Annotated in this window: 54 protein-coding genes and 1 other annotated feature (2 of these 55 cut by a window edge); of the genes, 7 read left to right on the top strand and 47 right to left on the bottom strand. The window is 38.9% G+C overall.

The window, feature by feature from the left end; all coding sequences use genetic code 11:
• The 7 genes from BMZ99_RS00540 to leuS all read right to left on the bottom strand — a co-directional run.
• Positions 1–475 carry the 5' portion of an ABC transporter substrate-binding protein gene (locus tag BMZ99_RS00540; RefSeq protein WP_090931898.1) on the bottom strand. 533 nt of this gene lie to the left of the window's left edge, so only the first 475 of its 1008 coding nucleotides appear in the window; the start codon lies at positions 473–475; its stop codon lies beyond the left edge, outside the window.
• 13 nt (positions 476–488) lie between these two features.
• On the bottom strand, positions 489–1268 hold the full coding sequence (locus BMZ99_RS00535) for an ABC transporter ATP-binding protein (protein ID WP_090931896.1): 780 nt from the start codon (positions 1266–1268) through the stop codon (positions 489–491).
• Positions 1262–2209 (bottom strand): ABC transporter permease, encoded by a 948-nt coding sequence (locus BMZ99_RS00530; protein ID WP_090931894.1) that lies wholly within the window; start codon positions 2207–2209, stop codon positions 1262–1264. The genes BMZ99_RS00535 and BMZ99_RS00530 overlap by 7 nt, the downstream gene beginning before the upstream one ends.
• 302 nt (positions 2210–2511) lie before the next feature.
• Positions 2512–3099: a helix-hairpin-helix domain-containing protein gene (locus BMZ99_RS00525; RefSeq protein ID WP_090931892.1), complete on the bottom strand. Its 588-nt coding sequence runs from the start codon at positions 3097–3099 to the stop codon at positions 2512–2514.
• 85 nt (positions 3100–3184) lie between these two features.
• Positions 3185–4525 (bottom strand): nicotinate phosphoribosyltransferase, encoded by a 1341-nt coding sequence (locus BMZ99_RS00520; RefSeq protein ID WP_090931890.1) that lies wholly within the window; start codon positions 4523–4525, stop codon positions 3185–3187.
• 92 nt (positions 4526–4617) lie between these two features.
• Positions 4618–5529, bottom strand: a complete 912-nt coding sequence (locus BMZ99_RS00515; RefSeq protein WP_090931888.1) for an NUDIX hydrolase — start codon at positions 5527–5529, stop codon at positions 4618–4620.
• Between the two features lie 323 nt (positions 5530–5852).
• Complete coding sequence (gene leuS, locus BMZ99_RS00510) at positions 5853–8333, bottom strand: leucine--tRNA ligase (RefSeq protein WP_090931886.1); 2481 nt, start codon at positions 8331–8333, stop codon at positions 5853–5855.
• Between the two features lie 51 nt (positions 8334–8384).
• Positions 8385–8596, bottom strand: a binding site (T-box leader).
• A gap of 115 nt (positions 8597–8711) precedes the next feature.
• On the opposite strand from leuS, the gene BMZ99_RS00505 reads away from it, so the two are divergent.
• A complete protein-coding gene (locus tag BMZ99_RS00505; RefSeq protein ID WP_090931884.1) occupies positions 8712–9104 on the top strand; it encodes a hypothetical protein in 393 nt (130 codons plus the stop codon).
• 85 nt (positions 9105–9189) lie between these two features.
• Here the strand turns inward: BMZ99_RS00505 and BMZ99_RS00500 are convergent, their stop codons facing one another.
• The 4 genes from BMZ99_RS00500 to BMZ99_RS00485 form a co-directional block, all read right to left on the bottom strand.
• Complete coding sequence (locus tag BMZ99_RS00500) at positions 9190–9402, bottom strand: hypothetical protein (protein ID WP_090931882.1); 213 nt, start codon at positions 9400–9402, stop codon at positions 9190–9192.
• A gap of 63 nt (positions 9403–9465) precedes the next feature.
• Entirely contained in the window at positions 9466–10353 is an 888-nt protein-coding gene (locus tag BMZ99_RS00495; RefSeq protein ID WP_090931880.1) for an ABC transporter ATP-binding protein, read from the bottom strand.
• 401 nt (positions 10354–10754) lie between these two features.
• Positions 10755–11390: a response regulator gene (locus tag BMZ99_RS00490; protein WP_090931878.1), complete on the bottom strand. Its 636-nt coding sequence runs from the start codon at positions 11388–11390 to the stop codon at positions 10755–10757.
• Between the two features lie 12 nt (positions 11391–11402).
• Entirely contained in the window at positions 11403–12239 is an 837-nt protein-coding gene (locus tag BMZ99_RS00485) for a sensor histidine kinase (protein ID WP_090931876.1), read from the bottom strand.
• A 514-nt stretch (positions 12240–12753) separates the two neighbouring features.
• Between BMZ99_RS00485 and BMZ99_RS26855 the strand changes: the two genes are divergently transcribed.
• From BMZ99_RS26855 to BMZ99_RS00465, 4 genes are read left to right on the top strand one after another with little or no spacing between them, the layout of a single operon-like run.
• Positions 12754–12963: a hypothetical protein gene (locus tag BMZ99_RS26855; protein ID WP_245754749.1), complete on the top strand. Its 210-nt coding sequence runs from the start codon at positions 12754–12756 to the stop codon at positions 12961–12963.
• Positions 12950–13351, top strand: a complete 402-nt coding sequence (locus tag BMZ99_RS00475; protein WP_090931874.1) for a DUF4418 family protein — start codon at positions 12950–12952, stop codon at positions 13349–13351. Before BMZ99_RS26855 ends, BMZ99_RS00475 begins: the two co-directional genes overlap by 14 nt.
• A gap of 56 nt (positions 13352–13407) precedes the next feature.
• Complete coding sequence (locus BMZ99_RS00470; RefSeq protein WP_090931872.1) at positions 13408–14607, top strand: ABC transporter permease; 1200 nt, start codon at positions 13408–13410, stop codon at positions 14605–14607.
• A gap of 13 nt (positions 14608–14620) precedes the next feature.
• Positions 14621–15301, top strand: a complete 681-nt coding sequence (locus BMZ99_RS00465) for an ABC transporter ATP-binding protein (RefSeq protein ID WP_090931870.1) — start codon at positions 14621–14623, stop codon at positions 15299–15301.
• A 116-nt stretch (positions 15302–15417) separates the two neighbouring features.
• On the opposite strand, the gene BMZ99_RS00460 is transcribed toward BMZ99_RS00465, so the two are convergent.
• The 20 genes from BMZ99_RS00460 to BMZ99_RS00365 all read right to left on the bottom strand — a co-directional run bounded on the left by BMZ99_RS00460 (position 15418) and on the right by BMZ99_RS00365 (position 37405).
• Positions 15418–16458, bottom strand: coding sequence for an ABC transporter substrate-binding protein (locus BMZ99_RS00460; protein ID WP_090931868.1), 1041 nt, complete (start codon positions 16456–16458; stop codon positions 15418–15420).
• A gap of 43 nt (positions 16459–16501) precedes the next feature.
• Positions 16502–17542: an ABC transporter substrate-binding protein gene (locus tag BMZ99_RS00455; RefSeq protein ID WP_090931866.1), complete on the bottom strand. Its 1041-nt coding sequence runs from the start codon at positions 17540–17542 to the stop codon at positions 16502–16504.
• Positions 17543–17601: 59 nt separating this feature from the next.
• Positions 17602–18441: an ABC transporter permease gene (locus BMZ99_RS00450; RefSeq protein ID WP_090931864.1), complete on the bottom strand. Its 840-nt coding sequence runs from the start codon at positions 18439–18441 to the stop codon at positions 17602–17604.
• A 52-nt stretch (positions 18442–18493) separates the two neighbouring features.
• On the bottom strand, positions 18494–19279 hold the full coding sequence (locus BMZ99_RS00445) for an ABC transporter permease (RefSeq protein ID WP_090931862.1): 786 nt from the start codon (positions 19277–19279) through the stop codon (positions 18494–18496).
• A 30-nt stretch (positions 19280–19309) separates the two neighbouring features.
• Positions 19310–20575 carry a nitrogenase cofactor biosynthesis protein NifB gene (gene nifB, locus BMZ99_RS00440; protein ID WP_090931860.1) on the bottom strand — a complete coding sequence of 422 codons (1266 nt, stop codon included), beginning with the start codon at positions 20573–20575 and terminating at the stop codon, positions 19310–19312.
• Between the two features lie 195 nt (positions 20576–20770).
• Positions 20771–21646, bottom strand: a complete 876-nt coding sequence (nifH, locus tag BMZ99_RS00435; RefSeq protein WP_090931858.1) for a nitrogenase iron protein — start codon at positions 21644–21646, stop codon at positions 20771–20773.
• Between the two features lie 165 nt (positions 21647–21811).
• Entirely contained in the window at positions 21812–22138 is a 327-nt protein-coding gene (locus BMZ99_RS00430; protein ID WP_090931856.1) for a hypothetical protein, read from the bottom strand.
• A 1-nt stretch (position 22139) separates the two neighbouring features.
• Positions 22140–23504 carry a YeiH family protein gene (locus BMZ99_RS00425; RefSeq protein ID WP_090931854.1) on the bottom strand — a complete coding sequence of 455 codons (1365 nt, stop codon included), beginning with the start codon at positions 23502–23504 and terminating at the stop codon, positions 22140–22142.
• Between the two features lie 181 nt (positions 23505–23685).
• Positions 23686–24291, bottom strand: coding sequence for a TIGR04100 family radical SAM protein (locus BMZ99_RS00420; RefSeq protein WP_090931852.1), 606 nt, complete (start codon positions 24289–24291; stop codon positions 23686–23688).
• 6 nt (positions 24292–24297) lie between these two features.
• The gene (locus BMZ99_RS00415; RefSeq protein WP_090931850.1) at positions 24298–25326 is read right to left on the bottom strand and encodes a uroporphyrinogen decarboxylase family protein; all 1029 of its coding nucleotides are present in this window, start codon (positions 25324–25326) and stop codon (positions 24298–24300) included.
• Positions 25327–25486: 160 nt separating this feature from the next.
• Entirely contained in the window at positions 25487–25900 is a 414-nt protein-coding gene (locus BMZ99_RS00410) for a NifB/NifX family molybdenum-iron cluster-binding protein (RefSeq protein ID WP_090931848.1), read from the bottom strand.
• 67 nt (positions 25901–25967) lie between these two features.
• Positions 25968–26465 carry a tRNA (N6-threonylcarbamoyladenosine(37)-N6)-methyltransferase TrmO gene (tsaA, locus tag BMZ99_RS00405; RefSeq protein WP_245754748.1) on the bottom strand — a complete coding sequence of 166 codons (498 nt, stop codon included), beginning with the start codon at positions 26463–26465 and terminating at the stop codon, positions 25968–25970.
• A gap of 115 nt (positions 26466–26580) precedes the next feature.
• On the bottom strand, positions 26581–27897 hold the full coding sequence (locus BMZ99_RS00400) for a nitrogenase component 1 (protein ID WP_090931845.1): 1317 nt from the start codon (positions 27895–27897) through the stop codon (positions 26581–26583).
• Positions 27881–29362 carry a nitrogenase component 1 gene (locus BMZ99_RS00395; RefSeq protein ID WP_090931843.1) on the bottom strand — a complete coding sequence of 494 codons (1482 nt, stop codon included), beginning with the start codon at positions 29360–29362 and terminating at the stop codon, positions 27881–27883. The genes BMZ99_RS00400 and BMZ99_RS00395 overlap by 17 nt, the downstream gene beginning before the upstream one ends.
• Positions 29363–29590: 228 nt before the next feature.
• Entirely contained in the window at positions 29591–30862 is a 1272-nt protein-coding gene (locus BMZ99_RS26145) for a purple acid phosphatase family protein (RefSeq protein WP_245754747.1), read from the bottom strand.
• 298 nt (positions 30863–31160) lie between these two features.
• Positions 31161–32183: a ThiF family adenylyltransferase gene (locus tag BMZ99_RS00385; RefSeq protein WP_090931841.1), complete on the bottom strand. Its 1023-nt coding sequence runs from the start codon at positions 32181–32183 to the stop codon at positions 31161–31163.
• Complete coding sequence (locus BMZ99_RS00380; protein WP_090931839.1) at positions 32180–33337, bottom strand: aminotransferase class V-fold PLP-dependent enzyme; 1158 nt, start codon at positions 33335–33337, stop codon at positions 32180–32182. Before BMZ99_RS00380 ends, BMZ99_RS00385 begins: the two co-directional genes overlap by 4 nt.
• Positions 33338–33508: 171 nt before the next feature.
• Positions 33509–34471 carry a cysteine synthase A gene (cysK, locus tag BMZ99_RS00375; RefSeq protein ID WP_090931837.1) on the bottom strand — a complete coding sequence of 321 codons (963 nt, stop codon included), beginning with the start codon at positions 34469–34471 and terminating at the stop codon, positions 33509–33511.
• Positions 34472–34512: 41 nt separating this feature from the next.
• A complete protein-coding gene (locus tag BMZ99_RS00370) occupies positions 34513–36045 on the bottom strand; it encodes a nitrogenase component 1 (RefSeq protein WP_090931835.1) in 1533 nt (510 codons plus the stop codon).
• A 19-nt stretch (positions 36046–36064) separates the two neighbouring features.
• Positions 36065–37405, bottom strand: a complete 1341-nt coding sequence (locus BMZ99_RS00365) for a nitrogenase component 1 (protein WP_090931833.1) — start codon at positions 37403–37405, stop codon at positions 36065–36067.
• A 564-nt stretch (positions 37406–37969) separates the two neighbouring features.
• Here BMZ99_RS00365 and purB point away from each other — a divergent pair.
• Complete coding sequence (gene purB, locus BMZ99_RS00360; RefSeq protein WP_090931831.1) at positions 37970–39328, top strand: adenylosuccinate lyase; 1359 nt, start codon at positions 37970–37972, stop codon at positions 39326–39328.
• A 193-nt stretch (positions 39329–39521) separates the two neighbouring features.
• On the opposite strand, the gene BMZ99_RS00355 is transcribed toward purB, so the two are convergent.
• Together BMZ99_RS00355 and BMZ99_RS00350 are read right to left on the bottom strand one after the other, a co-directional pair.
• Positions 39522–40859 (bottom strand): nitrogenase component 1, encoded by a 1338-nt coding sequence (locus BMZ99_RS00355; RefSeq protein ID WP_090931829.1) that lies wholly within the window; start codon positions 40857–40859, stop codon positions 39522–39524.
• Positions 40859–42361 (bottom strand): nitrogenase component 1, encoded by a 1503-nt coding sequence (locus BMZ99_RS00350; protein ID WP_090931826.1) that lies wholly within the window; start codon positions 42359–42361, stop codon positions 40859–40861. The genes BMZ99_RS00355 and BMZ99_RS00350 overlap by 1 nt, the downstream gene beginning before the upstream one ends.
• Before the next feature lie 518 nt (positions 42362–42879).
• Here BMZ99_RS00350 and nifH (BMZ99_RS00345) point away from each other — a divergent pair.
• Complete coding sequence (gene nifH, locus BMZ99_RS00345; protein WP_090931824.1) at positions 42880–43701, top strand: nitrogenase iron protein; 822 nt, start codon at positions 42880–42882, stop codon at positions 43699–43701.
• A 176-nt stretch (positions 43702–43877) separates the two neighbouring features.
• On the opposite strand, the gene BMZ99_RS00340 is transcribed toward nifH (BMZ99_RS00345), so the two are convergent.
• The 14 genes from BMZ99_RS00340 to BMZ99_RS00275 form a co-directional block, all read right to left on the bottom strand.
• Positions 43878–45176 carry a nitrogenase component 1 gene (locus tag BMZ99_RS00340; RefSeq protein ID WP_090931822.1) on the bottom strand — a complete coding sequence of 433 codons (1299 nt, stop codon included), beginning with the start codon at positions 45174–45176 and terminating at the stop codon, positions 43878–43880.
• A complete protein-coding gene (locus BMZ99_RS00335; protein WP_090931820.1) occupies positions 45177–46643 on the bottom strand; it encodes a nitrogenase component 1 in 1467 nt (488 codons plus the stop codon).
• Between the two features lie 297 nt (positions 46644–46940).
• Positions 46941–47786, bottom strand: a complete 846-nt coding sequence (locus BMZ99_RS00330; protein ID WP_090931818.1) for a MetQ/NlpA family ABC transporter substrate-binding protein — start codon at positions 47784–47786, stop codon at positions 46941–46943.
• Between the two features lie 405 nt (positions 47787–48191).
• Entirely contained in the window at positions 48192–49517 is a 1326-nt protein-coding gene (locus BMZ99_RS00325) for a nitrogenase component 1 (protein WP_090931817.1), read from the bottom strand.
• Positions 49510–50967, bottom strand: a complete 1458-nt coding sequence (locus tag BMZ99_RS00320) for a nitrogenase component 1 (protein WP_245754745.1) — start codon at positions 50965–50967, stop codon at positions 49510–49512. Before BMZ99_RS00320 ends, BMZ99_RS00325 begins: the two co-directional genes overlap by 8 nt.
• Positions 50968–51116: 149 nt before the next feature.
• A complete protein-coding gene (locus BMZ99_RS00315) occupies positions 51117–51308 on the bottom strand; it encodes a DUF1858 domain-containing protein (protein WP_007936428.1) in 192 nt (63 codons plus the stop codon).
• Positions 51309–51587: 279 nt separating this feature from the next.
• Positions 51588–52166, bottom strand: coding sequence for an NUDIX hydrolase (locus tag BMZ99_RS00310; protein WP_090931815.1), 579 nt, complete (start codon positions 52164–52166; stop codon positions 51588–51590).
• Between the two features lie 20 nt (positions 52167–52186).
• The gene (locus BMZ99_RS00305; protein ID WP_090931814.1) at positions 52187–52405 is read right to left on the bottom strand and encodes a hypothetical protein; all 219 of its coding nucleotides are present in this window, start codon (positions 52403–52405) and stop codon (positions 52187–52189) included.
• A complete protein-coding gene (locus tag BMZ99_RS00300) occupies positions 52402–53268 on the bottom strand; it encodes a 4Fe-4S binding protein (protein WP_090931813.1) in 867 nt (288 codons plus the stop codon). The genes BMZ99_RS00305 and BMZ99_RS00300 overlap by 4 nt, the downstream gene beginning before the upstream one ends.
• Before the next feature lie 12 nt (positions 53269–53280).
• Complete coding sequence (locus BMZ99_RS00295) at positions 53281–53880, bottom strand: hypothetical protein (protein WP_090931812.1); 600 nt, start codon at positions 53878–53880, stop codon at positions 53281–53283.
• Between the two features lie 449 nt (positions 53881–54329).
• Entirely contained in the window at positions 54330–54998 is a 669-nt protein-coding gene (locus tag BMZ99_RS00290) for a methionine ABC transporter permease (RefSeq protein WP_007936423.1), read from the bottom strand.
• Positions 54995–55747, bottom strand: coding sequence for a methionine ABC transporter ATP-binding protein (locus BMZ99_RS00285; protein WP_245754744.1), 753 nt, complete (start codon positions 55745–55747; stop codon positions 54995–54997). The genes BMZ99_RS00290 and BMZ99_RS00285 overlap by 4 nt, the downstream gene beginning before the upstream one ends.
• 135 nt (positions 55748–55882) lie before the next feature.
• Positions 55883–56812 carry a cysteine synthase A gene (gene cysK / locus BMZ99_RS00280; RefSeq protein WP_090931808.1) on the bottom strand — a complete coding sequence of 310 codons (930 nt, stop codon included), beginning with the start codon at positions 56810–56812 and terminating at the stop codon, positions 55883–55885.
• A gap of 56 nt (positions 56813–56868) precedes the next feature.
• Positions 56869–57671 carry the 3' portion of a nitrogenase component 1 gene (locus BMZ99_RS00275; RefSeq protein WP_090931806.1) on the bottom strand. 706 nt of this gene lie beyond the right edge of the window, so the window shows 803 of its 1509 coding nt (coding positions 707–1509); its start codon lies off the right edge, out of view; its stop codon occupies positions 56869–56871.

Genomic DNA, 57671 nt, shown 5'->3' with positions numbered 1-57671 from the left:
CAACACCTGCATCTGCAAGGGCACGCTTCGCAAAAATGATCGGGCTACTGTTCATGCTAGGAACTCCGATTCGCTTGCCTCTTAAATCTGCAAGGGAATTAATGCCGGAATTTTTAGGAGCAAGCACCTTATCGCATCCTGTATGCAATCCGGAAGTAATTTTGATTGGCAATCCATTAGAAAGCGGCTGAACCAAGCTGGCAAGCAGTCCAAAGCCTGCTTCTGTCTTTCCTGCCGTAACAGCCTCAAAGGCTGTGCCTGGCGCTAGCTTCGTCACATCAACTTTCAAACCTTCTGCTTCAAAAAAGCCCTTCTCAATGGCCATATGCAACGGAGCCTCGCATAGGCTGCCACTATAACCAATCTTTAAAACGTAATCATCGCTTTTAACTGCTGCAGGTTTTTCTCCGCAACCTGTAAGTGTCAATACGATTGATATTACAGCGACTAAAATAATTGCAAGTTTCTTTTTCATTAACATATCTCCCTTATAAATAATAATTAGGCTCAGTTACAGTCCCTGTAAAATGTAAAATTTCCAGTATTTTCGAACGTAAGCTAAGAAACTCTGGATTGTTCCTCGCCCGCGGTCTTGCAAGCTGTACGTCAATACATCTTTCAATTTTGGCCGGTCTTGGTGTCATGACAATTACGCGGTCGGATAAATAGATCGCTTCATCTACATCATGGGTTACCATGATCATAGTCGTACCTCGCTCCTTCCAGATACGAATGAGTTCATCTTGCATGTTCATTCGCGTAAAAGCGTCAAGAGCTCCGAGAGGCTCATCCAGCAGAAGCACTTTAGGATGATTCACTAATGCCCGGGCAAGAGATGCTCTTTGTGCCATGCCACCAGAAAGTTGATGAGGATAGGACTTACTAAAATCTGATAATCCTACTAAATCAATAAACTTTTGAACTTCTGCATGATTTGTCTTGTATATGTTACGCGCCTTCAACCCAAATGCAACATTATCATAAACACTAAGCCAAGGAAAAAGCATAGGATCTTGAAACACTAATCCCCGTTCATAAGATGGCTTTTTTATTTCTTCATTATCGATATACAACTTGCCTTCATCAGCACCATTTAAACCGGCAATCAGACGAAGAAGTGTAGATTTCCCGCAGCCAGAAGGGCCAATAAGTGATACAAATTCTCCTGCCTCAATCCTAAGATCAATACCGCTTAAGGCAATAACCTCTTCTGCATTCTGTTGCTGGAAGCGTTTCACAACCCCCTCTACTTTAATTTTTCCTACCATTTTATGACTCCCTTCTGCCACACAAGCACATTATCTCGTACTTTAAACAGCAGTGTAATGAGAATCGAGAATGTAACAGCAATTATGATCAGTCCTGCGTAAACATTTGCATAAGCCATCATCTCCTTCTGCCAATTAATGTACCAGCCTATACCATTTTTAACACCTAACATTTCAGCTGTCATCAATGTAATAAAGGAAGCACAAGTTCCATTAAAAAGCCCGATAAACATATGAGGCATAGCGGCAGGAACACCAACCATAAATATTTGATAATACTTTCCCGCCCCCAGTGTACTTGATACTTCAAAATACGCATTACGAACATTAAAAATACCGCTGCTTGTCATAACTGTTGTCGGAAACCATACTGAAAGTGCAATCAAAAATGCACTGGCTGTAAATGTTGTTGGAAAGCTAATGAGTACCAGTGGAATCCATGCTGTTGCAGGAATTGGGCCCAATATACGTATTAGAGGACTAATCCAATAGTTTGCCGAGTTGCTGAATCCTACAGCTATGCCTGTAGCAAACCCACCAATTGCACCAAAGATATATCCTGTAAAAAGAAGCTTTCCTGAAGAACTAAGACACAAAGCAAGAAAATCCCGGTCTTCTACAATAATGCTTAATATTTTGTCAAGCGTCGGAAAGAATATCACAGGAAGAAGCCCAAGTTTCTTAGTCACTATATTGATTATATTTAGAAATAAAATTGTTACCGCAATAAATAACGATCTGTCCTCGATCCATTTCTTTACTTTTAGGTTAAAATAGGATAATAATGCAGAAATTGTAAAAACACCAAGCAAAACCACAAGTAAGTACATAAAATAAGGATGTTTTGCAGGCATATGTTTATCAATATTTCCCACTCCATAATCTACAAGAATTGCCAAAATTGCCGATAATGCCGGTAGCCAGGCATTTACTGTTTTCAATACAATCAACCTCCTTTTCTGATTTTATATACCCATTGCATAAAAGATACAATTCGAAATAATGAATAAATTCTTTGTCATCATCCTTTGTTCTTTAATGTAAAAAGACGACAAAAAAGACCAGAAATGTATAGAAACATCTCTGGTCTTCAGCTCAACTGATCAACCATAATCATTATTTTTTTAAGATATATAACTTTATATAGATATTACACCAGGATAAAATAGCTGTCAAGTATTTTCATTTAGAATACTCCTGAAAATTCTACACTATCTGGTTCATGCTGAAATTAACCTACTTATCAATTTATGATTCTTTCTTTTAATTTTTCAAATTTACTTGACCCTATCCCAGGAACATTCTTTAGCTCATCAATACTGTTAAAACTGCCAATTGTTTGGCGATATTCAATGATTCGCTCTGCTAGCGCAGGTCCCACACCCGGCAGTGTGTCTAGTTCACTTTTATCGGCATGATTAATATTGACTTTATTACCTACTTTCGTCTTAGCAGTGCCAGTTGCTGAATGCTCATTAGAAGCCGGAAGCTTATCCACTACATGTATATGCATACCGTCTTTAATACTCTGAGCCAAATTGGTTTTAGCCACATCAGCCTCAGCTGTAAGACCACCAGCCATCTCAACGATATCAAATACTCTAGCATTAGGAGATGCTTTAAATACACCTGGTTTATGAACAGCACCGCTTATATATACGAAGATCTCATCAGATTGTTCTGGCTGACGAGATTCATTTTTAACCGCAACGTCATCGGAAGATGCTACTTCGGCCACTGAGCTCTTTTGCCAAAAATTATAGAAACTGCCTGCTACAATCAATATCGCCAGGATCACAATAAATAACAACTTATTCCGTTGCTCAACCATCGATATCCCCCCCTATTGTAACTAGCCTATTCCTTCGACAAAAACATAGGTTTTCCTTTACAATAGGAATTATTTTCTTATATCATTATTGAATTTTTTCTAAATTAGGGTTTTCACAGACTGAACGGCCAATTTTAGAAAGATTGCACCATTGACTATTAATCTTTACACGAACAATATCCGCAGTAAAATCATTATTGGTTTCATCGGAATTTTCCAGTAAAGAAGAACCAACCCCGTAAATGTCCACAGGTACATCCATCTCTTCAAACTCTCTTATTTTCTTTGCATTAAATCCCCCCGTGACACAAATCTTGATTTGTTCACACCACTCTTTGGCAATTGCAGTTTCCTCTTCATTTAACCCCCACTCATGATAAACGCTGTCAATTGCTTCTCGCAAATTCCACACAAGTCTCGGTGATACTCCCATATCCTGTTGTTTGTTCCCCGTAGGAACAATGGATTTATCCCGCATATTTTTAGAGGTATCAGGACGTACCCCATACAGCTTATATTTTTCCGCTTCATCAAATTGACCTTTCTTATAATAAGCAAGGTAAGCAGCAAACATTTTTGTCATTACAGCTTTCGTTTCACCGACACAATCATTGTGAAAATCAACTAATACCAATCTGGAAACAATTTTGTCAAATATACGAGAATACTGCATCATAGTTTCAACAGTATCTCCTAAGAAACAACAAATTGTCGCGTGGGCAATGGTTCCTCCGCCTTCTCCGCCCCACCAAGTTCCCTGTTCATCTGTACTTACAAATCGAGAGTTTTTCTTACTATATTTTTGATTGTAAGCTTGAATCGCCAATGAATAGGCATATCCATGCAATGCTTGCATCTTATAGTGAGCAAATCGTGCAGGAAAAAACAAAATATCTTTAGATCTACTTGCAACTAACGTATTATATACATTTGTGGCAATCCGAGTTGGCTCAGCAATAACCCCTAAGATCACCGTCTCCAGATTCGCAAAATCCCGATAACGACCACGAATTCGAATGACGGGCTGCACACTTAATGGGTCGCCATCATACTCGACAAAAGTGCCATCCTGTACTGCTTCAACCTCTAATGTATCATAGGTATTTACAAACTTTCCTTCTTCATCAAAATAGCCAGTACACATTTTTATAATTGCTAACGCCTCATCTACTCCAGCAACTAAACTCCAAGGTCTTCTGCGAGTAAAAAATTGCATTTCAACTTCTACATCACCAACCTGCACCATAGAACAATCCACATCTTTAATATCACTATTGCCGGCAAACGTATACCCTTCCTTTGCCAATGCTTCTAATAAGATTACATTATTGCTAAAATATTTATCCGAATACCAGCCTCGCCGAATTTTATCCGCCTCAATTTTAAATATTTCTGCTGCTAATCTTTCATCATTAAATATAGCCATTTTTTTGCCCCTCTCTCACATTGAATAAAGATACAGATCTATCTATACTTACATCTATGAATATTTGCTTTTTTGGTAGTTCCTTATACAACCTATTCTTCTTCATCTTTCCATCGAGGATTAAATAGATATAACTTGGAAGGTCTAAACTGCTTACCCTCTGACAATAATGCTGTTTTTGTAAGCATTCTTTTAACTTTTTTCCGAAAATAAGCATCTGCCAATTCCCGACGATATAAAACCTCATACACTTTTTGCAGTTCCGTAAGTGTAAATAATTCTGGCATCAAGCTAAAAGCAATGTCTGTATACATTACTTTATTTTTTAATCTATCAAGAGCATACTGAATGACTTTAGCATGTTCAAAGGCTAAGCCATCTTTATTCTCAACATATGTGTTTTCTGTTTTTGAGATATGTCCCTCCACAGTATTTTTCACTATTACATGATCTTTTATGGTAATTTCATTATTTTCTATTGTAATTTCAAAAGTTTGCTCAAGGATATATCCATTTATCGTTGGATGCTTGTGCTTCCCAATCACATTACTGCGGACATTAAACCATCGTACATCTTCTGCCTCTTCACCTGATTTTACGGTAAACTTCTTTCGATCGACCAAGGCCATATAGGATGTGCTTATCACCCTTCTATGAAGGTTGGTGTAGACTCGCCCCCATGTATAAAGCTGCTCCATATATACATTCTCTAAGTTTGTTTCTTCTTTCAATTCCCTTACAGCAGCTTCATCAATGCTTTCTTCGTAATTAACAAACCCTCCTGGAAGAGACCATTTCCCCTCTTGTGATTCATTATCATTTACCTTTAATAGGTTCTTTTTCTTTTTTACCAATAGAATTTGCAATACCTTATCTGGCAGTCTCCTTGGATCTTTATCTTCACTATCAATAGCACTGAAAATAACCATGTCTACCGTATTTGATGAATGTATTTGATGATTACTGCCATCATCTTTAAAAAAACCATATTTCGATTCATTCATATCCTTAACCTCCCGCTAATTATCATATCCAATGGAAGTTAAGATCCCACCAGAATCATGTCTTCTTTGGAAAAAATAAGTAATTGACGGTTTATATTTAAGATATTCTTATATCATCATTTTGATATTATCATTTTGATATTATCTTATTAGCATTATTATACATGTCCTTGATTCTCTTGGCAATTTATTTTCAGAAAAGTTTTTTGATTCAATTAAAGATATTTTTTTTAATAAATGTTCCCATATAGCAATATAGGAAAAGTCCAGTCGATATATTCGACCGGACTTTTCCCATAGCACTACATTCTAAAGAAAATTCATTAGCGCACTACAATATTAACTAATTTTCCTGCTATGGCAATTACCTTTATCACTTGTTTCTCATGAATCAGTGCCTGTACTTTTTCTTGCTCTAATACCGTTTCTTCCAATTCCTTTGCTGTAAGTGTTGCAGAAACAACAGTTTTTTCTCGAACTTTCCCATTAATCTGTACAACAATTTCTACTTCTTCTAATTTTATAGCGTCCTCATCAAACACAGGCCATATATGTTTATGCACACTACCTTGACCAATGGTTTCACTCCACAATTCTTCGGTGATATGCGGTGCAAAAGGAGCTAACAAGCATAATAAACTTGAAACAAGTTCTCGTACTAATCCAGGATTAACAGCTAGATTCTGATCCTTAGCGGTATACATCGCATTTACCAGTTCCATAATAGAACTAATGGCAGTATTAAAGTTAAAACGATCACCAATATCTTCCGTTACTTTCTTAATCGTCGCGTGCAATACACGTCTAAGATTTCGTTCCTCTTTACTAAGAGTACTATTGTCATATTCCGATTCTTCTCCTGCCATAAAAGAAGCGTAGTGATCCACGATTCGCCATAGACGTCCAAGGAATCGATAAGAACCTTCTACGCCTTGATCATTCCATTCTAAGTCACGTTCCGGCGGAGCAGCAAATAAAATAAACAAACGAGCTGTATCAGCCCCATATTTTGCAATAATTTCTTCAGGAGATACGACATTTCCCTTAGACTTAGACATTTTAGAACCATCTTTTATAACCATTCCTTGCGTTAATAAGTTCTTAAACGGTTCATTTACATTTACTAATCCTGCATCTTTAAGCACTTTTGTAAAAAACCTAGAATATAAAAGATGTAATATGGCATGCTCAATGCCACCAATGTATTGATCGACAGGTGCCCAATAATCGGCCTTTGAGGAATCAAAAGGAAGATTTGTGTTTTTAGGGTCTGCATAACGCATATAATACCATGAGGAACAAATAAAAGTATCCATCGTATCAGTCTCACGCTTCGCAGGACCACCACATTTAGGACATGTACAATTTACAAACTCTTCTACCTTGGCTAACGGCGAAACCGAACCTGCAGCAAAATTTACATTTTCAGGTAATAAAACAGGTAACTGTTCCTTTGGAACAGGCACACTACCACAGTCAACACAATTGATAAGGGGAATTGGCGCACCCCAATATCGTTGACGAGATACAAGCCAATCTCGTAAACGATAATTTACATGGCGCTTGCCATGGCCCTGTTCTTCTAACCATTTTGCGATTGCTACTTTACCTGCTTCACTCTTCATACCACTAAACTGTCCAGAATTGACCATAATACCATCGCCGCTGTATGCGCCTTCCATCGTTTCTAGTGTCAATTCATCCCCTTCAGGCTGTACAACAATCTTTTTAGTTAAATTATATTTATTAGCAAATTGCCAGTCTCGTTCATCATGGGCTGGAACGCCCATAACTGCCCCAGTACCATATTCCACCAAGACATAATTTGCCACCCAAATTGGCACCTCTTGTCCAGTAAAAGGATTTACAGCATAAGCACCTGTAAAGATGCCTTCCTTCTCAAATTCACTAGAAGTTCGGCTAATCTCGCTCATATTTCGTACTTTATCAACAAATTGACGAATTTCTCCAGCATTGTCTTTATCAGCAATCAGCTTTTCTACTAATTTATGTTCTGGCGCCAATACTACATAACTTACGCCAAAAACCGTATCATGCCGTGTTGTATATACAGCAATTTTATCTTCAGATCCCGCAACAGCAAAGCTGAATTCTGCACCTTCACTACGACCGATCCAATTTTCCTGCATCGTTTTGACTCTCTCAGGCCAGCCCTTCAGCTCATTGAGATCATTTAAAAGCCGATCCGCATAATCTGTAATTTTGAAAAACCACTGTTCTAATTCTTTTTTAACAACGACAGAATCGCAGCGCCAGCAAGCACCATCAATTACTTGCTCATTTGCGAGCACAGTATTACATTCATTACACCAATTCACTGCAGCTTTTTTCTTATAGGCAAGTCCGCGCTCTACAAACAATAAGAATAGCCATTGGGTCCAACGATAATAATCAGGATGGCACGTTGCTACTTCTCGATCCCAATCATAAGATAAGCCTAATTCCTGCTGTTGACGCCGCATATTAGCAATATTTTCCCAAGTCCACTCTGCTGGATGAACACCATGCTTGATCGCTGCGTTTTCAGCAGGCATCCCAAAAGAATCCCATCCCATAGGATGAAGCACATTATAACCTTGCATACTTTTGAATCTCGCAACTACATCACCAATGGAATAGTTGCGAACATGCCCCATATGTAAATTGCCGGAAGGATAAGGAAACATTTCTAAAACATAATATTCTGGACGCTGGCGATTGAGTTCCGTTTTAAAAGCATGATTTTCAGTCCAATATTTCTGCCATTTCGATTCAATTTCTTTAGGATTATATCTTTCGTTCATTTAAAATCCTCCTATTTATAAAAAAATAAAAAACCGCCCCTTGGCTTATTAGCCAGGGACGAGTTATATACACCCGCGATACCACCCTGATTGACAGCTGTTGCCATCCTCTCAATGATTGTTAACACTAATCAAGCGTCAGCTATTATTAATTCATAACTGATCCTCCACAGTGAGTTCAGCAAATTTAAGGGCTGGCTCGCATCATCCGCCAACTTTCTGTACCATAAATAAAGCCTACTACTCTGTATCTTAGGACTTGTATAATATTATATCCCACCCTATGTTGAAAGTCAAATTACCACTATTCTGTCTATTCGTAAATCTAGTTCTATCTTTTTTTAAAATGAATATATTTTTTCTTGGGAGGTGTATTCTATGTATAAACTAATCATAGGAAATATTAGAATTACCGTGTCTGACGACTCAATTAGCCATGAACAAGCAACCAGTGCTGCTAGGCAGTCCATTTCTACAGCCCAAGCACAAGGAAAAGTATTATCGCATATCGAAATCAGTAAAGGAGAGTCGGGCCTTGAGGTAACCCCAACAGAAAAATCAGGTCATCGGACATCGCGTAAAACCATTAAGCAAAGCCTACTCGATGGCATGCATACAGCCATACAAGAAAAATTATACCCAACAGGTACATTCACCAACAAAGATCTCTGGTATGATGGAGATACTGGACAAGAATGGAGCGGCGAGGCGGTGCAAGTTGCCCGAGAGGAAATCGTCGAGGAATTTGAAAAATGGATGAAAACAGTATAAAAACAAACCGGTCTCAAACTGTAGAGACCGGTTTGTTATATTACTGACTTACAGTAAGGACTTTATCGAGATAATACAGTAAATCCTAGATATCTTCCAGGCCAATGGAAAGCGTATAAGATCCTCTGTAATACCACTCACTAATTGCTCTTCCGGCAGCAGCTGCTGTATGAGTCGTACTTGCTGGATGATTTACCAGGCAACATGCCACTCCAGACGTATTGAGAAAGTCTCTAATCCTTGCAAAAATTAAAAAGAAATTAAAGGAAGTATTTGCTGCACCTAAATCACGCAACATGGAAATTTACCATTATCCCAATTAAAATTACCACCATCGACAATGATTCCTCTACTTTTACGTTTATAGTGCTGCTGATGGTGATATAAAATCTGCAATATCTTGTTTTTCTGATTTTATCTTATGTGCAGCAGATGGATCATTCTGCAATAATTCCCAGATTTTATGTCTTGCCCAGCCAAATTCAGCTGAAGAGCGTATACCATCTCGCGGTCTTGGTAAATTAATCGTAATAATATCTTTAATTGTACCTGGATTTGTAGTCATAACCGCAACCCGATCAGCTAAAAATACCGCTTCATCAATACCATGAGTAACAAACACAATGGTTTTTTGGGTTTGTTCCCAAATACGCAATAATTCTTCCTGCAGAGTTTCCCTAGTTTGTGCATCTACAGCAGCAAAAGGCTCATCCATCAGCAATACTTCCGGATCATATGCCAGCGCCCTAGCGATGGCTACACGTTGTTTCATACCGCCTGATAATTCATGAGGATAGCGCTCTTCAAAGTTTTTTAATCCTACTAATTCAATATATCGCTGACTAATATCCTTACGATCTTTCTCAGGAATTTTTTTTATCTCTAAACCAAACTCTACGTTTTTTCGTACCGTCCGCCAAGGAAATAACGCATAACCTTGCAATACAATCCCTCGATCTAATGCCGGACCAGTAATTTTTCTATTATCAATGAATATTTCTCCTGAGCTAGGCTTTGCCAATCCAGCAATCATATCGAGAAATGTTGATTTTCCGCAGCCACTTGGTCCTACAATTGCCAGGAATTCACCCTGCTTTACAGTAAGATTTAATTGTTTAATTGCCTCAAAGTTCGTCAGGCTATCACTATCCTGCTGTTTAATTTTATAGACTTGATGAATATTACGAGCAACAATTTTATCACTTTTTTCCTGCACTGATGTTACAAATGGTATTTTATTCTCTGACATGTGTTTTTCACTCCTCATATTTATGGTTTTATATAAAAAAGGTCAAGTTCCTAAGTTAGGAACTTGACCTCTACTTTTTTTATAGTCGGCAAGTGGCTGCTTCTTAATAGAGCAATTTAATTATTTAAAAAAGGCAAAGAATGATTTACCGTATCGTAATCACTTCTTTACCTTCAGCATATACTACTGATCAGCTATATCATTATTGATTTGCCATTATTTGCGTTACAATGCTCTGAACAGATAACTTTAAATTTATTGCAACCCGCAAATTAATTACTGCTAATCGTTACTTTTCTTCTATTATAATGTTTTGCACTGATTTGTCAATATGCTTTTATGATTTCCATTGTAAATGCAGCAATCTAAGTTATCAGTTTATTTTTATTCACAATTTCTGACTATGAAATCAAGCCATTTTTATAAGCAAAAGCAATAAGCTGCATACGATTTTGTAAATGAAGCTTATCTAAAATATTACGCAAATGATTTTTGACAGTACTCTCTGTAATGAAAAGTACTTTCCCTATCTCTTTATTTCCTAGGCCCTGACTAACTAATTGGAGTACTTCCTTTTCTCTTTCTGATAATTTACTCCCTGATGCATCCGTCTTTTGAATCGAAAATTCCTGGAGTATTTTACTAGCAACTTCTCGGGAAATGGGTGCTTCTCCCTGGACAATACTGATAATATAATCTAACCAATATTCAGGCTCCATATTTTTTAATAAATAACCCTGAGCACCTTTCTTTATAGCCTCAAAAAAATCCTGTACATCATCAGATACACTTAAAATTACAATTTTTACATATGGCATGTCTTCCTTAATCAGCCTTGTAGCTTCTAAACCACTGCCACCAGGCATTCGAATATCCATCAAAATAAGGTCTGGCATAAGCTCTTTTGCTTTTGCTAAAGCTTCTTGACCATTCGTTGCTTCCCCGATAATCTCAAACATAGCATGAGATGAAAGAATACTGATAATACCTTTACGGGACAATAAGTGATCATCTACCACTAACACCTTAATCGTCATTCACTTAGCCTCCTATTTTAATTCCAAGCTAACAGTTACCGTAGTTCCCTTGCCTGAAATACTTTCTATCTGCAATGTAGCATCAATTGCGCAAGCAGTATCTTTTAGCATTTTATAACCAAAGGACATTTTATTGGGGTTTAATTCTTCTTTAGGAAACCCCTTTCCATGATCACAAATGATCATGGAAAATTGATGCTCATCCGCTAGTAAACTAACATCCACTTGCTTCGCTTCAGCGTGCTTACGAATATTAAATAAAAGTTCCTGAAAAATACGAAACAACTGGGATTTTACATAGTTATTTAACCTACTATTACCATTACCTCTTATCACTAAGTCCACATTTATATTATTTTGCTCTTTATAAACATTAATATAGTTTTGAATAACATCCACTAAATTAATATTCTCATGAGTCACTTTCTGTAATGCAAAGATATGCTGCCGTATATCTGCATCGGTAAATTTAATAGCCTCCTGCAATTCTTTTACTTCTGCTAAGGGCTGACGCTGCTGCTTAAGAGCCGTACCAATCTCCATTACCTTAACATTCATAAAGAATAAAGCTTGAGAAACACTATCATGTAATTCTCGAGCAATTCTATCTCGCTCTTGCAAAACAGCCCTCTCTTCTTGCCCTTTTTGCAGTTTATAGTAGAGATTTTCCAAAAGAGAAAAAATACCATGAAAATAGATATAAAATAATATCCCAGTCACAACAGCAACCAATAGATTTCCCCAACTCATCGATATAAAATCCAAGAAATAATGCCGTACAAATTCAAATACACCAATGAAGAGAGTGGTACATAATGCAGAGATCCATTTCATTCTTTTCATATTCATACATTAGCTCCATAATTAGAATCATTACATAGTTCATTTAAAACTTAATAGGAAAATTCAATTTTGTCAATAATAATCTTTCTCATTAGCATTTTCAGTAATGAATAGTACTTTTGGACAGTAGACAATGATACGGTTTTCAATCATAATAGATTAAAAGATGCTTAAGAAAGATATGCCTGTCTTCACTGGTAATTTAATTATGAATTATTCTAAGTTGATAAACAAAAGGCTAAATATATTCAACAAGATAAACTAGCTTTATTTAATTAAGAATAACAAACCTTTGCATTCATATATAAAGACGGTTATAATATGACAAAGAGAACTAGAACGAACACCAATTAAACTAAAAAGTTATGATATCGTAGCATTAAAACTTAAGCTATCTACACGACTGATTGGTATAACCAAAGGTCAGATTAAATTTTCTGAGGAAAATTTAATCTGACCTTTTCTTATTTTAAAGATTGATGTTTATATTTTTAGAATTTATAAAGGAGGGAATATCATCATGACAGTACAAAAGTTTTTAGCCATCGCATTTTTGATCTTCTTGCTGGGAATTGGGATTTTATACAATGGAGTAAACCGCATACCTTTTCGCAACAACGGAAATCACGAGCATCACCAGTCCACTTTATCAACTGGTGCTATCCTGCTGAGCAACATGAGCACGACCTCGGAAAATAAAAAAGGAGCTGATGGAAATGAAAAAATATAAGTTATTATCTTGGATTGCAGTCTCCATTAGTCTCTTTTTACTGATTTTGCCGATACTTGTACCGATTTGCGATGGACTTACGAAGGCTGGCAGCCCAATGACCTGCCATTATACTTATCAGGCAGAATTTATTATCACGTTAATAGCTGTTATTGTTTCTGCTGCATTACTGGTATTGCGTACAAATGAAGCCCGTTTATTAGCTGGATTTATCATTATATTACTGGCAATTAGCAGTATCCTTCTGCCCCAATCCTGGGCTATCGGCATTTGCGAAAATGGTTCTTGTTTAAAAACCACCTTTTTCCTTACTATTGGCGCCTCCCTACTAGCTGTAACAGGGGCTGGAATTGTCTGGACTACTTGGGATAGCAGCAAGGAGAGCTAACCTTATAGCCTATTTACATTATAAAGTCAAAGGATTGCTGAGAGGAGAAAAAGATTTTGCTATTACTTATTTGGAAAAGCTTACTGCATCGTAGGCTGCAAAGCCTAACTATTGTCGGCTCTATCGCCGTCGGCATAGCTATTGTATTTAGCATCTTAGCTGTTTATAACGGAGTCTCGTCAGGTATGGAGCTTTCTAAGCAGCGTATGGGGGCGGACATCGTTATTGTCCCCTTTGGTGAGACGCTAGAACCCAGTCTGCTTTTGTTTGGAGGGGCAGCCGCTAATTCTTACATGCCAAAGGAACTAGTAGATGGCGTACGGGCTGTTAAGGGGATACATTCGGTTACGCCTCAATTCTTCACCCATTCTTTGTCAGCAGATTGCCATGATATTGGAACAAAAAATCGCATGATCGGATATGATCCTACTAGCGATTGGATTCTAGCTCCCTGGCTAAAAAAGGCACACAAAACCGAACTTAAAGATGATGAAGTAATTTTAGGCGCAAAAGTACCAGTTTGGGCCCAAAATAAAATCTCAATATTAGGTAAGTGGTACAACATTATTGCCATCGCTGAAGAAACGGGAACAACTCTTGATTATTCTTTGCTCGTCAGCATGAACGAGGCTAGAAGGGTAGTTTCTAGTGATGGAACATTAAAAAAAGTTTGGGACAGGATGGGCCCTCCTTCTGGTCTCATTTCCACTATTTTGGTGAAAGTTGATAATGATGCCAATATTGATAAAGTGGTAAGTGATATTCAAGAAGTTGGACTCATGAAGCCGATTGTCGCTGCTGAAGTAAAAAAACGCATTGCGGACCAGTTTACTGTTTTCGCTATATTAATCGGTGGTATTGGATCTTTAACTGTATTGACCTCTTTGTTGCATCTGTTTTCCCGCTTTTATACCTTGACATGGGAACGTCAAGCAGAGTGGGGACTTTATCTGGCCTTTGGCGCAACAGGACGGGATATCGGATTGGTGATTGTCGGCGAAGCGGCAGTCGTATCCTTAACAGGCTCAATTATCGGTTTGTTATTAGGTAGTGGATTATATAAAGGGAGCTTAACATTATTAGAAGCCTATCAATCCTTTCCCTTTGTTCATCCTTCATGGGGATTTCTTGCCAGCATTGCAATTGGAATTATCATAGTGTTCACTGGATTAGGAGCTTTAGCTGCCTGGCTGCCTGCATATCAGGGCAGTCGCATTGATCCCAGCACGGTTATGACCCGTGGAGAATTTGATTGATGGGAGGACAAATATGAATACTCTACTAGAACTCCGTAATATTGAAAAGAAATATGGCGATGATGTTATTATATCAAAGGTTTCCTTTACCCTGGCGAAAGGAACTGCAATTGCTATTATTGGACACTCTGGCGGTGGTAAAACTACGCTGCTATCCATTATGGGACTGTTGCAGCGGGCAACTTCCGGTAACGTACTTGTAGATGCTATTGATATTGGGGGATTGGATTCTTATCAACTAGCCAACCTGCGAGGACAGTATCTTGGCTTTGTCTTTCAAAGAGCTCGTTTGATCAATTCTCTTACTGCCTTAGAAAACGTCATGGCGCCTGCATGGTTTATTAGAAGAGGCGATAAAATAGAGCAACAGGCCAAAGACTTGCTGGAACGCTTCGGATTAAGCCATCGTTTGGATCATAAACCACAAGAACTTAGTCTTGGTCAATTACGACGAATTTCCCTTGCTCGCGCTCTGCTGCTGAAACCACCGATCTTGCTTGCAGATGAGCCAACCAATGACCTTGATCCTGCTCTTGCCAAAGAAGTAGCAGAGTGCCTGCTTACGGCACGTACAGAAGGAGCAGGAGTCGTCATCGTTACCCATGACCTTAATTTGGCAAATCAGACTGACCAAACCTTTCATTTAGAAAACGGAACACTAAAACCAATCATCTACGATAACGCTGCGTCCTAAAAAATAGAACTTTTATATTTCTTTTCTTACAAAGAAAAACCATCTGTGGAAGAATACTACTTACATTCTTCTACAGATGGTTTAATTGTTTATAAACTAAATATTGTTTTCGCTGCCTAATTGTCAAAAGTATGAATAACCATGTCCGAAGGCTTAATTTTACCTTTAGGAAGTACACCTGTATTTTCTAAGTCTGCAAGCCAAGGATCAATCTCTGACTCAACAATCTTAGTATCCGTAGCATAATAGTGAGTGGCATTAACAGGTACATGGATCCAGTCTTCTGTCATTTTCCGGGCTTCTTCTGGATGATCATTCGCCCATCTTTGTCCTTTGGCAATGGCTCTGGCAAATTTCTTGATTATATCTGGATGTTTCTCAATAAAGTCAGTAGTGAAATAGTAATAACCAATACCTCCTGCTATACCTACACCAGCATCCAGACTATCAGCAATTTTAACCATACCCGCATCTTCCATTGATTTATAAAAAGGAGGATGCACACCAGCCACTGTTACGAGTCCTTGTTTTAGAGCCTGCACTGCTTGAACATCAGGCATCGTTACCCATTCAATTTTACTTCTAGGAACATTATTTTTATCAGCAATACTATTGCCTAAAAAATCAGAGCATTGGTTTGGCGTAATTAATGAAAATTTGACCTGTCCTGGTAACTTGTTTAAGTCTGCAAAAGTATGAATGTCAGGATTTACATTTGGATTGATGTACCAGTTCATATGACGCAGTTTCGGATCTTTATCCGGTGTCGGATCGATACCAGCTCGTACAACTCCTTTTATTTTAGCCCCGCCAGCTATAGCAACTGCAAGATTATTAGGGTGAGCAGTGCTTACATCATTCGAACCATTTAAAATAGATGGAACAATTTGATTCGGTTGAGTATCACCAGTATAAACGACTTGTAAACCTTCTTCTTTGAAAAAGCCCAATTGGTCGGTTACAACCCATGGAGTAGAGCTGCAAGCTGTCTGAGAAACCGTACGAATCGGATACAATCCGCCATCAGCAGCGACGGCGGATTCCTTACCAGCAGCAGCATGCTTATTACCTAGATTAGCACCGTAAGCAACAAGACCTACCACAGCTAAACTTAAAACACCAGCGATAATTTTTTTTATCGTCTTTTTATCAGCCATTTATATTGCCTCCTTTTATAGAACAAAGAAATTACTACTAACTTTAATTGTCGAAAGTATGAATAACCATATCCGAAGGTTTAATTTTACCTTTAGGAAGTACACCCGAATTTTCCAAATCTTTAAGCCAAGGATCAATCTCAGATTCAATAATTTTAGTATCCGTGGCATAATAATGAGTAGCATTAACAGGCACATGGATCCAGTCTTCTGTCATTTTACGGGCTTCTTCCGGATGATCATTAGCCCATTTTTGTCCTTTAGCAATCGCTCTGGCAAATTTCTTAATAATATCTGGATGCTTCTCAATAAAATCTGTAGTGAAATAGTAATAACCGATACCACCTGCCACACCTACACCAGCATCCAGACTATCAGCAATTTTAACCATACCTGCATCTTCCATTGATTTATAGAAAGGAGGATGCACACCAGCCACGGTTACTAATCCTTGTTTTAGAGCCTGCACGGCTTGAACATCAGGCATCGTTATCCATTCAATTTTACTTCTAGAAACATTATTTTTATCAGCAATACTATTGCCTAAAAAATCAGAGCATTGATTTGGCGTAATTAATGAAAATTTGACCTGTCCTGGTAACTTGTTTAAGTCTGCAAAAGTATGAATGTCAGGATTTACATTTGGATTGATGTACCAGTTCATATGGCGCAATTTCGGATCTTTATCCGGTGTCGGATCGATACCAGCTCGTACAACTCCCTTTATTTTAGCTCCGCCAGCTATAGCAACCGCAAGAGTGTTGGGATGAGCACCGCTTACATCATTTGAACCATTTAAAATGGATGGAACAATTTGATTGGGTTGGGTATCACCGGTATAAACGACTTGTAAGCCTTCTTCTTTAAAAAAACCTAATTGGTCAGTAACAATCCAAGGTGTAGAGCCGCAAGCAGTTTGAGAAATAGTACGAATCGGGAACAAACCTTCATTAGATGCAGCAGTCGCCTCATTACCAGCAGCTGCATGTTTATTGCCAAGATTAGCACCATAAGCAACAAGACCTATAACTGCCAGGCCAATAATTCCTCCCAGAATTTTTTTAATTGTTTTTTTCTCAGCCATCTTCATTCCCCTTACAACTTTTTCATTAACTACGCAGGTCACATTCACTCATTTGCCTTTTAATATTCCGCAGGACGTTCTTGCCAACTAAGCAGCCTCCCTTCCAATACTGTAAATAAATAATTTAGAGATAATCCTAATATCGAAATCGTAACGGTAGTCGCAAATAATTTAGGAATTTGATAATTAGTCTGAGCATTAAATACTAACCAGCCTAATCCACTGCTTGCGCCAATCATTTCAGCAGCGATCAGCATAAAAAAAGCAGTAGCACAACTGGTTTTTAAGCCATGAAAAATGCTCGGTAACGCAGCCAACAACACAACCTTGAAGAACAGCTCCTTTCCCGTTACGCCCATGGAGCGAGCAGATTTAAGCAATAAACGATCCACATTTTTAACTCCTGTGGTCGTATTAAGCATAATTGGCCACAAGCACACCCAGAAAATCATCGCGACTTTGGATATTTCACCAATACCAAACAATAAAATGAATACAGGAAACAGCGAGAATGGATTCACCGCATTTAACAAACGTAGCACAGGAGTTACGATACGTTCAAATAATGTAAACCAGCCTCCTAGAAAAAATCCTAATGGAACACCGACAATAGCAGCAAGTATAAAGCCAATAACAGCCCTAAACATACTGGTTTCAATATGTTTGGTCATAACCCCGGTTATCAGTAACTCCCAAAGTGTACTTAACACAAGGGTGGGCGGTGTAATGAACGTTTCTGGAACCCAGCCAGCACGAGGGGCGATCTCCCAAAGCACCAGAAAGATAATAATGGATATCCCACTATGCAAAATCTCTAGAACCTTATTTAAAACCTTGCGAAATATATTTGGTTTCTTTTCATTACCGCTTACTGTAGCTTTATCTAACACCATTTCCATACTCCCTCTCCTTTCTAAATATAAATAGTTAGCGATACACCCTTTAAAAAACTCAATTCTCTTTTCCTGTATGCTGCTTCCAATCCACAACACTCTCTTCCACATAATCAATCAGATAGGTGATAAATACCCCTAGCACTGCAATCGTAATAACACCAGCAAATAGCCTGGGAATAATATTATTCATTGCCGAGTTATGAATTAGCCAGCCTAAACCAGCACTGGCTCCAATCACTTCAGCCGCCATAAGTAAAAGGAATGCAATGGTTGCCCCAGTACGCACACCAGTAAAAATAACAGGCGCCGCTCCCGGCAGAAGGACCTTACGAAAGATGATGAATTTATTCGCACCGATAGAACGTGCACTTTTTATATATAAGGGATCTACTTGCTGAACGCCAGAAATCGTAGTAAAAAGTACCGGCCAAAGGGTAGACCAGAAAATAATACTTACTTTCGCACTTTCTCCAATTCCAAAGAACAACATAAAAACAGGAAATAAAGAAAAACCATTAATTTGACCAAATAGGCGAAACAATGGCCTGAGTTGCCTTGAAAGCGCTGGAAATACCCCTCCTAATATAAATCCCATAGGAACGGCAACAACAATAGCAAGAATCAAGCCAATAACTGTTCGCTGTAAACTGGCAGCAATATGAATAAACAAAGAACCATCAGAAGCCAGTATCCACAAAGCTACTAGTACTTCTGATATGGGGGGAATAAACTGCCCATCTACTACTCCGATACGGGGTAGAATTTCCCATAGCAGAAAAAAAGTAATAATACCAGAGAAATCAACGAGTTTGATAGAAAGTGCTTGTAAGTTATCCTTCATTTCTTTCCTTCTTCTCCTTTATTTAATATTTTATCGATCAACCAACTGGCTCACTGCATACTGCAGTCCATTATTTACAGTGTCACAATATTCCACACTATAGATTTCCTTCTTATTTAACCGCTCCTTAGCATGATGACCAATTCGCATCGTTAAAACTGCATCACAATCCTGCAGGGCATTAATAATATTATCTCTTTGTACTTCACCACTATCGCATTCTTCCATGCCAGAACAAAATTTTTCTACAGAACGATTTTCCACTATTTTAAAGTCTTGACCATCTCCTTGATAGATAATAAATTTTGAGGCATGACCAAAATGCTGATCAACTAACTTACCATACTTAGACGTCACAGCAATTTTGTATTGCTTTTTCTTATGATTCTGTGCTGTTTTCACCTCTGCTATCTGACGGTTGCACATACGAAATTCCTGGGAACGGTCTTCGTTTAATAACCCTATCGCATCAGCTCTGCATTGCTGGCAGTGACGCATTTGCTGAATATCCAGCTGACAAACATTTCTAAGTTCATTTATTTCTTTCATACTCGTTTGAGAAAAATGTTCAAATGCGCTGCCAGGTGCAGGAATCAACGGCATAATATTCGTAACAAAAACACCAAGTTCTTTAACCTTTTTTACTACTGCAGGGATGTGATGATCGTTTATACCTTTGATCATAACAATATTGATTTTTACCAAAACTCCTCGTTTTGTTAAATATTCAATCCCTGACAATTGATTTTTCAAAAGCAACGTTGCTGCCGCAACACCTTCATAACGTATTCCTTTATAAACCACAAATTTATAAATTTTGGCTCCAATCTCTGGATCTAACGTGTTTACGGTCACCGTAACATGCTGAACGCCAAGCTGAATAATTTCTTCCGCATACTCTGGCAGCAACAAGCCATTCGTCGATAAGCAAAATGTAACATCGGAATTGACAGCTTTTATATTTTCAAAAGTTTGCTTTGTCAGCTTCCATTCGGCTAAAGCGTCCCCTGGACCGGCAATGCCAACCACACTAAGCTGATCAATTTTCTCCTTAACCCACTCAAATTTATCTAATGCCTGATCCGGTGTTAGAACCTCACTCGTTACACCAGGACGGCTTTCATTTACGCAATCAAATTTACGGTTGCAATAGTTGCATTGTACATTGCACTGCGGTGCTACAGGCAAATGCATACGCGCATATGTATGGTGCGCTTCTGCGGAATAGCAAGGATGTTTTTTTGTTTTCTCTATTATCTCTTGGCTTTTTGTAGTACCTGGGCAAACGCAACTCATATAATACTCCTTCTTTCTATTTCATCTATCTTACTCTCGTAGAAAGCTCCTTGGTAAAGAAGCTTATATCCCTAAATGAACTCTCTTTTTCTTAGACTGAAGGCTACAGAAATAAATCATTTCTGTAGCCTTCAGTTTATCTGACCAGCTTGTTAGTTTCCTGACAAGTTTACTATTTTCAATTGTATCTATGGATTAAATAGCAGCGGCTCTGCCTCGCACTTCACCTGTTTCCATTGCTAATAAATGATCCGCCCATTTAGAAGCCCAGTCTCTTAATTCCGCAGTATCTAATGGTGATGGAACTTTTGATTCTGTAGTTTCATATACTCTTTGTGCCAGCTTACTGTAAACTTTACTTTGCTCTGAATCTGGGAAAGCTTCCACTGAAGTTTTCCCTTGAAGTTCTGCCTGGGTTACGGTAACAGAGCGAGGAACATATTCTACAACACGTGTTTTTGTTCTATCTACAAAATCATCTACAATTTCCTTCGCATAAGGTGCATTAATTGAATTTGCAATTAACCCTCCCAGTAGAGCACCGCCAGAATTAGAATATTTCTTAATTCCTTTGAACAAGTTATTTGCAGCATAGATGGCCATAAAATCAGAGGACGATACGGTAAATACATGTTCAGCAATCCCTTCTCGTATCGGAACAGCGAATCCACCACACACAACATCGCCTAAAACATCATAAATGACTACATCTAAATCAAGTTCTTCATAAACCTTTAACTGCTTTAATAATTGAACGGAAGTAATAATACCTCGACCTGCACACCCTACTCCTGGGGCTGGACCGCCAGCTTCTACACAATAGACTCCATTGAAGCCTTGAAATATCACATCTTCTGCTTTAACTTGAGATTTTTCACGTAAGGTATCCAGAACGGTAGGAATATAAGTTCCGTCACGCAGTGTATTCGTGGAATCCGCCTTTGGATCACACCCAAATTGCATAACTTTTAAACCCATTTTTGATAAAGCTGCACTAATATTGGAAGTCGTGGTAGATTTACCAATTCCACCTTTTCCATAAATAGCGATTTGTTTAATTTTTTTACTCATTTTTAGCCCTCCTGTAATTTAAAAATAAAAAGGCTGGGGAAAACACTTCTAAAATAGAAATGCTTCCACAGCCTTTAGTTCAATAACTAATCAGCAATAATATAAAGTTACTCTTTTAATTATTATACTCAATGATTTGAAAAATGCAAGTGTTTTTTTATTTTTCTATAACATTCCCCATTTACGAGTATATTCCAGATACACTTGAAACTCTGAATCATGAAATCCTTCTTGCAACAAATATATCTTAGCAGCTTGCGCTTCTACTTTTGTTGATTCAGCAATAACGGAATCCTGCTTAGCAGTGAAAGTAAATCCTTTTTCTGCTAAGCTTTCCATCATCGCTGCAACACGTTCACTGCGTTCTGCCAAATGGCGACCAAAACTACGTACGCAATCTGCATCGATTTCACCGACCTTTTTGAGATTATTAGTATCTAACTCTTCCCTGTTAATAACCTTCATCGTAATACGCGTAATATACTCTACCATTTTATTTTATACTCAGCCAATAACTTGCGAATATTGCATTAGACAACCAATATCCTAAGGGTACATTAACGATTACACCAAGGGTAAAAGCTGCTAATGGCTTCCATCCTACGGATGTTAATTCACGAAATCGAGTAGTAAAACCGATGCATAAAAAGGTCCATGTAAATGTCCAGCCACGCAACGTTTTAAGAGTACCAATAATATCTTTAGAATACACTGCGCCCGCTTTTTGATCTAGGAAAGAGATGACTATGGTAGTGAGAATAGAAGCAATAAAAAAGCCAATAATAAACTTTGGAAATCGATTCCAAATTTCTTTTTTATCAATACGTTCCGAGTCTTTCGCACTTTTCTTTTCCCATACAGTAACGGATAAAATTGCCACTAAAAATGCCCATATGCCAACAAACATGTCTCGCCCTACTACTTTCATCAAAGTAAAGGTTTTAACGGCCCGTTCATCACCAATTGCTTCGGCAGCAGCAAATCCAGCTGCATCAGCAAATTCTGATGTTCCTATCCAAGCACCAGCAATCCCTGGTGCTAAACCTAGGGATTTTGCCCAAAAGGGTAATAAGAAAATCATAGCAACAGCCCAAATAATGACCATTGAAATCGCTATTGAAACATGTTGCTTCTCTGCCCGACAAGCTCCCCCAATCGCAATTGCCCCAGATACACCGCAAATAGAACCACCAGCACCTAAGCAAGCTCCTAAACGGGGATCTAAGCCAAACAATTTGGTAGCTGCAAAATAGATAATACCAAAGGTTACGACAGACACAATTAGAGCCTGGGTAATTGCCGCAGGTCCTGCTTTTAGTATAATGGTAAAGGGCAATGTGGCCCCCATCAAGATAATACCTGTTTTAACGTAATACTCGGTGCGTAAAGCCTGATGTAACCATTCAGGAAGCTTCATCGTGTTGCCAAACAATAAACCGATTATTAATGCTAATAGAGGGGTTTCTAACTGCATTTCTTTAATAAATGTATTAGATCCTAAGACAGTAACAAGAATTGACGCTACAAACAGCGTTGTAAAGCCTGCTATAAATTGTTTAACATTAAATCCTAGAACTTTGGCACCCATACCAAAAACAGCTGTGAAAAAAACATATAAGTAAATAAGTCCAAGAGAACTTTGCCCTATTCCACCAGCTAACTTGCTCACATCATTAGACCAACTAGGAATAGAAACAGCCATTGTCGTGAAAAATTTGCTGCCACCAGTAAAAAATGTAATTGTGGTTAGAATTACAAGACCTAATGCAATAATAATTGCCCATGAATCTTCTTTTTTCAGCCACTTGCCCCCCTCAGATACTTGCTTCGCCTTTTTTGTTGCTTCAATTTGACTCACTTGTAGACACCCCCAACTTTATTCTCATAAACCTACTAACTGAGCAGATAAATAAAAAGGCTAAAGAATCCCTGTTAGGGAATTCCTTAGCCTTCAGTTGTCTGATCAGCAAAAAGATATTGAATTACTTGCTATAATAGCACAATCGATATTGAAGTGTCAATCTATGTAATTCATCAACTTATGGCACAAATTTTCTTACTTTAAAATCCACGCCGATCTTTTGAGCAAGCGCTGTGCAAGCCTGTATATCATTATCGCACATAATATCAACTACAGATAATGCCACATGTGGAACATACCTTTTGCACTTAACCGCAAAATCTAAAAGACCATCAAAAGATGCCTCACCATAATCAGATCGGCACAGTTCCTGATAAATCTGTTTGTTTTTTGCATTAAGACTAATTGAAACAGAATCAATGACTCCATTCAATTGTGAAGTAATATCAAAACCACAAATTAAATTCCCATGGCCATTCGTGTTAATACGAATGGGAAGCAGATATTCAGCTTTTAGTTTTTTACATATTTCAATAACATCATAGGCCCGCATCATAGGCTCTCCGTAGCCGCAAAATACGAATTCTTTATACTTAGAAATATCATATCTTTGAACATCGGCAATTACTTCATCGATGGTAGGCTCCCGCTCCAGCCAGAGGCTCTTTCCATCCGTGATACCATCTGCATTATTTCTTACACAAAAAGAGCAGCGGCTGCTGCACCGATTCGTAATATTAAGATATAAAGAATCCTCCAATTCATAAGTGATCGTCATTGACATGTTTCATCATCCTTTATATTTCGATCCAGCAGTAATAAATGCTTGCACATTTGCTAAGGGAACACCAGGTGGAATATCGCATCCAGGCATTACTACAAAACGATCAGTATCTACATGCTCCAACGACTCTATTACAGCTATTTCAACCTCCTCCGGTGACTTATCTTTTAATATGACAGGATTTACATTGCCGGCTAATGCTATTTTCCCATTTAATGCTTTCTGGGCCAAGGGCAAATCAACTTTATAATCTACTGACAATAAATCCACACCTAATTCTGGAGCCAGGTGAATACGATCTTTAATATTACCGCATATGTGCAGCGCAATTAAAGCCTTATGTTCTTTTAACCTACGAATTACTTTTGCCAAATAAGGTGCAATAAATTCTTCAAAATGCCTCAATGATATTAAATCTCCTGATGCCGTAGGTTCAGCAATTGACAATATGGCTGCACCTTTATCGATAGCTGGAACCAGATAGCGAAAACAGATTTCTGTCATTAACTCCATTAAGGCATGCACGCCTTGTTTATCTTTATACACATCTGTCATCAGCTTCTCTACACCATAAAACTGTCCCGCCAGTGTAAAGGGTCCCCAGCTTGATGTCCCTACCAAATATTGTTCTCCAATCTTGTCAGCCACATCTCCAATGATCCAGCGAAGATTAGCAATCCACTCGTGCTGATCCAACTGTTCGAGTTGAAGACGATCTAAATCAGAAATCCTATGGAATAAGGGTCGCACCACATCAATATTTCCCAAATGGCGAAACTTCACTTCACCTCCGAACACATGGACTAATAAGTTGTGATAGCCAGAACCTGGCCAAACAATATCGGATTGTATAATCTGGCTCATTTCAACAATACTCTCAGAAGCAATTTGAGGCTGCTTAAGAACATCTTGTAACGAAAATTCTTTTTGTTTAAAGGTCCAAGTCCCTCCGGATAACAAAGCCACTGGCAGCCTAGTTGCTCTCCCCCGCCCCTCACCGACTATTGAATTTAAAATGATTTCCTTGTTATTCATCAAAACCCCTCTCTTCTTTCCCGACTTTTTAATTCAGCACCATTCTCATTCATTGTTTATCACTTGTAAAAAAGAAAAGGCCAGTGCAGATTATACCTCCCGCCCTAGCCTTCAGTCTGCACACTGATCCTATCATTATTTTTTTCTCTGCATCAAAGAGCTATTTGCACCCCTGAGAAGCTCCCCCGCAGGAACCAGTGCCACAAGATGATTGACAACCAGCGGACCGCTTAATACTGTTTTTTATAAATTTCCCTCGTTTTCCATAAGCTTGCAATGCTTTTTCAATGGAACTATTAACCGACAGAGCAAGAACTCCCTTATTTCTCAACTCTTGCTCTGCTCCGGGCCCGATTTGCTTTGCCAGCACTACTTCCACATCCGTAAGCAAATCGGCTGTCGTACTAGCAATATGGGCATGCACATTCTGAGAGTTAGGCGAGATATTGTCACGACGCTCAAGGAATGTATATTCTCCTTTTTCATCCACTTCATAAATCAAAAATTCTTTCGACCTGCCAAAATGTTCATTAATAGAGATTCCATCCGTACTGACAACAGCAACCTTAGACATAATACCACTCCTCTTATTTATTCTGTTTATTAAAATGCAGCCAAAGTAAACCCTTGGCGCATGACATTTATTTAACAAAACGACCATCGTCTTTTGTTGTTAATAACTTATGTACATTTTTCTCAAACCACCCAGTCCGCTCTGGTTTCCTTATATCAAACTCTGCTACGTAGGGTTTGATATCTAAAAGGGGCGTTCCATCTACAATATCTACATCCCGAATATAAAGCTTATTTTCTTCCACCTTGATAAGGCGCACTATGGAAAACCCAATTGGATTGGGTCTGCTTGGCGATCGTGTAGCAAAAACACCATGTAAATTAGTATCTAGAAAGGGTTTTACCAGCAAGGAAGACTCTTTCACTAAATGAAAATGATATAACAAAATAATATGAGAAAATCCTTCAATATCTTTCAATCCTTCCACATATTCTGGATATATGCTGATCACACCATCAATATCTTGTGCTGCTGGTGACTGAATGGGCGTTCCTTTTGGTTCTTTAAAAGGCGACTGAACAATACCAATCTCTCGATACGTAATCATGTTTTCTACCTCTTTCACTATTTATATATACATCATAACAAAAAGACTGCATTCCAAATTACCTGGGAAATACAGCCTCTAGTTCATCACCTAGTCAGTTGCTTCTAATGCTATTTATTCATGATATCAATTCCTAGCGGTATGTATCCAGCACTTTTCCATAAATATCTTCAATTACCCGCAGTCCGCCATTATAGCCAGCATAACCGCAATTTAAAACAAGTCGATAAGCAACAGGTACACTTAGGATTAGAAGGTCACCACCAATTTCTGTAGCTAAATCTCTTTCCCAGGCACTTCCCACAATCAAGGCTCGATGTTTATGATCATCCTTTCTAATTTCCTCTTGAATCGCACCAGCATCAATATTGAAACTGACTTTGGCAGAGCGTAAAGAAGAAATCTTATTAAATTGCTCCTGAATGGATTCCTGAAATTCTTCTGGCGTGTCATCAATAATGAATTGTTTAGCTGGAAGAATGCCAAGTTCATTCAACAAGTATTTGGAAAGACCAACCCCATAGGAAGCATCTAAAATTGTATAAAATCTTCGTGGAAGCCCATACCTGAACTCCAATATAAAATCAGCCATACGTTCAATATGCATATAAAACTTTTCTTCTTCTTTTTTAATAAAAGATTCTGCATAGCTTCTATCAATACCAGTAACCTCAGCAACCTGTTGTAAGAATTTTGTTGTTTCCTCACCACCAATGGGTAAATAGGGAAAATGAATATAAGGAGTCCCATATTTTCCCTCTAAGTGTTGAGCAATTCCCAGGCCTGCCCAGGCGCTAATAACAACATTATATTCAGCTTGGGGAATGCTTTGCCATTCATTGATGCCGCCAGATTCTGCACCAAAAAGAATATTGACCCCAAGACCTATCCCTTCCAAAATTCTCTTGATTTCCTCTAGATTCCCATTCCAGAAAGGATCTTGATAAGGAACCGTAGCAAATACATTCACCAGCCCTTTGATTTTGTCTGTTCCTTTTTTAAATTTATCTACATATTGATCAATAATGGCTTTAACCACGGTCTCATGGCTCACATAGTTATTACTCTTGAAGCCACCTGTTTCCACATATACAATTGGTCTATCCTGTTCTTGGTAAGCGCTTGTCACCTGGCCGATATCATCCCCGATAATATCAGAGGTGCAGCCAGTCAATACAACATAAAGATCTGCATCGATTACTTTAAAAGCACCCTCAATCACATTACCTAATTTTTGTTCGCCGCCAAAAACAATTTCAGATTCACTTGCATTTGTACAAGGTACAGTATTTCCACCTGCATAGCCCTCACCTTGCCCAAGCAGTCTGTTGATTTTGTCACCGCAGCCAGGTCCGGAATGCAAAATAGGAACCGCTCTTTTTATGGCAATCACAGATTGCTGTGCGCCTAAAGCACAAGAATAGCGCGGTTGTTCAATAAGTTTTAACATCTAAGTCACTCCTAAGAAAAGAAAATGGATCTTGTTCCAACCACCATTTGGTGTAAGGCATCGTACTGTGTTTAGCAAGGTTAATGACAAACTCTTTGTTATCAAGGGATTCCAAAATTCTTTCCGCATAGTTTAGAACCCCTTGATAGCCAAAGCTGAGTTGTTCATCGCCAATTAAAAGGGTAGGAATCCCCAGTTTTGCTCCCCACATCGTCATGCCGCCATGTCTGGCAATCATGATATCGGGTCTTACTTTATTTAAAATATTAACTAATTCATAAGCTTGTTTGTTACAAACGTTATAATTGGGAACATCACCATAGGTATTGACAGCATGAGCCAATGCATCTGAGACCACATCACCATTATCATAAATAGGATCATGATGAAAAATTGCCGCCCCCTGCACGGTCATTCCCAATTCCTGCAAAAGTGCAATTAAAGCGTGCCCGTGGGCAGCACCAGCCGTTAGATAGGCTGTTTTACCCTGAAGTTTATTACGATATTCCTCAAGCTTCGGTAATACACGTTCATGCTCTTTAGCAATCACCTCTTCGATCTCCCCTTGCCTATTAAGAACTCTGCCGATTTCTCTCATCCAGCGATCCGTACCCTCTATACCATAAGCCGGCGGAGATTTGATCTCAGGCACACCATAAACCTGTTCTAAAGCAGCGCCAATATAAGTCCCAAGGGTGGAACAAATTTGAATGGTAGCTGCAGCTTCTGAAATACGTTCTAACTGGGCTACTGTTGAAAATGGAACAATATAGTCTACTTCATACCCTAGTGGATTCAACAATTCATCAAATATTTTACTTCCCCAAAAATTTATAACATTGACCTTATTTGATTTTTTTTCTGGCGGCTTTACAAGCTTTCTAACAATAGAATGATATGCCGCATCAAACCCTGTAGTCCAAATCTTTGATTTAAAACCCTCACAAAAGCAAGCAATTACAGGAATCCTCAATTCTTCTGATAAGTCATTTGCAACCCCTTCCACATCATCTCCAATAATTCCAGATGCACAAGAAGTCGTAATAAAAATCGCATTTGGCCTGACTCTTTCATAGGCTTTACGAATCGTATCAACAAGCTTCTGGGTTGCACCAAAAATAGTATCTTGCTCTTCAATATTTGTACTGAAGTATCTTCCAATTACAGGAGAAAGATCTCTCTCCATTTGCCCCACCCGATATACAAAGTTAAAAGTAAAGAAATCCCCAGCACAACCGACTGGAGCGTGGTTGACAACAATAGCGTCCTGAATCATAGAAAATTGACAAAACGCATTGCCCGAGCTGCATCCCATACACTGGCTAAAACTTCTTTCACTTTCTTTCAACGTGCCTGCGCGCGCACACCCAACCAGTTCACCTGCAGTTCCTGCAAATCCCGTAATAGACCCCAGACGAGCTTCTCGGGTTTGAACCTCTGATGCTTTAAGATTAATGACACTCATACCGGACCTCCTAGTTAATCAGAAAATAAAGAGGCTTCGAGCAAAATACACATTTTGCTCGAAGCCTCTGTTGTTTCATACAGCCAGCTTACACAACGCTACTTTATAAAATTTAAATAAATCATATCATTGATTATTATAAAAGTCAATTTAAGTAGTCTTGTCTTTCAATACTACTTTTTCAGCATTTCTGGAACCAATCCTATCCCTTCCTGCCATGTATATCTTTTATTCCGATAGTTTCTCAATTCTCCAATCATCGATTACAGAACCTTGCCCGTTGAATGCCTTTACCTCCATACTCGAATGTTTTACTTCTACTGTAAGATAGATCGGTTCATCTAAGGGATTATAAACTTCATCCCCTGGCTTAGCCTTTGAATTCTGATATGCTTTTGTACCACTTTTCCCGGCAGTAACATAGATTGTCCCTTGGCTGGCACCATCGACCTTCTCATTATTATACAAAGGATAGGTCCGAGCATATACCTGTTCGTGCCCCGAGAAAGCAATATCAACATGATGTCTATCGATAATCGGCACAAAGACGCTCTTACTATCATCGTCAATAGCATGTGCTTGATTGCTATAAATTGGCTGGTGAAAAACTGCCACTTTCCATTTTTTATTCGTATTTTGCAGATCTCTTTCTAGCCATGCTTTTTCTTCTCTTAATACATCTGAAAAGGAACAGCATTCTTCATTCATTTGGCTATCAAGCATCACAAAATGTACTTCACCATAATCAAATGAATACGCCTTTCCTTTCAAATGTTCTGGACCATTAGATGGCAGTTTAAAAAGAGTTTGGTATAATAACGGCTGAGATATTTTTTTATCCTTTGTATAGGTTTCATGATTTCCTAATACTGGCATAGCCGGAATGGTATCGATGACTCCTTTAGCGGCTTCCAGCCAAGCGTTCCATTGCATGAAATCTTGCCCAACAGCCACTAAATCTCCTGTATTAATAAAAAATGCAGCTTTTGAATTGTTTTGAAAGGCCTGATGCAAAGTAGCACCCCAAGTGCTATAATCAACGCTTTGAGAATCACCAAAAATAAAAAATGCAAAGGCAGAAGAACTCTTAGGCGCAGTTGTGAATTCATACCACTCAGTCCATATGTTCCCATACCCTACTCGATAATAATAACAGGTTCCAGGTTTTAGTCCAGTGAGATTCACTGAATGAATACTCATATCGCCCGCATTAGTTGATAATTCCTCTACAGTTGAAGTAACGGTTCTAGTATCATAGGGAAAAGGTCCCGTCGTAAATCTTTCCCCATATTCAATAAACCCATCTTTAGCATCTTTATCCATTCGCCATGTTATGGCCTGGGTTGTCTGTGGATCATCCCTCCACGTTAAGGTGATAAGATCTGGAACGGCACTTCCCAAGGACGTCGCTGAGAAAAGAAAACGTACACTCGGCACAATCATAATGACAATCACTAATGTCATGATCCATAAGCTACGTAAAAAGATTTTCTTCAGCACAGAACTGCCCCCTTTCAAATGAACATATTAATGATGCTCTAACGTAGAATGCTCTCCTGATGCTACTTAAACAACGAAGTTGCAAGGCGGTTTCGATCTTATCCCTCCGCTATACTATAATGATTTCCATAAAAAAAGATCAAAGCAAACTTGGTCGTAACCAAATTTATTTTGACCTTTAGTTTTCTAATCAGTCTTATAACATACGTATCATTTTTAACTATTTTTGTCAATCATTTTCACTTAATTGATTTGCTTATAGCAGCAATATACAAATGTGTAATGCATTGCATATTGATCACAATCCAAAATACTCTGTATAGAGAGCCTTTGCTTTATTTTCATTTTCAACATTTTTGATAATGGCCCGTCCGTCAGCAAAAAGAGTTATTTCTATCTCATGAATTTTCAAACGCAAAAGAAAACGATTAGATTGAATTTCTCCTACATGAGCCAAACGCTTTAGAATATTGGAAAAGTCCATCTTGCGTACCTGACCTGGCACAATTTGCACCGCCTTTTGTCCGCATAGCAAAGTCGTATAGGTTCCTTTTTCTTTAGTAAGATAATGATATTCATGTTTAACACAAGCAGGACAGTCTGATTGCCTCGATAGCTCTTTACTATGAAAAGAGTTATTCCAAACATCAATGAAAAGGGCTGACTTTCTGACATCAGAACTGCCAACCAGTATTTTTAAAGCTTCTGCCGATGCATATGATGAAATAATACCCGTAATCATATTCAGCACTCCAGCTGAACTGCAAGTGCCGCTAGCCCCTGTTTCTGGTATTCCAGGCATGAAGCATCGATAACATGGAGTTTGTCCTGGAATCATGTTCGCAGTAAGACCATAGCTCCCTAATACAGCCCCGTGCACCCAAGGAATATTCTTTTTCAAACAAATATCATTTAAAAGGAAGCGAGTCTCAAAATTATCCGTGCCATCCATGACAAGGTCAACATCCGTTAACAGTGTTTCAATATTTGAGGCATTCACATCGCTGACAATTGCCTCTAGTGTTATTTCTGAATTGACCTTTCCCAAATGCTGAGCAGCAGCAACAGCTTTAGGAAGTTGTTCATGAACATCCGCTTCATCAAAAATCGTTTGCCGCTGTAAATTGCTAAGCTCTACAAAATCACGATCAATTAAGCGTATATATCCAACCCCAGCTCTCACCAAGTTATTGGCAATTACAGTTCCCAGTGCTCCTAAACCAATGATTGCCACCCGACTGTGCCCAATCTTCTCCTGACCTACTGAACCGATACCTTGAAAAATAGCTTGCCTGGAGTATCGTTCTGGTACATGTATCATCTCATTTCCTCCACCAATTCTTTCCCAATCGCAGTAATTGCCTGCAAACACTTTTCTATTTCTTCTTCTGTAGTAAAATAGCCTGGACTAATTCGGATTGTTCCCCCCTGCAAGGTTCCCAGTACTCGATGAGCATCCGGGGCACAATGCAAACCTGGACGGACAGCAATTTGAAAGGATTTATCCAAAATCATACACAGCTCATTCGCACTGATCTGCTCAAGATTAAAAGACACAACAGCAGCTCGCTCCTGTCCCAATGGCGGACCATAAAGCACCACTCCCGGTATTTTCGCCAAACCTGCTACTAACAGATTTGTCAATTCTTCTTCCCGCTGCTTTATCTTTTCCATACCGGTTTCCATGATATATCGAATGCCGGCTCCAAGTCCAGCAATTCCTGAAGTATTAAGTGTGCCGCTCTCATATCGTTCTGGTAATTCATCCGGTTGTTCTAAAGACTCGGAATGGCTGCCAGTACCGCCTTCACGCAGGGTTTTTAGCGTAATCCCCTTATGGACATATAGCCCGCCAACACCCTGACAGCCTAATAAAGATTTATGACCAGGAAAAGCCAAAAGGTCAATTCCCATTTCCTGCACATTGATTGGAAAAACACCTGCGGTTTGGGCACAGTCTACTAAAAAGGCAACACCAAACTCTTTTGCAATTTGTCCAATTTCCCGAATGGGATTTAATGTACCAGTCACATTAGAAGCATGAGTTAAGGCAATTAACTTGGTATTTGCCTGAATAGCATTCTGAATCTCCCGAAGAGAAATTCCATTAACAGGCGATGTCGCCACCTTGGTAACAGTTACCCCATTTTTACACAGCGCTTCTAAGGGGCGAGCCATAGCATTATGTTCCATAGAACTGGTAATAACATGATCGCCTGGCTGCAACAATCCTTTTAAAGCTAGATTAAGAGAATCAGTAACATTTAAGGTAAATACCACCTGAGACGGATGAGGAATCGCAAACAATGCTGCCGCTAATTCTCTTGTTTCTTGAACCAGTCTGCCAGCTTCAATTGCCATGGTATGCCCCGAACGGCCAGGATTTGCTCCGATTTGTCGCATAACCTTGTCAACCATTTGATATACGCTTTCCGGTTTTGGCCAAGAAGTGGCAGCATTATCCAGATAGATCATAGAAACTACACCTTCCTACTATTAAACTACAAATCTAAAAAAGACTAAGACATCTCCTTTATCAGGATACAACGATCTTAGCCTTAAATATCTTCTCAGTCCTAATTTTGTTTTTCTAAATTACTAATCGTTTAAATATTACTGCATTTGGAATTAGAATTCAAGTCCTTTTTAACTCCAGTACTTACTAACTTCATCTGTCAAGTCTTTAAAAAGAACTGTTGATAAATATCTTTCACCTGTGTCGGGAAGCAATGCAACCACCGTTTTACCTGCATTCTCTGGTCTTTTGGCAATTTGGGCAGCCGCAAATGCAGCAGCACCAGAAGAAATCCCCACTAGCAATCCTTCCACTCTAGCAAGCACTCGAGCAGTATCAATGGCCTCATCATTTTTCACTTTAAAAACTTCATCAATAAGCTCAAAATTAAGAACTTTAGGCACAAAGCCCGCCCCTATACCTTGAATCTGATGAGGGCCAGGATTTCCCCCTGACAAAACGGGGGAATCATTCGGCTCTACTGCTACAATCTGGATATTGGGATTTTTCCCTTTTAGCACTTCTCCCACTCCTGCAACCGTTCCTCCTGTACCCACACCAGCTACAAAAATATCAATCTTGCCCCCTGTGTCACGCCAGATTTCTTCTCCTGTTGTTTCCTTATGAATTGCAGGATTTGCAGGATTGTTAAATTGCTGCAAGATGATAGAATCTGGAATCTGGGTAGACAGTTCTTCCGCTTTGCGAATTGCCCCCTTCATCCCATCGGCACCAGGAGTGAGCACTAGTTCTGCTCCAAGAGCTTTCAATAAAGTCCGCCGTTCCAAACTCATCGTATCCGGCATGGTAAGGATGATCCGATATCCTTTTGCCGCAGCTACAAAAGCAAGACCGACACCAGTATTACCACTTGTAGGCTCAATGATTACCGTTTGTTTCTTGAGCAAACCTTTTTTTTCAGCATCTCTGATCATTGCATTACCAATTCGATCTTTTACACTGCCTAAAGGATTAAAATATTCAAGTTTCAATAATAATTCGCTATTTAATTTTGCCAGCTTAGCAAATGAGTTGGGTCGCAATAAAGGAGTATTGCCTATTAGTTCCGTCAGATTATCTACAATAGCAGCCATTATAATTCCCTCCTGTAATTTTTATGTGCTTTTTCACTATTTTAAACCTTCGCTTCTTTGATATTGTCAAAGGGATTGCTTTCAAACCAAATGGGACGAAACGGTAAAGCAACATTTGACACTATTTTTTGGGACAGGGATGTATTTTTCAGCACTCTTGCTGCTTTTCTTGCCAGCTCAAAAGCGCCGGAATAACCCATATAATTAAAGGATTGACCAAATAGAGGAACAGTAGGAATGCCCAACTTCGTTATCCATGCATTTGCTTGGGCATGACCAACATACAGGTCTGGCTTAAGTCTGCTAAGAATAACCAACTCTTCTGCGGGCTGTCCTGGTGCAACGTCAATAACGGCTTCCTGATCATCAATACTATCGATCATCGGAATTGCAAAACGATCAAAATTATGTGGTTTTAATCCTACAACCCTCATTCCCAATGACTGATACAGTTCACCAGTGGTAAAGATGCGTGTCTCACCACCGCCAACAAACACACTTTTTCCCTTTAGAACTTTTTTAAATGGTTCTAAAGCTTCTTCCAATTGTGCCGTTTCAATCGCAATCAGCTTTTCTACTTCCTTTTCCAGCTTAAAGAATTCTGCAATTACCCTAAGCCATTGATTGGTATTTTTTATCCCAATGGGCAGCGTATCAATAATATATTCTGTGCCAAAACGTTCTTTCAAATGACCAAGAAGATAATCATCATGAGTCGCACAAATGCTGATGTTCAGCGCTGCTTCGCTGATGCGGGAAATTTCTTCAACGCTGGAATACAAAGGCAATACCCGTACCTCTAAACCAAGAGCCGTAAGAAGCCTTGACAACTCGACCTCATCTCCGTAACTTGTAGAACCGACATTGAAAAGATTCACAATTTTACTATGACGGTATTTTTCGTTTGAATCTGCAAGTTCATTGGGAAGTGCTTTCTCATATCGTTGTATTGGCTCCACCATTTTTTTCAATACACCATGATATGCAGAATCATAACCTGTCGCAACATATTTGCTTTTAAACCCTTCACAGTGGATCGGGACAACTTTTGCAGCAATCTGCCCATCAAGTTCATTTAATAGAGTATCAATATCGTCCCCTATAATACCAGGTAAACAACTATTACCGATAATAATGGCATCTGGACGATATTCTTGCTCAGCATACAAAACCGCTTGACGCAATTTCTCAATACCGCCTGTAATAACATCTGTGTCATCCAAATTGGTTTGTATCCATATGGTATCAGTAGTTGTTGGTCTTTGCTTTAGTATTCTGGCAGTTTTCCTGGTTCCGGCTCTTCCTAGATTATTAGAACCGCAGCCAAGAGGTCCGTGAATGATGACTACTACATTTTGAAAACTACTAACAATCCCCAGTGCCAAGTTTAATTGACAGCCACCGCCCTGAGCAAATTTCCTGCTGTTATTTTTGCTGCAGCCGGTTCCCATTCCTGTTCTTAAGCTATTGCAGGAACCACCAAATGCGTTGCACGTCTCGATTCGAGCCTCTCTGGTAGGTGCTGCTTCGGAAGATAAATAATCATATGTAAGACCTTCTGTCAATTTAGACATGTATTATACCCCCTCATAATTATCGATCGCTGACAAGCGCTGAAATAATGTCTTCCGTTAGAGTTAAGCCCCCCTTGTAACCCGTATATCCTCTATCTAAAACAGCCCGGTTTGTGATTGGGAATACTACAGGAAGAAAGCCTGCTCCAAGTTTTTGCGCCACACTCGCTTCAAGGCTGCTGCCGACAAGAAAAGTTGGACTGAGGGCATCAAAATACTTATCATTCTGGTTGTATTTCCAACTTTTTCGTACATGATTGAGAAGCTGCCCAGCCTGCAGCTCGAATACCACTTTGGGCTTCGTTTCAGAGCCAAGCTGTTTGAACTTTAATTCATATTCTTTTTTACGCAGATCGTCAATATCATCATGAATGACAACGATATGGGGAATCCAGCCTAAGTCATCAGCCAGGAAGCTTGTTAATGGAAATGCATAGTTTGTGTCAGCAGAAATAATGGCATATCTTTGAAAGTCCAAATCCGTATAAATATCCAAAATTCTTTCGATGTAGCTATAATAATATTTTCGTTCTTTTGCAAGAAGCGCCTCGATCTCAGCTGGCTCAATCCCCAATCGTTCACCAATTTTATGTAAGAATGCATCGGTTCTGCTTGCGCCAATGGGAAGATCTGTCGTTATATAAGGAATCTGATGAATTTGTTCGAAAACCCTTGCAGTCTCAATGCCGTAATTCTCAGATAAAACAACGGTTAATGAAGCATCACCGTAATTTCTTATTTTTTCAATCGTTTCTCCGTCACCAAAGAAGGTATTTGCTTTTATCCCCAATTGGCTTAGCAATCTTTCGATTTCTCTAATATTCCCCCGATAAAAGACATCCTGACCAGGCACAATTCCCAGAATCGTAATCGTCTTTTTTTCTTTTACGTCTTTCTTTTCAACTAACTCAGCTGCGATCGTACTTAGCACTGCCTCATACCCTTTAAAACTATCGCCTAAAAAACCTGGTGTATTGGCAGCAAGCACTATCGCTTTATCATTTCTATAGCGATGGGTCACTCCCACTGCATCATCACCAATGATTTCCACCTGGCAGCCCGTCACCACAAAATAAAGATCAGCATCTATTATCTTCACAGTGTTGATAATCTGCTCTTCCAATCGTTCTTCACCGCCAAAAACGATATCGTTTTCGACAATATTAGATGTAGGTATCATCGTTCCGCCACAATACCCGGAACCTTTATAGCCGCTTGCCAGGTTATAGGTACCCGACAATGTACCTGCACACCCTCCAGATGCATGAACGATGGGAACTGCTTTTGGCAATGCTGACAGAGTAACAATGGCACCACCAAGAGCACAGGTAACTTTTGCGCGTTCGATAAAAGTAGACATTTAGCAACCTCCTAAAATGAATAATATAATAATGCAAATAACCATCATAAAAAAGAATTGAATCGTATAAGCAATTGTAATAAAGAGCTTTAAATTTTTATTTGTATGTGTAAACACAAAAGAGGTCAAACTACTATTTTGTAGTTTAACCTCTTTTATTCTCAGTCAGTTAATCAATGCTATTCAATTCTCTTAGCGATTACACACTTTACCTGCTTGAAAGTCAATGCTCCATCTCAGGTAATTGATCTAGGATGGTCTTAATGCTTTCTAGAATATATCTTATTTCTTATCCTGTCAATAGTCTTAACACTAATTTCTTCCCAGACATTTTTATCTTCTAAAATGTATATTTATTGCTTTTCAAAGGATAAATATCACTCTCTTTTTGACAATATATATCGAAACACGATATTTCTTCTTGGAAAAAGTTTGACTATAGTGATAAAATAATACTAGCAACCCAAAAACGTATACAGTGCGTCATGCATTTGACACCCTATCTTACGCTTTCACTGCTTACTTAGGGTTTTCACAAAAATCTATAAAATAAAGAGGGTATTTATGAGTATTAAATCTTTAACTCCGCTTGACGGGCGCTATGAATCTGTTACCAAACCATTAGGCGACTTTTTTTCAGAATGGGCATTAATGAAATATCGCACCCATATAGAAATTGAATGGCTGATTACCATGGCATCTAACCCCGCATTCAATCAAGTACGAACTTTTACATCTGACGAAGTACAGTTGCTGCGAAAGATTGTTACTTCTTTTGATGAAGAAGTTGCTTTAAAAATTAAGGCGATCGAAAAAATTACGAACCATGATGTGAAAGCTGTTGAATATTTCTTAAGAGATACACTGAGTACGACTTCATTATCGGATGTTCTTGAGTTTATTCATTTTTCTTGTACCTCTGAGGATATCAACAACTTATCCTATGCATTAATGCTAAAGGACGGCATCCATAAAGTTTGGCTGCCAGCGGCCAAAGAGCTTGCTGCCGAAGTGGCAAACAAAGCCGAAACCTTAAAAGACGTTGCAATGCTGGCACATACTCATGGACAATCTGCGTCTCCTACCACTATGGGAAAAGAGCTTGCAGTATTTGTATACAGATGGAATCGACAGTTGAAACAAATCCGCAGTCTTGAGTTTTTAGGAAAATTCAATGGGGCCGTTGGTAACTTTAATGCTCATCAAATTGCCTATCCTGAAATCGACTGGGAAAATGTTGCCAAGAATTTCGTCGAGGGACTGGGTCTGGAATACAATCCGCTGACAACCCAAATAGAATCTCATGATTATGTAGCAGAGTGCTTTCATGCCATCAACCGTTTTAATAATATTGTCCTAGATTTTGACCGAGATATGTGGCTGTATATCTCTTTGGGTTATTTTAAACAAAAAACCATAAGCGGTGAAGTTGGCTCATCAACCATGCCTCATAAGGTCAACCCTATCGATTTTGAGAACTCAGAGGCAAATCTGGGGCTTAGTAACGCGCTACTGGATCATCTGGCAAATAAACTGCCTATATCCCGCTTACAAAGAGATCTTAGCGACTCCTCGGCGCAGCGCAACATAGGAGCTGCCATTGGCTATTCTCATATAGCCTTGTCTTATGCTTTAAAAGGTTTTAGCAAAACCCTGGCTAATAATCAGGTTATTGAAAGTCACTTGACTGATGCTTGGGAGGTCCTATCAGAAGCTGTACAAACCGTGATGCGTAAGCATGGACATACGAATGCCTATGATAAGCTAAAAGAAATTACTCGAGGAAAAGCAATTGGCGAAGCAGAAATTCGTTCTTTTATCGAAAGCGTAGAGTTGCCAAAAGAAGATAAAACTCGCTTACTCGCTTTAACGCCGCAAAAGTATATCGGCTTGGCTGTAGAATTGGTTAAGCACATAAAGTAAGAAAACGTCAATACTCTAAAGTGAACTGCCGCCTTCAAATCCAGGCGGCAGTTCATTTTTTTCTTGCTACTCAATTGATCCTCTCTTCTGTCAAAACTAAACTGCCAACCTAAGAGTCTCACTTCCAGTAATTAAAACTGATGATCAAGCAACTATTCATGATTAATTCCTAAGATTATTGCCAATGATTTCATTAATAATTTGAACTTACCAACACAGAAAAGATATCTTCGGCCAAACGTAAGGCTCCATTATAGCCGATGTAGGTGCTATTTAATATAAATCGATCCGCAGCAGGAAAAGAGACACTTAACTGATATCCATTCAGCTCTTTCGCTATCATTTGATCCCAAGCACTTCCAAGAATTAGCGGTTTACCACGAAACTTCGTTTCTCTTAACTTCTCGCGAATGGTTCCACTGTCATTGGTAAATACGACGGGCGCAGAAATCGTTGGACTCAAATCTTTAAACTCTTCTTCTAAGTCTGCCTGGTATTTCGCAGGAATATTATCAATGATAAACTGGGTTCCTGGCAAAAGACCAAGATCATTCACTAAGAATTTAGAAATTCCCAGTGCGTAAAAACTATCAGAAATTGTGATAAAGCGGCTAGGTAATCCTACCCGTGCTTGTAGTAAATAATCAGCTGATCTTTCAATATAATAATCATAAGGTTTTTCCAATTCCGCAATAGAGGCTTCCACCTGCTCTGATGGCAGTCCTGCATATTTACCAACGGCTCGCAGAAACTTACTTGTCTCAGTCGGTCCAATTGGCAGAACTGGATAATGTAAATAAGGAGTTTTAAATTTTTCTTCTAATTGTTTAACATTAGTTAAACCAATCCAGGGTGACAATAACAAATTAAACTGTGCTTTAGGGACCTTGTTCAGTGCATCCACTCCGCCGCCAGGTCCAAAAATGATATTGGCTTTTAAGCCAATTGCTTCTAGTAACTTACGAATTTCCTCTAGATTCCCGGTCCAGAAAGCATCATAGTAAGGAACGATAGAAAAAACATTGACCAAACCAGGTTCTATCTCTTCTGACGGCTGCAAGTATTGATCAATGATAGCACCGAGTATTAATTCGTGTCCAACAAAATTATTACCGCTAAATCCTCCTGTCTGAGCGCAAACCACTGGTTTACCTTGTTTTTGGAAGCCTCTTGCCACTTCTGTGGAATCATCACCCACGATATCAGCTGTGCACCCAGTAAGAACCACATATAAATCCGCATCCATTACTTCTAGACTATGAGTGATTAACTCTTTTAATTTTTTTTCACCGCCAAATATAACTTCTGCTTCTGTACTGTTGGTGCAGGGCATAGCATGCCCCCCTGCATAGCCAGTACCTTGGTAACCATTCGTAGTGCTTAATGCTGTCGATAATCTTTGACCGCAGCCAGGACCAGCATGAAGAATGGGAACCGCCCTATCGATCGCCAAAACAGAATGCAGGGCAGCCAAAGCACAAGAGTATCGTACTTGTTCAATTACTTTAATCTTCTTAGCAGCTTTAGCCACTACACCACCGCCTTAGTAATTCTTTCTTTCTTCTTGGGAGGCGCCTCACCCAAAAATGTAAAGGCGTCTTGTTCTAACCACCAGTTCGTATAAGGCAGCTTAATTTTACTAGCAAGATATTGGACAAAAGTTGGATTGGCTAGAGTATCCGCAACGCGATTGCCAAAATTAATTAAACCTTGGTAACCGAAAGATTGATATTCATCATTAATAAAAATAGTAGGTATTCCTAGTTTCGCAGACCAAATTGCCATGCCAGGATGTCTGCAAACAAAAAGATCCGGTTTTAATTGCCTCAGTAGATTGTTGATTTCATGAACTTGAAGCTCACTGACACAAGCAGAAATATCTTTTTCATTTTTAGCAAGATCTAAAATCGTAGCCGGAATCTCACCATAATCATGACGCTGATCAAAATGCCAGCTTGCTGCCCATACCACTTCTAAGGCAAGCTCTTGCAACAGTCTCGTATAATTTTGGGAAAAACTTGGTCCCATACCGATTACCACTCGCTTCCCCTTCAGCTTCTCTCTTAATTCCTCTAACTCCGGAACGATGGCAGCGGTTTCTTCTGCAATGAGTTTTTCAACCTCTTCTTCTCTTCCCAGTACCTTCCCTAATTCTCTTAGCCAGCTATTGATACCAGCGACTCCATGTGGTTGTAAGGATTTGATGTAGGGAACACCAAAATGTTCTTCCAGACCGCTGGCTAAATAACTTCCCAAAGTTCCGCAAAAGCTGAGAGTCGCTGCCGCTTCTGATATTTTGCTTAGTTGGTCCACAGTAGTGAATTGAACAAGAAATTGTGGCACTAAACCTAAACGACCCAATAATCGTACAACCTCTTTTCTGCCAATACCGGAAAAGTTAATAATATTGATCAGATTCGGGTTCTTTTTTTCGGCTGGTTTAACAATATAAGTCAAGATAGCGTGAAACGCTGCATCAAACCCTGATGCCCATAGTTTAGAACGAAAACCTTCGCAGTGAACAGGAACTAAGGGCACTGGTATTTCTTCTGCTAATCCATCTAGTATCCCACTAACATTTTCTCCAATGATCCCGGAAACGCAGGATGTTGTCACAAATATTACTTTAGGGTTAAACCGTCGATAGGCTTCTCGTATCCCCTCTCTAAGTTTAGCAGCACCACCAAAGACAGTGGCTTCTTCCGTCATGTTGGTATTAATATAATTAATATTGGTATATTCCAGTTCTCTAGAAAATTGACCGCGGCGATTGTTTATATTGCTTTGTATCGTATCTGAGCCGCATCCAATGGCACTATGGCCAACTACTGCAGCATCTTTAATCAACACTAATTGCCCCTGAGCACAACCTAAGCTGCAAGCAGTCGTCTGCGTAAATCCTCGCTCCCCACTTTTTAAAGAGCATCCATTAGCTTGCGCTGCCAAATCTTTTATAGAGCCTTTGTAACCGGTTATGGAGGATAATCTGTTTTCTCTTATTTGAGCTTCTGGTGTCGTAAGATTAATTGACATAAAATTCAACCCCTTGTCATTTTTAATAAACTAATCATGAATACATGAAATATTTCTTTGGATTTAATACAGCCTATTTACTCTGTACAAAGAAAAAAGGCCAAAGAAATAATTCTTTAACCTTCAGTTTATTAGCTGACCAGTTCCTATCTGCCATATTCTGGCAGAGATAGGTAGAACTGTATTCAATTATTATGAGTAATGGTATCACTAAGATAATACACTGTCAATACTTATTTTTAAAAAAGTAACCACGTATCCACTGTGATTTTGCTATTATTTTCACTTGACACTCTTAATAAATGATGATACGATTCTGTTTGAAAGAATAATCATTATTTACCAGTTGTTAAAATTAGTATCTCTAATTTAGCAACTCATTTGGTAGCGCTGATCAGTAGGTAAACTGAAGGCTATGTAGATACTCCTATCTACATAGCCTTTTTTTGTTTTTCTATGTCTTCCTATTCAAATGATTCATCATTGAAAATCAGCTAATTTAAAGGGGGATTTTAGTTATGAGACAAATTGCAATATACGGGAAAGGTGGCATTGGTAAGTCCACTACTACACAAAATACGGTAGGTGCTTTAGCAGAAGCAGGCAAAAAAATCATGGTAGTTGGCTGCGATCCTAAGGCTGATTCTACCCGTCTGCTATTACATGGCCTATGTCAAAAAACCGTGTTAGATACCTTGCGTGATGAAGGCGATGACATTGATTTAGATGATATCTTAAAGCCTGGTTATCTTGGCACCATGTGCGTTGAGTCAGGTGGTCCTGAGCCTGGTGTGGGCTGCGCTGGCCGTGGTATCATTACTTCGATTAATATGCTGGAATCCTTAGGTGCTTATACACCAGAGCTTGATTATGTTTTCTACGATGTCCTTGGTGATGTTGTTTGTGGTGGGTTTGCTATGCCCATTCGTGAAGGCAAGGCAGAAGAAATTTATATTGTTGCCTCTGGTGAATTAATGGCCCTCTATGCTGCCAACAATATTGCAAAAGGTATTCAAAAATATGCAAATAATGGTAAAGTTCGATTAGGCGGTATTATTTGCAACAGCCGTAAAGTAGATAAAGAATATGAACTGCTAAAAGCATTTGCGGAAGAAATTGGTTCCCAATTAATTTACTTTGTGCCTCGGGACAACCTGGTACAACGGGCGGAAATTAATAAAAAGACAGTAGTTGACTTTGATCCGGAATCAGGTCAAGCTGATGAATATCGCGCATTAGCCCAAGCCATTGATAGGAATAAACTTTTTGTCATACCCAAACCAATGACACAAGATCGACTAGAAGAAATCATGATGGAACATGGTTTTATGGATGCCTGAAGGAGAGGTATGATCATCAGAAAAATTTTTCGCCATCTAAAAGAACAAAACATTTTGAATCCCAAAAACGCGAAGGACACAAAGGGAGAATGTACTAAATACTTATACTTAAGCAAAGCCACCTTTTATAGAGGCGGCTTTGCTTATTTTACCTGCTGATTTACTTTTTTTCTACTTTAATTAAATCGGGTAAGAACTACAGAATATATGTCCTCAAGCAGCTTAAGTCCGCCACCGTAACCTACATAGGAACTATTGATAACAAGTCGTTCATTTACTGGCCAAGAAACAGATAAATAATGTGCCTGTGTTTGCTCTGCAACTTTTTTATCCCATGAACTGCCGATGATTAAAGGGTAGCCGCTAAAATAAGTCTCTTTGATTTCATCTTGTATCAAGTGTCCATCGGATAGAAATGCCACCTCTGCTTCTATATTCCAATTCAATTCTTTAAAATATCCTTTTATCGCCTCTTGGTATTCTTCGGGAGCATTATCAGTAATGTATTGTTTGGAAGGGAACAAACCAACGTCATTTACCAGAAATTTAGTAATCGCCAAGGAATATTGCGCATCGGAAATCACAACAAATCGTTTTGCCATAATTCGTGTTTCCAGAAATACATCAGCAAATCGTTCAATAAAATAATAATATTTTTTTTCATTTTCTGTAATGATATCTTCTACTTTTTCTTTATCAATTCCAGCAAAATTTCCTACTTCCCGCAAAAATTTACTGGTTTCAAAGGCTCCAATGGGAAGAGTGGGAAGATGCAAATAAGGAGTCTGAAATTTTTCTTCTAATAATTTTACATTACTTAACCCCACCCAAGGCGATACAAGAAGGTTAAATTCAGCCTCTGGTATTTTATCAATATTTTTAATACCCCTATCATAGCCGAAAATCGTATTGGGTGTTAATCCAAGCTGCGTAATCAAATTTTCCAATTCGAATAAATTTCCATACCAAAAGGGATCGTGCTGAGGGACACTTGCCCAGATATTCACCAGCCCTTTTGTTTTTTTATCTGCCGGTTTTAAATATTGCTCGATAATTGCTTGAATGACCCACTCGTGCCCTAAAAAATTGTTTCCTTTAAACCCGGCTGTCGACGCAAAAACAACTGGCTTCTCCGCATTTTTAAAGGATCTGACTACTTCTTGCATATCATCACCAACAATTTCTGAAGAACAACCACTTAATACAACATATAGGTCCGCATTTACTATTTTTAAGGCATTTGCAATGACATCCCGCAGCCCTTCTTCCCCACCAAAAATCACATCTTTTTCGTTAAGATTTGTACAAGGAAAAATACGAGGTGCAAAATGCCCTGAACCACCTTGGCTGCCTGACAATTTGTCAGCGCAACCAGGTCCTGAATGCAAAATTGGCAGGGCTTTAGTAATGCTATGCACCGTTTGCATGGCTCCAAGGGCACATTTATATCTAGGCTGATCTAATATTTTTGGCATTTATTTTGAATCCTCCTTTAAAAAAGCTGCATGATTCTGTTGGTACCACCAATCTGTGTAAGGAAGAGTAATTCTAGCTGCTAAGTTTTTCTCAAAGCTTCGATTGCGAATCGTATCCAGTATCGTCTGAGCAAAATCCAACGTACCACGATACCCAAATGTCTTATATTCATCTGCTAAAAAGAAGGCTGCAATCCCTTGTTTAATCGCCCACACCGTCGTTCCGGGATGCCTCGCTAAATAAATATCAGGCTGATAAGTATTTAATATATTCAAAATTTCAAAATTCTGTTGATCGGAAACACTTACTTTAAAATTATAGGGACTTTCTTTTTCCAAATACTCTACATGAGGCGGAATTTCATTGTTATCATATTTCGTATCATAATGCCATGAAGCCACCCATACTACTTCTATCTCAAGCTCTTGCAAAACACGCGATATTTGGAAAGCATAGCTGGCTCCCATGCCTAAAACAGCACGCAGTCCTTTGAGTTCTTTTTTTATTTCTTCTATTTTAGGCAGATATTTTGCCCTCTCTCGTTCAATATAAGCTTCCACTTCTGTTTCTTGATGAATTACACGACCTATTTCTCGTAGCCAAATTTCAAAACCGGCAATGCCTAAAGGATTGATTGTTTTTATATAAGGAACCCCATATTTTTCTTCCAGGGCATTCCCTAAATACGTCCCTAATGTACCGCATATGGATACTGTAGCAAGCGCTTCAGCTATATGTGACAATTCCTCAACCGTTGAATTTGAATACAAGAAAAAAGGCTCTACACCGAAATTAGCAAATAGTTCAGTGATTTCTCCTCTAGCACTTTCATTAAAATTCTTAAAATTAATGAATTTTGTCTTTCTCTGCGGTGGTTTTACGAGGCTTGTAAGCACAGCATGATCTGCTGCATCAAAACCAGAAGCCCATACTCTCGATTTAAATCCTTCACAATGGACTGCTGCTAAAGGAATCGGAATTTCTGATGCAAGTTCGTTAATTATGCTATCCACATCTTCACCGATAATCCCAGATACACAAGAAGTTCCGACAAAAATGGCATTGGGTTTATATCTGTTATATGTCTCCAAGATGATTTCCCGAAGACCGATGGTTGCGCCAAAAATCGTATCATTCTCATCCATATCCGTTCCTAAAAAAATAGTATCATAAGTAAGCCCTCTCTTCGCTGCAAGCTGTGTATGAGCCACAACCGTTGCCGATGCCATTGCAGTGCAGCCTGAGGGCGCATGATTGATAATGGCAACATCCCGAATGTAGGCAAGCTGACTCAAGGCGCATCCCGCATCACAAGAACTTGACTGACTAAAGCACCTTTCCCTTTCTTTTAGCGTCCCACATCTGCTCTGGTTAACTAAATCATGAAGATCCCCTGCATATCCCGTAATCGATCCTAACCTATTTTCCCGGGTACCTGCTGAAGTTACATTTAAATTAATCGTCATTAAAATCCCTCCCTAATTTACTCAATCCTATGAATTTTCTACCATCTAGCCAATGACAACGCCCTGTAATAATAAATTAAAACGGCTGCATTCCAACTGTATGGAACGCAGCCTCTAGTAAATAACTAGTCAGTTGCTCACAACTCAACTTTTATTCAACCCGTTTAGTTAATGTCTTTGCTCATTCCTGTTTATCCTGTCGGTTAAACTGAAGACTGAGCAGATTTGACTGCTCAGCCTTCAGTTCCATCAGAATCAAATATTCGTTAGTCTTACTCGTCAATTCCATTCACGTATTTAAAAGGCAGGGACCACAGCAACTCCATATTTATCTTGGATGAATTTTTTAACATCAGGAGACGTTAAAACCTCTGCCAGTTTTTTAATTTCGGGTCGGCTTTCCTCGCCTTTTCTTACATACAAGTCATTTGCATAAGGAGAATTTGCATCCTCTCTAAAAATCGCGCTCTTAGGATCGATTTTCGCTTCTAGAATAAAATTAGTATTGATGATAGCACCATCAACATCAGGTAAGGATCTGGTAAGCTGAGCAGCTTCTACCTCTATGAATTTTATTTTTTTCGTATTTTCTACAATATCTCTAGGAGTAGCCGAAAAATTCACAATACCATCTTTTAATTTAATCAATCCATTTGCTTGTAAAAGTGCTAATGCTCTATATTCATTCGATGGATTATTAGGAATTGCGATGGTAGCCCCTTCTTTCAACTCATCTTTGCTTTTGATTTTTTGTGAATAAAAGCCAATAGGCTCCACATGTACTTTCGCAGCTACAACAAAACTATAGCCCTTTTCTTTTGCGACTGACTCGTAATAAGGAACATGCTGAAAATAATTGGCATCAATCTGTTTTGTTTGCAATGCAGGATTTAATTGTGCTTCATCATCCAGCACAACTACTTCTAGATTAACGCCCTCTTGTTTTAATTTTGGCTTAATAAAATTCAATATTTCCGCATGTGGTACTAATGCTGCTCCTACTTTGACTGTTACTTCTGTTTTTGCAGTGACAGCTGGAGCACTCTCTTTTTTACTTGATGAGCATGCCACCAATACACTGGCAGCTGTTACAACACCAATAATTCCGACTACCATTTTAAAGATAATACCTTTTTTCACCACGGGAATCACCCTTTCAAAAATAATTAGGCAAGTTACTCATAATTATAACTATCCTTGTATTGAACCGCCTCCCAATCATATACATTGACCGCTTTTACGATTGAAAATAAAAAAAGCTGCATCCCAAAATAAATGGGATACAGCCTCTGATTCTCAAACCAGCCAGCAATGTATTTACGCTAGATTATCTATTACAATAGTATATCTACGAAGATTTCTTGTCAATACCCATGCTATGTTTATTTTCAGAAAACACTATAACGACTAACAGAATTTTTTCTCATATAATCATGAAATTATTCTTTTAATCCACCGGTAAAGTACAATTTAATATCTTTCGTGCAAAGATCTCTTTCTTGTCAATGTTCATGATATGCTTATTCATCCAGAAATATACGATCTCTACTACTCACGATTCTTAGCTAGCAGTCTACTGTAGATGTCTTCTACAAGGTTAAGGCCCCCCTTGTAGCCTACATAGGTGTGATGCAAAATCAAACGGTCGATAATGGGTAAACTTACACTAAGATGCAGACCCGATATCTCTTTTGCAATATCAAATTCCCATGAACTAGCAAGCACTAAAGGAGAGGTTAATGCTTTTATCGAACGGATCTTATCTTCAATGGCTCCTCCGTCTTGGGTAAAGGTTATCTCGGAAGAAATCTCTGGTGAAAGTTCTTTAAAGTAGCCCTCAATGGCATCTTTGTATTCCTCAGGCACATCCTCGTTAATAAACTGATGAATAGGAAAATATCCCAGTTCATTCACTAAGAATTTACTAAAGCCAAGGGCGTAAGAAGCATCATTTATATTGTAAAAGCGTTTTGGCTGATTTAGTCTGTATTCTGTAAGCACATCTGCTGCACGAACAATATAATGATAGAATTCGTCTTCCTGCTGAACAACAAATTTCTCCGTCTGCTCCGATAAAGTACCTGCGAATTCAGCGACGGTTCTCAGAAATTTTGATGTTTCTATACCGCCAACTGGCAACACTGGATAATGAAGATAAGGAGTTTGAAATTTTTCTTCCAGCAGCTCCACTATCTTAAGGCCAATATAAGGAGAAACAACTAAATTGAATTGTGCTGCGGGAATCGCCTCCAATGCCTTAATACCTCCACTATTATAACCAAACAAGATATTTGCTTTGAGTCCTATGCCTGCAAGCAATTTCTTTATTTCGTTCAAATCACCTTCCCAAAATGGATCATGCCTGGGGACACTTGCAAATACATTGACAAGTCCTTCTTCAATTTGTGCAGCAGGCTTTAAATGCTGTTTGATAATAGCTTCCAGCACAAGTTCATGCCCTTTATAAGCATCTCCCTTGAACCCTGCCGTTTCCGCATGAACAATGGGTACGCCCTGTTCTCTGAACTCGCTGACTATACTGCCTACGTCATCGCCAATAATATCAGCAGTACAACCTGTCAAGACAACGAAGAAATCGCCATCCATGATTTTCAGCGTCCCCTCAATCACATCTCTTAATTTATCTGTACCACCGAAAACTACGTCTTTTTCAATCATGTTCGTGCATGGGATCGCATCCGCCCCAGCATACCCAGCACCTTGGTATCCTCCTGCAAGAGATAAGCCTCTATGCAGCTTGGAACCACACCCAGGTCCTGCGTGTAAAATAGGAATGGCTCTTTCAATTGCCACTACCGTCTGCTGGGCTCCTAATGCACAGCCGTGGCGTGGTCCTTGTATAATTTCAGACATTTTGTTCGCTCCTTAAAAATGAATAGGTACCTTGCTTGAGCCACCAGTCTGTATAGGGTAACTTGCTGTGCTTTGCTACATTTTTGATATAAGCAGGATTAGAAATAGCATCATCGATGGATTGTCCAAAACGGATTAGCCCATCATACAGCATTTCTGTGGGCTCGTTACCGGCAAAAATAGAGGGAACTCCCAATTTTGCCGCCCAAACTGTGGCAAGGTGTCTCGTAATTGCAATATCAGGTTTATATTTGTTGATCGCATTGGTCACTTCAAAAGCTTGTTTATTGCAGACCCCAACCTTAAAATTACCGTAGGTTTCCACGCCAAATCTAAGAAAATTGAGTCGTTCATCATCATTGTCATATCTTTGGTCATGATGCCAGACACTAGTTCCCACCACCTCCATGCCAAGATCTTTAACCAAGGCAATAATACTATAAGCAAGGGGACCGCCAGCAGCAATATAAGCTGTTTTTCCTGTTAATCGCCCACGTAATCTTTCAAGATCCTCAGCAATCTTTTCCTTTTCGGAAATAATTACTTTTTCAACCTCTTCTTCTTTATGAAAAATCCGCCCTATCTCTCTTAATAATTCATCGGAGGCCTTTATACCGAAAGGAGCAGGAGCTTTGATTTCCAGCACACCAAAATGCTCCTCCAACCCAGCAGCAAGATAACTCCCCAATGTTTCGCAGTATTGTACCGTTGCCACTGCTTCTGAAATACGCTCTAGTTCCTCCACAGTTGAAAGTGGCACAATATGATTCGCTCTAAGACCAAGCTGCCGAAAAACACTTTCATACAAAAATTTATGTTCAAAACTAATGACATTAATTAAATCCGGCTGTTTTTGGCGTGCTGGTTTGACAATTTTCCGTAAGATGCTATGATTGGCCGAGTCAAAGCCTGTCGCCCAGATATTGGTGCGGAAGCCTTCACACAAGGTGGCAATTACCGGGATGCCGAATTCTTCTTCCAGTTCATTGCAAATACCAGGAACATCATCACCAATGATGGCTGATGCACAAGTAGTGGTCACAAAAATCGCTTTGGGATTGAATCTACGCTTAGCTTCCCTGATTGCTTTTTCCAGCTTGGCGCCGCCGCCATAAATCGTATCTTTTTCATCAAGATTGGTATTGAGATATTTCACATTATGTACGTTATAGCCCATTCTCTTATTACCTGTCCGAAATACACCGTTACGCATAGGAATATCACCTGCGCAACCTGCAGGACCATGCTCCACAACAGCGGCATCCTGAATCTGAGTAAGCAGATTCATTACCTGGTCAGCACTGCATGAGCCACACTGGGTAAAGGACCTTTCCCTATTGGGAATATCATTTCTACTGAGTAATTCAGCAGCATCACCTTCATAGCCAGTGATTGTTTTCAATCTGGATTCTCTTAATTCCACTGCTGGTTGGCTTAAATTTATACTCATCACCTTTTCTCCTTTTGCAACCATTTTTAAATTAAATAAAAAAAGAAAAGCCAAAGACACGTACGTCTCCAGCTTTTCTTCTGGTCAACCCATATAATTTATCCATTATATCTACACACTCATGAAACGAACAAACTATCAGGATTACTTTATACAGCTTTGTTTAAATCCGTAATTAATGCATGGATGTCGATGCCATGAGCTGCCGCTCCTTGCTCAATGTTCTCAAATCTGGCAGCAGCGCAACCAAAGCACCCCATTCCATAATTACGAAATATTGCTATGGTGTTTGGGTATTGTTCAACCACTTCGTTAATACTTTGTTCTTTGGTAATTGCCATACTAACACCTCCTTTCATAAAGAAGTATGGACTTCTTTCTAAAATAAATAGAAATAAAATTAGAGGCAGAAGTTTTCAAAAATGAAAAAATCTGCCTCTAGTTTATCCAGTCAGCAAGTTCTTGTTATTAGCTTTTTAAAAGTACTATCTCTTTTTTCGAATTATAAACGACTATATACATTCTGTCAATAGATCTTTGCTTTTTATTTTACTTCTTCAGATATAGATTATACCTAACAATCAATATATACGATTTTGATTAACTATATGCAATCGATTTCAAAAATCTTCATCTACAGGTATCCCCTTAATTCTGGTATTCCAATATCTTGCGATAATGTTCTCATCTGCTTCAAAGGCCATTTGAGGCAGTACTCCTGAAAAAGGAAACCACTGGACTTCATCCAAATCATCACCAGGGCAAAGTTCTCCACCAATAACATGAGCTACTAAAACAACTACTAAGGTATGTAAATTAGGGGTTAAATAATTAGACATTACGCTAATAATTGATTCGATCTCACTAATAAGACCTGTTTCTTCCTGAACTTCCCGTCTTGCAGCTGTTAGAAAATCTTCATCAAATTCAATAAATCCACAAGGCAAACACCATAACCCTTCTTTAAAGCTGCCATGAGCTCGTTTGCCTAAAAGCACTTTTTCATCCTTTACCAACAAGACGGATACCGCTGGCGAAGGGTTCTCATAATGAACAAAGCCACATGCAGGGCAACTCTCTCTTTCTCTCCCACCCGCTTCTTTTTTTACACATTTTTCACCGCATGCTGAGCAATAACGATTACACAAAGAATTTCTTTCTTGAAAATTGTATGCTGAAAAAACTTGTTTTACTTTCATACTTTCAAATCCCCTTATTACTACTCCTGGTCATCTACTTTTTCTTTTTTATCATTTTGCAGTTTAGTCAGAAGAATTAATCCTCCAGCCCCCAATCCTACGATCAAACCAGCACAACCACCGCCACAAGAGCCGCATACACCGGTACAGACAGCACTGGCTGCGGGCACGAAACTGGGAACCATGGATATCGCCGCCGCACTCACCCCAACTCCTAAAGACTTGATCTTTTCCTTCATTTTACTAACTCCAGCTCTGGCTCTCCAGCATTCTCTTTTTGCCAGCCACTTTCGCCGGTGCCATAGGCAAGAGCGTTTTTTGCACAAACCCCAGCGCATTGTCCGCAAGTAATACAATTATATACTTCATAAGATAAAATACCATCCTTATGACTAAGAGCACCCATTGGACATTTTTTTACGCACTGTTTGCAATTCACACATTTGCTTGGGATAAAGCGTAATTTATAAGTAAATCGAAATCGAGCACCCACACTATGTACAGCACTTTGCAGCGCTCCAACAGGGCATAAATAACTGCAAAATCCCCGTCCTCCTTTAGCCATAACACCAAAGATCCCCAGCCATAAAATAGCTGTAATAATGGCAGTAGAGCCCAAAGGACCGATATCGCCTTGTACCCCGCCAACAATCAGCCTTTCCATAAAACTATAGTTACAAAGCGCACACGCTATCGAACCAGCCAAAAAAGGCGAAAGCAGATACCCTACAAAAAATCCATATCGTATGGGAACTGGATTTACTGAACGTTGCCAATCGATTTTAAACCGCTTTGGCATCAAACGGCTAAGATATTCAGGTAACGCACCACTCGCGCAAAGGTGGGCGCAAAAGAAAGGACCTAGGAAAAAAGCCGCGCTGACCAATAATAATAAAGAAATAATGCCGACATTGAATATCTCAATACTTTGTCCTGTTAACACATTCAATAACGGAATGCGCAAACAAAAACTATGAATATCAGATGCTTGAGAGCCGCCTAACCAAACAGAAAGTGTTTTCTGGTAATAAGCAAAAGGGGCAAAAAACAAGAATAATCCTGCAAAATATCCTAAAATACGTTTTATTTCTCGCTGATTCATCTTATGATCTCCTTACTTTTCTTCGTGTGATCCATGGGATTCATGTGTTTCATGAACAGTTGACGGTGTCACTGATTTCTGATCCTGATCCAATGATTGTGAGGAATTCATGGCATAAACAGATGTATTTCCAAGCAGAGCACCGGTTTGTATGTCCACAATCTGAAGCACACCGATCTGCTGCTTCGTTTGACTGAAATGTTGATCAGCAAGATCCATTTTGACTTTCACACGCAATGTTTTTCCTGATTCCACAGTACCCATATAGATAGCAGAAGGCTTTTTAATATCAGGAGAACCAACTTCTAAAACGACCTGCTTAACAAAATCAACAGCTTCTACTTGAATAGCTAATGGATTCTTACTTTCATTTTTAATCAAATAGCTTGCTATCAATATCTGATTAGGCTGCAGCCACTTTTTAGGCATCCCTTGATCCGCTATGTCAAAAACAATACTTTGGGTGGCTGCAATAGATTCACCATTAATAGCAACGGTCGCTGCTGCCTGCTCTTTGGCTACTGCATTTTTATAATAGCCAAAACCTAAAGCAAAGGAAATACCTACAATCAATAGCATTAAAGAACTTAAATAAGACTTTTTAATGAACACTACATTATCTCCTTTCAATTTCAATATACAATTTTTCATTATACTATCTGTAATTATTTTAAAAAGAAAAAGCTAGACTTATCCCTTTATGGACAAATCCAGCCTTTAGATGCATTAACTAATCAGCTAAGAATTCTTACTTGACCTTAAGATTACCCTATAATTGCAATTAATTCTCAGTTGAATTATAAAATATTTCGTGCTTCCTGTCTATTGACTAAAAGTACTATTCTTCTCTTAGTCTGCTTTATAAAGCAGACTAGTATCTTCTTCGTTTAGAAATTTATATAGAGAGAAGCTACGGTTTTCGCCAGTAGCTTCTAATTCTTAAATTTATATATACAAAAATAAATCCATACAGTAATCGTCAGCGCTAGAAAGCCAGGAAACCCTAATATCCTATACTTGACAGAATCATAAGTGAAGACCAAAATCACTCCTCAATATCTTTAATCAAATTTGTATCGTTTTCGGTTAATGTAAGTAGCTAAATAATCTCCAGCCAATTGTACACCTTGAACAAGAATAACTAGCGTTATAATGGTGGCTAGCATAATATCATCTCGGTATCTCATATACCCAAATCGTATAGCAAGACTCCCCAGACCTCCTGCACCAATCGCTCCTGCAACCGCCGTCATGCCAGTAATGCCGATAACAGCAATCGTTAGACCACGGATAAGAGATGGCAAAGCTTCTGGAATTAATACCTTTGTAATAATGGTTAAGGGATTTGCTCCTATAGCCATCGCAGCTTCAATCTTACCAAAGCTGACTTCTTTAAGGCTATTCTCAATAATTCTTGCAATAAAAGGCGCTGCACCAATGGATAAAGGAACAATAGCTGCTGTTGCCCCCAATGTCGTCCCCACAATAAATCGAGCCAATGGAAGCAGCACAACAATTAAAATAATAGAGGGAAAGGATCGTACCACATTAATAATGGTACCTAATACTTTATTAATTCTAGGCGATTCTAGAATGTTCCCCTTTTCAGTAGCAACTAATATAATTCCCAAGGGCAATCCAAGAATCAAGGCAATAAGAGTCGATAATAATACCATATAAAGAGTTTCGCCAAGGCCAGTAAACAATAGTTCTAATACATCATCATTCAAATGCCCTCTCCCTCCTTATATACTCTTTTTTCTTGGAACCCTTGAAGAATGCTGATAAAGCGTTTAGCAGTATCACTTTCAGGATTTAAAAAGAACTTTTCCACTACTCCTGTTTCAACTATTTTTCCATGCTCAATAACAGCCATATGATTGCAAATATGTTTTAAGACGTCTAATTCATGGGTAATTAAAACAATGGTTAAACCCAGTTTTTGATTGATATCTTTTAATAATTCTAAAATGGAATAGGTTGTTTGAGGATCAAGGGCCGAAGTAGCTTCATCACTAAGCAGCACACTCGGTTCATTAGAAAGAGCACGTGCAATACCGACTCTTTGCTTTTGTCCTCCACTGAGCTGCAATGGATATGCCTTGGACTTATTCGCTAAACCAACCAGCTCCAGAATCTCTTCTACTCGAGTTTTAATTTGTTTTTTAGGGTAATTCGAAACCTGTAACGGAAAAGCTACATTTTCAAATACTGTTTTCGCATCTAATAAGTTGAATTGCTGAAAAATCATCCCAATCTTTCTTCTTGCCAATTGTAATTCTTTTTTATTCATAGCCGTAATTTCTTGACCCGCAATTACTATTTTTCCGGAATCAGGTTCTTCTAAACGATTTAGGCAGCGAATTAGAGTTGATTTACCTGCACCACTAAAGCCAATAATACCAAAGATATCTCCCTGCTGAATTTGCAGATTTACATTTTCCAGTGCAACGATTTTGGAACTGGGTGTTATATACATCTTGCTCAATTCTTGAATCCTTATCACTTACATTCAACTCTCTTTACCAACGATGATGTATTCTCCATAATCTAAACCAAAAGCCAAGTTCCCCTAATTAGAAACTTGACCACTGATTCTTATCCATTCTTAGTATTAATTATCCTCAAACAGTGCCGTACTAATATATCTTTCACCTGTATCCGGGAGTACAGCAACGATCAGCTTACCTTGGTTTTCCTGACGACTGGCAATCTGCAATGCCGCAAAAGCGCTTGCTCCCGATGAAATGCCTACGAGAATCCCTTCTTCTCTTGCTAATCGCTGAGCAATTTCTAGTGCTTCCTCATTCTTGACTTTATAGATCTCATCTACAATATCCAGATTCAATACATTCGGTAAAAATCCAGCACCAATTCCTTGAATTTTATGAGGTCCTGGCTGGCCTCCCGAAAGAACAGGGGAACCAAACGGTTCTACAGCCACGATTTTAATATTGGGATTCCGTTTTTTTAGATTTTCACCTACACCAGTGATTGTACCGCCAGTGCCCACGCCTCCCACGACAATATCAACTTTACCATTCGTATCCTCCCAAATTTCTTCTGCTGTTGTAGCTCGATGAATTTCAGGATTTGCAGGATTATTAAATTGCTGAGGTACAAAAGAATTTGGAATTTGAGCTGCTAATTCTTCTGCTTTACGCACAGCACCTTTCATCCCCTCAGCACCAGGTGTCAGTACCAACTCAGCACCGTAAACCTTAAGTAAACTGCGTCTTTCCGTACTCATTGTTTCTGGCATGGTTAAGATTAGACGATATCCTCTGGCTGCTGCAATAAGGGCCAAAGCAATCCCTGTATTGCCACTGGTTGGTTCAATGATTACAGTATCTTTTTTTATTAGTCCTTTTTCTTCTGCATCTTTGATCATGCTAAAACCAATACGGTCTTTAATACTGCCACCTGGATTGAATAATTCAAGTTTCACGACAACCTCGGCTGCCGTCCCCTCTGCCAAACGATTCAACTTTAGCAAAGGTGTCTGACCGATTAAATCTGTTACGCTGTTTGCAATTTTGGACATATATAACACTCCTCTTTAATAAGTTTTGCAGAAAGAAATAAGCACTCCTCGTTATTCTAGGCCTGCAGCTCGCTTTCATCGATATAGGAAAAGGCATCCTTGTCATACCACTCTTCAAAGTAAGGAAGGTGAACATTATCTTTTAAATTACGATTAAAAGAAGGATTCCGCAGTATTCTGGCTAAACGTCTGGCAAATTCGTAAATTCCAGTGTAGCCCAAGAATAGTTGACTCTGGTGAAACAAGGGTATTACTGGAATTCCTTGTTTGGCAGCCCACACATTCGTATTCACATGACCAACATATAAGTCAGGCTTTAAATTGTGATTTAGATTTGCCTGTTCAAAAGGTTGACCTGTTGCAACATTAAAAGGAATTTGCTTAATAATATCTTGCTCACCGAGCATTTCATCGGCAAATTGATCATAATGATATGCTCTTAGCCCAATAATCTCAAATCCCAAATAATGTAACAGCTCCGCATTGGCAACAACGCGAATTTCACCACCGCCAATTAATACTCTCTTCCCTTTGAATATATCTCTAAAGGGAGCAATGGCTTCTTCTAGTTGCTTTACTTCTTGATCGATAAAACGCTGAGCAGCCTCTTCAGCTCCAAAAAATTTAGCGATATCTAAAATCCATCGATTGGTATATTGAACGCCAATGGGAATCGTACGAAGAATAAAAGGAATACCATACTTCTCTTTTAAATGTTCTACGAAATAATCATCATGAGTAGCACAAATACTTACATTTAAAGCAGCTTCAGTGGCTTTTTGAAAATCATCTGGATGAGCATAACAAGGAAGAATATTTAATTCCAAATCAATCGCTTTCAATAAGCGAACTAATTCAT

The organism is Pelosinus propionicus DSM 13327, assembly GCF_900114615.1.
Classification (GTDB): domain Bacteria; phylum Bacillota; class Negativicutes; order DSM-13327; family DSM-13327; genus Pelosinus; species Pelosinus propionicus.
The sequence above is the reverse complement of the archived record's forward strand: the minus strand, read 5'-3'. Positions and strand labels throughout refer to the sequence as shown.

Coding starts and splice junctions, on each gene's coding strand:
- BMZ99_RS00515 (WP_090931888.1), bottom strand. CDS start 5,529: ATGAATGAATCGAAATATGGTTTTTTTAAAGATGATGGCAGTAATCAT.
- BMZ99_RS00525 (WP_090931892.1), bottom strand. CDS start 3,099: ATGGTTGAGCAACGGAATAAGTTGTTATTTATTGTGATCCTGGCGATA.
- BMZ99_RS00450 (WP_090931864.1), bottom strand. CDS start 18,441: ATGGAAATGGTGTTAGATAAAGCTACAGTAAGCGGTAATGAAAAGAAA.
- BMZ99_RS00430 (WP_090931856.1), bottom strand. CDS start 22,138: ATGGTAGAGTATATTACGCGTATTACGATGAAGGTTATTAACAGGGAA.
- BMZ99_RS00455 (WP_090931866.1), bottom strand. CDS start 17,542: ATGGCTGAGAAAAAAACAATTAAAAAAATTCTGGGAGGAATTATTGGC.
- BMZ99_RS00305 (WP_090931814.1), bottom strand. CDS start 52,405: ATGAAGGAAAAGATCAAGTCTTTAGGAGTTGGGGTGAGTGCGGCGGCG.
- BMZ99_RS00380 (WP_090931839.1), bottom strand. CDS start 33,337: ATGATCTATCTGGATAATGCTGCCACTTCTTGGCCAAAACCGGAAAGC.
- BMZ99_RS26855 (WP_245754749.1), top strand. CDS start 12,754: ATGACAGTACAAAAGTTTTTAGCCATCGCATTTTTGATCTTCTTGCTG.
- BMZ99_RS00520 (WP_090931890.1), bottom strand. CDS start 4,525: ATGGCTATATTTAATGATGAAAGATTAGCAGCAGAAATATTTAAAATT.
- BMZ99_RS00315 (WP_007936428.1), bottom strand. CDS start 51,308: ATGGCAATTACCAAAGAACAAAGTATTAACGAAGTGGTTGAACAATAC.
- BMZ99_RS00420 (WP_090931852.1), bottom strand. CDS start 24,291: ATGTCAATGACGATCACTTATGAATTGGAGGATTCTTTATATCTTAAT.
- nifB (WP_090931860.1), bottom strand. CDS start 20,575: ATGAGTTGCGTTTGCCCAGGTACTACAAAAAGCCAAGAGATAATAGAG.
- cysK (WP_090931808.1), bottom strand. CDS start 56,812: ATGTCCAAAATTGCAAACAGCGTAACAGATTTAATCGGTCAGACACCT.
- BMZ99_RS00325 (WP_090931817.1), bottom strand. CDS start 49,517: ATGTCTGAAATTATACAAGGACCACGCCACGGCTGTGCATTAGGAGCC.
- BMZ99_RS00445 (WP_090931862.1), bottom strand. CDS start 19,279: ATGAAGGATAACTTACAAGCACTTTCTATCAAACTCGTTGATTTCTCT.
- BMZ99_RS00320 (WP_245754745.1), bottom strand. CDS start 50,967: ATGAGTATAAATTTAAGCCAACCAGCAGTGGAATTAAGAGAATCCAGA.
- BMZ99_RS00300 (WP_090931813.1), bottom strand. CDS start 53,268: ATGAATCAGCGAGAAATAAAACGTATTTTAGGATATTTTGCAGGATTA.
- cysK (WP_090931837.1), bottom strand. CDS start 34,471: ATGGCTGCTATTGTAGATAATCTGACGGAACTAATAGGCAATACTCCT.
- BMZ99_RS00340 (WP_090931822.1), bottom strand. CDS start 45,176: ATGCCAAAAATATTAGATCAGCCTAGATATAAATGTGCCCTTGGAGCC.
- BMZ99_RS00500 (WP_090931882.1), bottom strand. CDS start 9,402: ATGTTGCGTGATTTAGGTGCAGCAAATACTTCCTTTAATTTCTTTTTA.
- BMZ99_RS00490 (WP_090931878.1), bottom strand. CDS start 11,390: ATGACGATTAAGGTGTTAGTGGTAGATGATCACTTATTGTCCCGTAAA.
- nifH (WP_090931858.1), bottom strand. CDS start 21,646: ATGAGTAAAAAAATTAAACAAATCGCTATTTATGGAAAAGGTGGAATT.
- BMZ99_RS00495 (WP_090931880.1), bottom strand. CDS start 10,353: ATGTCAGAGAATAAAATACCATTTGTAACATCAGTGCAGGAAAAAAGT.
- BMZ99_RS00505 (WP_090931884.1), top strand. CDS start 8,712: ATGTATAAACTAATCATAGGAAATATTAGAATTACCGTGTCTGACGAC.
- BMZ99_RS00535 (WP_090931896.1), bottom strand. CDS start 1,268: ATGGTAGGAAAAATTAAAGTAGAGGGGGTTGTGAAACGCTTCCAGCAA.
- BMZ99_RS00415 (WP_090931850.1), bottom strand. CDS start 25,326: ATGAATAACAAGGAAATCATTTTAAATTCAATAGTCGGTGAGGGGCGG.
- BMZ99_RS00475 (WP_090931874.1), top strand. CDS start 12,950: ATGAAAAAATATAAGTTATTATCTTGGATTGCAGTCTCCATTAGTCTC.
- BMZ99_RS00385 (WP_090931841.1), bottom strand. CDS start 32,183: ATGATACATGTACCAGAACGATACTCCAGGCAAGCTATTTTTCAAGGT.
- BMZ99_RS00310 (WP_090931815.1), bottom strand. CDS start 52,166: ATGAAAGTAAAACAAGTTTTTTCAGCATACAATTTTCAAGAAAGAAAT.
- BMZ99_RS00400 (WP_090931845.1), bottom strand. CDS start 27,897: ATGTTAAAACTTATTGAACAACCGCGCTATTCTTGTGCTTTAGGCGCA.
- BMZ99_RS00465 (WP_090931870.1), top strand. CDS start 14,621: ATGAATACTCTACTAGAACTCCGTAATATTGAAAAGAAATATGGCGAT.
- BMZ99_RS00285 (WP_245754744.1), bottom strand. CDS start 55,747: ATGTATATAACACCCAGTTCCAAAATCGTTGCACTGGAAAATGTAAAT.
- BMZ99_RS00350 (WP_090931826.1), bottom strand. CDS start 42,361: ATGTCAATTAATCTTACGACACCAGAAGCTCAAATAAGAGAAAACAGA.
- BMZ99_RS00410 (WP_090931848.1), bottom strand. CDS start 25,900: ATGTCTAAGGTTGCTGTTGTCAGTACGGATGGAATCTCTATTAATGAA.
- BMZ99_RS00365 (WP_090931833.1), bottom strand. CDS start 37,405: ATGTCTACTTTTATCGAACGCGCAAAAGTTACCTGTGCTCTTGGTGGT.
- BMZ99_RS00485 (WP_090931876.1), bottom strand. CDS start 12,239: ATGAATATGAAAAGAATGAAATGGATCTCTGCATTATGTACCACTCTC.
- BMZ99_RS00370 (WP_090931835.1), bottom strand. CDS start 36,045: ATGTCTAAATTGACAGAAGGTCTTACATATGATTATTTATCTTCCGAA.
- purB (WP_090931831.1), top strand. CDS start 37,970: ATGAGTATTAAATCTTTAACTCCGCTTGACGGGCGCTATGAATCTGTT.
- BMZ99_RS00395 (WP_090931843.1), bottom strand. CDS start 29,362: ATGAGTGTCATTAATCTTAAAGCATCAGAGGTTCAAACCCGAGAAGCT.
- leuS (WP_090931886.1), bottom strand. CDS start 8,333: ATGAACGAAAGATATAATCCTAAAGAAATTGAATCGAAATGGCAGAAA.
- nifH (WP_090931824.1), top strand. CDS start 42,880: ATGAGACAAATTGCAATATACGGGAAAGGTGGCATTGGTAAGTCCACT.
- BMZ99_RS00335 (WP_090931820.1), bottom strand. CDS start 46,643: ATGACGATTAATTTAAATGTAACTTCAGCAGGTACCCGGGAAAATAGG.
- BMZ99_RS00460 (WP_090931868.1), bottom strand. CDS start 16,458: ATGGCTGATAAAAAGACGATAAAAAAAATTATCGCTGGTGTTTTAAGT.